The sequence below is a fragment of the Virgibacillus subterraneus genome, from assembly GCF_900110695.1.
GTDB classification, from domain to species: domain Bacteria; phylum Bacillota; class Bacilli; order Bacillales; family Amphibacillaceae; genus Lentibacillus; species Lentibacillus subterraneus.
In genome coordinates, this window is sequence record NZ_FOEH01000005.1 from 230,686 (window position 1) to 288,356 (window position 57,671).

The following is a 57,671-nucleotide window of genomic DNA, read 5'->3' on the forward strand; positions in this document are numbered from 1 at the left end:
TCCTTTTATAAAGAAGCATTTGGATGAAGGGAGCACTATTATTGATATTGGATGTGGAGATGGGTATGGATCCTACAAATTACATAAGTTAGGATATAATGTAGTAGGAATGGATCTTTCAACTGAAATGATTGCACGGGCAAAGCAACGATTAAATAAAGAAGAAATAAAATTTATGCAAGGAGATGCTGGGGAACTGTCGTTTAACGCCAATAGTTGTGAGGGTATTATGGCAATTAATGTTCTGGAATGGACGGAATTCCCTGAGAAAGCTGTACGTGAGTTTCATCGAGTCCTTAAAAAAGATGGTTTACTGTGCGTTGGAATTCTTGGACCGACAGCAGGGCCAAGAACAAATAGTTACCCTCGACTTCAAGGTGAAAAAGCGATTTGTAATACGATGATGCCTTGGGAATTCCAAAAACTTGCATCTGAAAATAATTTACAATATGTCGATGGATTTGGTGTTTTTAAAGAAGAAGTAAAAGAGCACCACTATAAGGATTTAACCCTGGAACTTAAACAGGCTTTAACATTTCTATGGGTATTTATGCTGCGAAAAGTAGGTGAATAAAATGGATGAAAAAGAAGTTGAGCAACAGGTAATTGAAAACTACCAGCAAGATGAGAAAATGATGATTCTTATATATGCGCAATGGTGTATTAACAACGATCTTGATCCAAAATCATTGTATGAAAAAGCGTATCCTTCACAAACGAAAAATGATGCACTTAGAGAAGCATTAGAATTAACTGTCCCTAAGAAGGAATCTGAAGAAATACCAAGCCAAACGGTACTTAATGTGCTTCAGCTGTTTGGTAATGACGACTTGGCTTTTATCGTACAGGAAGAAATTGATAAGGAAGTGAAAAGATAGTGGAATGGTCAATAAAGTCATTTGATGAACTAACGAATGATGAATTATACGGATTGTTGAAATTAAGGGTGGATATTTTTGTAGTTGAACAAGACTGTCCATATCCTGAACTAGATAATTATGATCAACTTGCATTACACTTTTTTTTGAAAATAAATGGTGAGTTTGCCGTAAACGTCCGTATACTTCCAAGTAATTCCAAGTATGTGGAAGTTTCAATAGGCCGTGTATCAGTTGCAGAAAAATTTCGTCGTCAAGGATATGCCCGTCAAATTATGCAAAATGCAATAGATTATGTATTAAACGAGTGGAATGAAAAAAGGATTAAAGTCCAAGGGCAGGAATACTTAAAAGATTTTTACTCAGGGCTAGGTTTTGAACAGGTTACAGAGTCGTATTTGGAGGATGGAATTCCCCATATTGACATGATTTGGGAGGCAAAATAAGGTATCAACCTTTATATTTTTTCACATAGTATAGTTAGCGAGCCAATTTTAATCACATGAAATGGAGGCTGACTGCTGTGATAAATAACAATCAACTTTATCAATGTAAAGCAGCTTTATTGGAACGACAATCAGAATTAATCAATCATGTTCAAGACCACTTTGGCACTGATCTCGAATTAATAAAAGAATCGATGAGTGAGTTGTCAAATTATGATAATCATCCCGGAGACCAAGGAACAGAAATGTTTGAACGGGGAAAAGATATAGCACTGAATGAACATGCTGAAAAAGAACTCGAAGATATCAATGCCGCCCTTCATGCTATTGCGGATGGAACATACGGTATTTGCAGTAAATGTGGTGAGGATATTTCGTATGAGCGGCTACAGGCAGTTCCTACTGCAGACCGATGTCTGGATCATGCGGAACACGGTAATTTTATGGGTGATCGTCCTGTTGAGGAACAAGTTTTTAGTCCTAACATTAATCCTAATGAGGTTACGGAAGAAGAACAGACTGGCTACGATGCAGAAGATGCTTGGCAGGAAGTAAGCAGGTATGGAACATCTGAATCGCCATCCGATTTTTATGGTGAAAAGGATAGCTATAATGAAATGTACCCAAACAGTGATGAAAATGTGGGCAATGTCGAGGATGAGGAGAGTTATCTTGCAGCTGACCGGGACGGTGATTTTATAGGAGTGACACCTAATCATCAGAAATATGAAGAAGAATAGTCGTGCACAGCTTAAGTTTTCCCTGTGTACGAATTTTTTTGTAGTAAGATAGTAAAAATACTTTCTTACTACGTGAAGGAAATTTATGAATGAAAAACTGAGTTTTCTAATTACAATGGTAAATCATGTATTAAATGTGGCGGTACCAATGCCGATCAGAAAATAGTACCTATGACTGAGACAGGCCTCTCTAAAATGTTAGATGGTTTTACAACAAAAAAAGCTCCTCGTTTTGAGGAGCTTTTCTACTTTTAAAAACCGTTATTAAACATCATGTTCATAAAGTTTCCGAGCATTGAATTCATGAATGATTGTATGAAAAATCCAAACACTAATAAAATAATAATGTGTAACCCAATCAATACATAAATTCGATCAAATCCATTAGGTGTCTGTTCTACTAAAATAAATGTAGGTGCAATAAGCAGTGTGCTAAGAATACTTAAAAGTAAAAGCATTCCAGCTATTGATGGAAGGCCAATTAGCCAAAATAGTATTCCCGCAGTATATAAAAGTAAAAACGGGACTAAATATGCACCATATTTGGCGATAACATCTGGAAACGTAACTGCTTGAACGGAGAGCTTTGTACCAGCGAATGTTAATCCAGCAATCAGTACGTACAAAATGTTGAAAATTATAAATGGCAAAATAAAACTATCCCAAAATGTTATTTGCATAAAGAACCCCATTTGAATGGTACTAAGAATCAAATGGTAGCTTAAAGCGATTAATAATGAAAATAATACAAATGTAATTATTCCTGAACTCATATCAGATCCATTAGCTTTTTTTGCTTCACTTGGGTTTTTAACTAGTGTTACAAAAAAATGGCCGAAATTAGATCCGGTAGTCTTCAATTTCTCAACTGTTTCGTTTGGATTTTGATTAGTTGATGGAGTAGTGCTGACAGCAGCGACTGATTCATATTGATTATCCTTGACTAATTGAGCACCGCAATTAGTACAAAACTTTCCTTCCGCTGTTTGTTGACCGCATGAAGGGCATTGCATAGAATCACTTCCTTTATAATTAATTACTGGTTAATAGTGCAATATACTCTTCTATTTCACATTATATAATAAATTTAACATAAATAGGTAATATATTCTTTTAATAACAAGGCTGTTTAATAAAAGTTTATTGTTATTGGCATTATTCTCCAAGACTTACTGGGGAATGCCTTGATTGCACTTATGCAGTTAGAAATAAAAAAACTTGCAGTGTTTTTCACTGCAAGTTTAAAAAAAGGGGGTAATTATTGTTCACGCTTGACTAACTCTAATGCTATTTTCTGAGGTTCACCATCCCGGTAGATCTCTAGCTCAACTGACTCACCAATTTTTGTTTCATTATACAAATATTTTCGCAGGTCCAAAATGGATGTTATTTTATTACCATTAATTTTGGTGATAACGTCAAACTGTTGCAGTTCTGCTTGGCTTGCTGGTGAACCTTGCTGGACTTTGGCGACTACCATACCGCCTTCAACATTTTCCGGGAGTTGAATTTGATCACGATATTGCGGTGGCACTTGGCCCATTGATGCAGTACTGATTCCAATGAATGGACGTGCTACCTCGCCATCTTTTTCAAGTTGTTTCATAATTGGCTGTGCTTCATCAATTGGTATGGAAAAACCAATACCTTCTACTGATGTCTTTGCTATTTTCATAGAGTTAATTCCAATTACTTCACCTTTAGAATTGATGAGAGCACCACCACTGTTACCTGGGTTAATTGCTGCATCAGTTTGAATAACTTCAGTAATCCAGTCTGGCTGTCCATCACCATTTGTATCAATACTTACTGACCGATCAAGGCCGCTAATTATACCTTTTGTGACTGAGTTGGCGAAATTCATTCCTAGTGGATTTCCGATAGCTACTACAGTGTCACCAACTTTTAAATTCTTTGAAGAACCAAGGTCAGCTACTGTGTTTACTTTTTTACCATCAATTTGAAGTACAGCTAAGTCTGTAAATGAATCTGTTCCCAAGACTTTTGCTGAAATACGAGTATCTTTATTTAAAACAATCTCTACTTCTTCTGCACCTTTAACAACATGCTGATTTGTTACGACATACGCTTTTCCGTCTTTTTCTTTATAAATTATACCAGAACCAGCACCTGCTTGTTGGCTTTGGGTCCATACACTTTGCTGCTGTTTATTGATAACTCCTACTACTGCCTTGGATGCCTCATCCATGTTGGAAGCAATATTTGAGCTGTCTGATGACACCGTTTCCGCTATTTCAGGTGCTGTTTGCTCATTGCTTTCTGAAGAAGCAGAATTACTATTTTCCTGCTGATTTAATGGAATAATGTTTGTTGTGAATAATAAAGCAACTATTACTGCTGAAATCACACCACCAGCAATTCCGCTCATAAGTGTTTTGACACCTGATTTTTGTTTAGGTTTGTCCTGCTTTGGTTTAGCATTTTGTCTTGCTGTTTCTGCAATACCAGGATTTGCTTCTGTCTTTTGTTCTTGTTTATCTAAAGTGTTTTCTTCCAACTCTTTATTATTATCATTATCGTTGCGTTCCATAAAAACATCACCCTTTTCATGTATAGTACAATTCTTATTATAGGTTTTATATTTGGTATGAATTTGGTATAAATATGGAAAAAGTGTGTAATTTGCTTATTAGTGTTCACAAATACTAACTTATGTAAAAATATAAATAAGAATAATATGACGTTTAAGGGGGCGATGACATGAATAGTCACATTGGTGTAGTAGAAGATGATACGAATATTCAAAACATAGTTTCTGCTTATTTAAAAAAAGAAGGCTTCCATGTAACGGTTATGGAGTCTGCAGAGAAAGCATGGGAACTTTGGGAGACACAACCTCCAGACATGTGGATACTGGATATAATGCTCCCTGGCATGGATGGGTATGAATTTTGTAAAAATATCAGAAACGAAAGTAATGTACCAATCATCATCATTTCTGCAAAAGACGATGAGATTGATAAAATCCTTGGACTGGAGTTGGGTGGGGACGACTACTTAACCAAACCATTTAGTCCGCGAGAGTTACTTGCACGTGTGAAAAGGGTTTTTAAACGCACCCAGCCACAATTGAAAATGAGTGAAGTCGGACATGACAGATTAAAGGTCGACAATCTGTTAATTCATGAGAGTGACCGCAGAATTTTTTGGAGTGGTGAGGAACAGGATGTAACTACTAAAGAATTTGATATGCTATTATTATTTGCTGAAAATGTAAATCGTGCTTTTTCACGTGAAGAGTTGCTAGTAAAGATTTGGGGAGAAGATTATTTTGGCAGTGATCGAGCTGTTGATGATCTGGTTAAACGGATACGTAAAAAGCTGAGTGATATTCCATTAGAAACTGTATGGGGATATGGGTATCGTCTGCGCAGTGAAGAGGATCAGACATGAAACTTCAATCACAGCTCAATCTGGCTTTTACAACTTTACTCCTCGTAATGCTTACGGTTACAGGACTTGTCATCTACTCTTTACTTATGGATATGCTAATTGAGGATGAGCAGGCTGAATTAAAACAAAATGGTGAATTGCTGGTTCAAGTCCTAAATGAAAATGGCAGAGGGAACAGTTTACAGGGATTCAGTGATTTTCTTGATGAGCAGGATTTGGATCTTTTCCTATATAATCGTCATCAGAATCGTGTACTGGATTCAACAATGCCTCCGAGGTATGTAAATGGATTTTCAGCAAATAATAATTTTGCAGACGATCAAAAGGAAATATGGGAAATTGGAAATAATAAATTCGTCACTTCACGTATATTATTTAACCCAGAAAGTACTGGATTGGAATTAATTCTATTAACTCCGATAAATGATTTACAGGCAGTACAACAGGACTTTTTTCAACGGCTGATGATTGTCTTTATAATTGGAGCAATTGCAGCTGTATTCCTTAGTTATTTCCTAACGAATAAATTGGTAACGCCTTTAAGCAGATTAAAAGGTCAACTAAAGAAAATAGAAAATCGTAAATTTGATGAACTTGAATCAATCAAAGCAACCGGTGAAATAAAAGAAGTGGAGCAAAGTGTTTACGAAATGGCATCTGAACTTCAACGTTACGTAAATTCTCAGCAAGCCTTTTTCCAGAATGCGAGCCATGAATTAAAGACACCTCTAATGACAATACAAGGTTATGCAGAGGGGATACGCGATAAGGTCTTTGATGAGCAGGAACAGGAAAAAGGGCTGGATATGATGGTCACGGAAGTTAAACGGCTCAAAATGATTATAAATGAAATGATCCTTTTGGCGAAACTTGATAGTGAACAAACCGCTTATCAACCGGAAAATGTTAGTACTTCGACACTAATTAATCAAGTGATGGACCGAACGTTACCGATGGTTAATGAAAAAAATATAACAATTAATCAAGAGGTGGATGAGGGCAGTTCACTGTTCGTTGATCAGGAAAAGGTTCTACGTGCATTATTAAACATAACCTTCAATGCGATTCGCCATGCAAAGACGCGTGTTGATATAACTGTTGAAAAATCTACAATTGTTATTGAAGATGATGGCGAGGGAATTTCAAAGGATTTACTTCCACATATTTTCCACCGGTTTGTAAAAGGTAATAATGGGGAAACTGGTTTAGGACTAGCAATTGCACGTGCTATTATTGAACAATCAGGCGGGAAAATCATGGTACACGAATCTAAGCTTGGCGGTGCTAAATTTATTCTTTCTTTTACTAATTAGATTTTTGTGTTACAATTGGATAGTTTGATTCACCCCGTAATAATAGAGGAGCGTACTTTTATGCAATTAAGAGAAGATATTCGTAATATCGCAATTATCGCCCATGTTGACCATGGCAAAACAACACTTGTTGATCAGATGCTGAGATACTCAGGAACATTCCGTGAGAATGAACAAGTGAATGAACGTGCCATGGACTCCAACGATATTGAACGAGAACGTGGAATTACCATTTTGGCAAAGAACACAGCGATTAAATATAATGACACAGCTATTAATATTTTAGATACGCCTGGCCACGCAGATTTTGGTGGGGAAGTAGAACGTATTATGAAAATGGTAGATGGTGTTATATTAGTTGTTGATGCGTATGAAGGTACAATGCCGCAAACGCGGTTTGTATTGAAGAAAGCGTTGGAACAAAAATTGACGCCTATTGTCGTTTTAAATAAAATAGACCGACCTAACGCAAGACCACAAGAGGTTGTTGATGAGGTATTGGATCTATTTATTGAATTAGGAGCAGATGATAACCAATTGGAATTCCCAGTTGTTTATGCTTCAGCAATAAACGGAACGTCAGGGGAAGAGCCTGATGACCAGCAGGAAACAATGGATCCGGTTTTCAAAATGATAATGGGGCATATTCCTGCACCTGCTGATACCCAAGAAGAGCCGTTGCAGTTTCAGATTACACTACTCGATTATAATGACTATGTCGGAAGAATCGGTGTAGGGCGTGTGGTTCGAGGTAAAATAAGTGTCGGACAGCAGGTTGTTGTAATGAAAAAAGACGGCACGCAAAAAAACTTCCGTATCAGTAAACTGTTTGGCTTCACAGGCTTAAAGAGAGTTGAAATTGAGGAAGCCAAAGGTGGCGATATCGTCGCAATAGCTGGTTTGGATGATATAAATGTTGGTGAAACAATCTGTGCACATGATCATCCAGAAGCATTACCATGGTTGCGTATTGATGAGCCAACACTGCAAATGACATTTGTTGTTAATAATAGCCCATTTGCTGGTCGTGAAGGTAAATATATCACATCTCGGAGAATTGAAGAACGCCTGATGAAGCAATTGGAAACGGATGTCAGCTTACGTGTTGAACCAACCGATTCGCCGGATGCATGGACCGTTTCAGGCCGTGGTGAACTGCACCTTTCAATTCTGATTGAAAACATGCGTCGCGAAGGCTTTGAATTACAGCTTTCTAAGCCACAAGTAATCATTAAAGAGATTGATGGAGTAAAGTGTGAGCCATTTGAACGCGTCCAAGTAGATGTTCCTGAAGATTACACAGGGTCTGTCATGGAATCGCTTGGTGCACGTAAAGGCGAAATGCTTGATATGGTTAACCAGGGTAACGGCCAAGTTCGTTTGGAATTTAAAGTGCCATCACGTGGATTAATCGGGTATTCAACCGAGTTTATGTCACAGACACGCGGTTATGGTATCATAAATCACACATTTGACGCTTATGAGCCTTTCGCTAAAGGACAGGTTGGCGGCCGCCGTGAAGGTGTACTTGTTGGAATGGAACAAGGTAAAGCATCGACTTATGGCATCATGCAGCTTGAGGATCGTGGAGTGATTTTCGTAGAACCTGGTACAGAAATCTATGCTGGAATGATTGTTGGCGAGCATAATCGTGAAAATGATTTAACTGTTAATATTACAAAAGAAAAGCATTTGACGAACGTTCGTTCAGCAACCAAAGACCAGACATCTACGATCAGAAAGACTAGAGAGATGTCATTAGAAGAAGCAATCGAATATTTGAATGATGATGAGTATTGTGAGGTAACACCAGAATCAATTCGTCTTCGTAAAAAAATATTGAACAATAGTGAACGCCAAAAAGCATCAAAAAAAGCAAAAATTTAATATTGAATTTGTACGGCAGGGGCATATCATAGTGCTTCTGCCGTTTTTGCTTTATTAACAGACAGACGGCTTATCATTGGAAGCTAGGAATGAGCAGATGGTGCTCTGAATCCACACTTAAATATTGAAACAAGTCCTCTTTAAAGGTAAACTGAACGAAGTAATCAATTGTGAGGTGATTCCTTGACCCGATATTTAATCATAATTTTCACATTCATGTTTATAGCCAGCGCTTGTTCTCAAGATGAAGAAAGACAGCAACAATCAGATGAGGCAATTGTTGATATTCCAAATACAGAAGGGGATCTTCAAGTTATTGCTAAAAATCTTCAGGAGCCTTGGGAGATTGCCAAACTAAATGACGCATTTTACGTAAGCGAGCGAATCGGATCAATTGTTACGATTAAAAGAGGTGAACAGACACGTAAACAGGTACAATTTTCAAAGGACCTATCTAACCAGGCAGAAGCGGGATTATTAGGCATTGCTGTTCCTGGAAATTTTAGTGAAACTAATAAAGCTTTTGCCTATTATTCCTATCAGGAAGATAATCAGTACTATCAAAGGGTAGTTACAATTAAGGAGTCAGACGAACAATGGGAAGAAACATCTGTGTTAATAGATAGGATTCCTGGAGGGCAGTTCCACCAGGGCGGTCGTATTGAAATTGGGCCAGATAATAAACTGTATATAACAACCGGTGATGCGACACAACCCGAATTGGCACAGGACCTAGATAGTTTAGCTGGGAAAATTTTAAGGATGAACCTTGACGGGTCTATTCCAGCTGATAACCCGTTTGAAGATTCCTATGTATTTACGTTTGGACATCGTAATCCACAGGGAATGGCGTGGAATGAAGCAGATGAAATGTTCGCAACGGAACATGGCTCAAGTGCACATGATGAAATTAACCGAATAATTAAAGGGAGTAATTATGGCTGGCCGGAGATTCAGGGTGATGAAACAGCTGCTAATATGGAGAGTCCGATTATTCATTCTGGTGAAAATACCTGGGCACCTTCTGGAATGACGTATCATAATGGTTTTTTCTACTTTGCTTCATTAAGAGGTGAGGGGCTACGCCGGTTTGACCCAGCAAACAAGACCCAGAAGCTAATAGTTTCGAATGTAGGGCGAGTTCGTGACGCTCTCGCCACTAACGAAGGAATCTATTTCCTGACAAATAATACGGATGGTCGTGGAGACCCGGCAGCAAATGACGACAGGTTGCTATTCTTACCATATAACGATTTAGACTAGAATGAACTACCTTGCACAGACTATGCAAGGTAGTTTTTATATAGATATTCGGCAAGTCATCAGATTTCAGAAGAAAATATCTTCTTTATTAATGAAAGCCCTTGCAAAACATGTATATACAAGTTAAACTTAAATGAGTTACTTGTATATACATGTTTAAAAAAGTTTCTAAAAATTAGGGAGGTATTCCTGTGGTAAATAATAAAGAAGTGATCTATGCGCCAATTAGTGGTCAGATAAAAAAACTTGAAGATGTTCCAGATCCAACCTTTTCTGAAAAAATGATGGGTGATGGTCTGGCAATTGACCCTAGTGATGGTAAAGTAGTAGCACCATTGGATGGGGAAGTTGTTCAGATTTTTCCTACAAAGCATGCTGTAGGAATTCGAGGAAACTCTGGTGTAGAGGTATTAATTCATATTGGTCTTGATACGGTTTCTTTAGATGGTAAGGGGTTTGAAGCACATGTGAAACAAGGCGATCAAGTGAAAATCGGGGATCCTCTAATTACATTTGACGTAGACTTTATCCGAGAAAAAGCAACTGATGTAATTACGCCGGTAATTATCACAAATGGCAGTGAACTGGAATTTTTCGAAAAAATAAATGATTCAACAGTTGTCGGTGGCCAATCAAGATTATTTAATGTGCAGACAAAGAATGCCACTGAGGAAAAAGTACCAGCAACAGGAACGGATCAATACAGCCAAGAAGCGAGTGAAATTGTTGAAGCACTAGGTGGCGAGGGAAACATTAACGTTGCCACTCATTGTGTGACACGTCTTCGTTTTGCGTTATCGGATGAAGATCAAGTTAATAAAGATACTCTGGAAAACATGGATATCGTAAAAGGATCATTTTCAGCTAACGGTCAGTTTCAAGTGGTAATCGGCCAAGGAACTGTTGACAAGGTATATGCTGCAATGGTTAATCAAACGAATATTGGTGAAGCCTCTAAGGAAGACGTTAAAGCAGCTACCGCGCAAAAACAGAATCTGCTGCAGCGGGCTATCAAGGTATTAGCTGATGTTTTCATTCCCATTTTACCTGCAATCGTAACTGCTGGTCTACTGATGGGTATCAATAATATACTTGTAAATCCGGTTTTTGCTGATCAACCGATTGTGGAAATGTACCCGCAATGGGCTGGATTAGCCGATATGATTAATATAATAGCAAATACGGCATTTACCTTCTTACCAGCATTAATTGGTTGGTCAGCTGTCAAACGGTTTGGCGGTAATGAATTGCTCGGTGTTGTTCTCGGACTGATAATGGTTCACCCGGCACTTCTCAATGCATGGTCTTACGGTGATGCTTTGGAAGCAGGCGAAATTCCAAAGTGGAACCTGTTCGGGTTTGAAGTGGATAAAATCGGTTATCAAGGCCAAGTCCTCCCTGTGTTATTTGCATCATGGGTTCTTGCGAAAATTGAAATCTTTATGAAAAAACGTGTTATTGATTCATTACAATTACTTGTGGTAGCACCTGTTGCACTGCTGGTTACTGGATTCCTAACATTTATTATTATAGGCCCAATCACTTTTGCTATCGGAAACGGAATCACTGATGGACTTGTAGCATTATTTGATCAGTTTGCATTGATTGGTGGTCTTGTTTATGGAGCAATATATGCACCAATGGTTATTACAGGTATGCACCACACCTTCCTGGCTATTGATCTGCAACTGATCGGCAGCACTGGTTCCACTTTTCTGTGGCCGATTCTGGCATTATCTAATATTTCTCAGGGTGCTGCAGCCTTCGCGATGATGCTCGTTGCAAGAGAGGAAAAACTAAAAGGACTTGCAGGTACTTCAGGTCTATCTGCATGGCTTGGAATCACTGAACCGGCGATGTTTGGAGTGAATTTGCGTTTTAAGTATCCGTTTATTGCTGCGGTATTTGGATCGTCAATAGCTGGCGCATTCATCACGATGCAGCATGTAACTGCAGAATCTATCGGGATAGGCGGCGTTCCAGGATTCCTATCTATTGCAAATGGAATGCTTTCATTCTTTATCGGAATGGCGATTGTTATCGTTGTGCCATTTATAATTACGTATTTAATCGCAAAAAGAAAGCTTAATACACATTAATACAACTAGAATTACGGGGTGTTAGCAATGAATGAAGCATGGTGGCAGAAAGCTGTTGTTTACCAAATATATCCTAAGAGTTTCCATGACACAACAGGCAATGGTGTAGGCGATATACAAGGGATTATCAAGAAGCTTGATTATATAAAAAAAATAGGTGTCGACGTTATTTGGCTGACGCCTGTTTATCATTCACCGCAAAAAGATAATGGCTATGATATTAGTGATTATTATTCCATTGAACCAATGTACGGAACGATGGAGGACTTTGAAGAATTACTGGCTGAAACGCATAAACGAGATATGAAACTTATAATGGATCTCGTTATCAATCATACATCAACTGAACACGAATGGTTCAAAAAGGCATCGGAATTTAAAGATAATAAGTTTCGTGATTTCTACATTTGGAAGGATGCCACGAATGGTGATGTGCCAAATAATTGGCAATCGAAATTCGGTGGCTCTGCTTGGCAATTTGATCAAAAAACAAACCAATATTACTTGCATTTATTTGATCAAACACAAGCAGATCTGAACTGGGAAAATGACCAACTCAGAGAAGAATTATATGAAATGATGCGATTCTGGGCTAATAAAGGAATTGATGGATTTCGCCTGGATGTAATCAATCTTATTTCGAAGGATCAGCATTTTCCAAATGATTATTCTGGAGATGGGAGAAAATTCTATACTGATGGACCTCGGATTCATGAATACTTACACGAGATGAATCAAGCTGTTTTTTCGCCACATCGTATGATGACTGTTGGTGAGATGTCATCTACAACACTGGATAATTGTGTGCTTTATACACGCCCTGAACGGAATGAACTTGATATGACGTTCCAATTTCATCATTTAAAGGTAGATTACCGTGGTGGTGAAAAGTGGACGAAAGCGCCATTTGATTTCCAGAAATTAAAGAGGATTTTATCTGAGTGGCAAGACGGCATGCATGAAGGGGGTGGCTGGAATGCATTGTTCTGGTGCAACCATGACCAGCCACGTGTTGTTTCGCGCTTCGGTAATGACGGAAAATACCATAACGAATCAGCAAAAATGCTTGCAACAACTTTACACATGATGAAAGGAACTCCCTATATTTATCAGGGGGAAGAGATTGGGATGACTAACCCTAACTTTACGCAAATTGATGACTATCGTGATGTGGAATCACTAAATGCTTATGAATCGTTGCTCCGTTCTGGGAAACCTGAGGATGAAGTGCTGGCTATCCTTCAGCAAAAGTCACGTGATAACGCCAGGACACCAATGCAATGGTCAGCAGGCAATCATGCTGGGTTCTCTTCCACCACTCCGTGGATACCAGTTGCAGACAATTATGAACAAATAAATGCGGAAAAGGCCTTAAGCAATCCGAATTCAATCTTTTCACACTATCAGGAGTTGGTAGATTTACGGAAAAAGTATGATATCATAACATATGGTGACTACCAATTATTACTTAAAGATAATGATAGTGTATTTGCGTATAAACGTAATTGGAACAATGAAACCTTACTTGTTGTAAGTAATTTCTATGGAAAAGAAGTAACAGCACATATTGATTTAGCGAATTATGAGAATATAAAAATGTTACTCTCGAATTATCCGGACACTGATCAAACGTTTGATCAATTTAAATTAAGACCATATGAGTCAGTTGTGTATTATTTGAAATAATGGGGTAGAGCGCGATGCAAAAGTATTTAACGATATATCATGAACTCGTGAAAAAAATTCAGTCAAATCAATGGCCAGAGTCAACAAAGTTACCATCTGAAAACGAACTCACAGAGATATACTCTACCTCACGGGAAACAATCCGAAAGGCACTGAACCAATTGGCACAAGATGGGTATATTCAAAAGATTCGTGGGAAAGGTTCTGTGGTAATTGATACCAATAAGTTTGACTTTCCAGTCTCAGGTATTGTTAGTTTCAAAGAACTGGCAACAAACTTGCAATTACCAGCCAATACGATAGTTAATGAACTAGCAATCGTTGAAGCGGACCAGGAATTACAATCAAAATTAAATATAAATCTTCGTGATTCAGTATGGAAGGTAGTTAGAGCAAGAAAGATTTCAGGTGAAAAAGTAATATTAGATAAAGATTATTTTAATAAGGATTATGTTCCTGAATTAACAAGGGAAATATGTGAGGATTCAATTTATGATTACCTGGAGAATCAGCTTGAATTGAAAATAAGCTTTGCCCGAAAGGAAATTGTTGTTGAAGAGCCTTCTGAAGAAGACCGAGCTCTACTGGATCTTGAAGGCTATTCTAATGTTGTGGTAATTAAAAGCATGGTATACCTTGAGGATACAAGTTTATTTCAATATACAGAATCACGGCACCGTCCGGATAAATTTCGATTTGTTGATTTTGCCAGACGTGTAAAATAATAAAGCTAACTCCTTTATACAGGAGTTAGCTTTTATCAAATGTTGAACTATTGGTATTTGGTGGCAGGTTCCCGGTTGGAGGTGTACCGTGAATATAGGCTGGTGATGGTTTAAGAAATGGAACCTGACCCTTAGCCTCTGGATTCGCTACATATTCAAAGTTACCCTGTCCATTATAGGAAGGTCTGATTGCCCATCTCCCCTGTGCACTTTCTTCTCCCTTGGAAAAATTCATGAATGAATAGGAAACCTGTTGTTTCTTGTTTTCCTGTGGGAATGTGCTAGGAACAATTGCCTTTTGAATTTGTTCCAGTTCTTCAATAGCAGCCATCCACTGCTGATATTGGTGCATTGTGTCTCGTGCAATCAGGAATGAAAGCATGTCTCTGACCCCTGGATCAGTTGTTGATTCATATAAAACGCACAACTTGTAATCTTCCTTGTGATTCAGCATTTAAATTTGCCCGAAAACTAGCCAATAAATTACCGCTTGAAATCGTTTAGCGGGAATTCTTAGAAAACTTGGCTTATCGCCAAGCCTTAATGGCGAAAGCCTTAGTTGCACTTATGCAGTAAGAAAGTAACTGCCAAGGATGACCGGTACTGTCTGTTGGCGTAGCGCCTAACCCTGAAACTATAATATGCTGACGATTCATTCCCTCTAGTGCTGCTCCTACTACCGGATTCTTTGCTGCTTCATCCTGTTCCTTCGCTGGGGCTCCGTCAAGTAATTGATAACACATGGGCAATTTCCTCTGTACCTATATCAAGTATCATATCCTTGTATTTTTGGTCGCCACGACAATTCCACCCCTGGAATAGATATTGCATCATAACTGTCATTTCGCCGTACTGTCCACCTAATCCCTCTTGCAGTTTCTTTGCGTATACAGGATCTGGCTTTGAAGGTTTCGCATTGTATTGCAATTCCTTAATATGATGAAACACATCGATTCCTCTTTTTTATGATAAGCTACTTTTATAGTTTGTTTAATAGTACTGTAACTATACGGAGAAAGCAGGTGCATTGAATGAGGATATACTTAAAACGAATTCGGTTTTTATTTAAATTTCACAAATCTATTCCATTTTTAAAAGACTTCTTTATATCCAAAGAGATTAAACCCATTACTAAATTGGTATATGCGCTTTTAATTATAAGCTATATCGCTATTCCATTTGATATTATCCCGGACTTTTTGTTTATATTTGGGATTGTTGATGATATAACGATTGCTATTTTCCTTTTGGAGCGAATGGTTAACTCTGCTCCTCAATCACTAAAAGAAAAACATGAATTATTTGATTAAATTAAGGTTGTTATAGTGCTATCACAACGTTTCGGAAATACACTTCGCGAACCTGGTCAGAGAACAATACTAAATACAACAAATGGGTTAGCCTTAGCTTGTGTAACAGTGTATATCAACTAAGACCCATTGCTTGGAAAAGGAAACAATCTTTTGAATAGCAGCCAAAACTAAAAAGCCGGAATGCAATTTTCTAGTTTGCATTCCGACTTTTTATGATTGCTTTTCGTCTTTTTTGTCATTTGGAATATACTTTGTATAGTATGCTGCAAATATTAAACTGATGAATGATAAGCCCCAGGCAGCTATTCCACTCCACTGCAGGTTCATTCGCAGACCTATAATTAGTATGATAGCACTCAGGATGAGAAAAAAGGTTGATAAATAACGTTTCACTGAAAACACCCCAATTATTAAAGGTAACTGATAATTACGATATGAAACTTTTTAATCTCTCGTTAATAATAATATGCCTTTCATACTAGTTATAACATAACTCCTGCAAACTTTTGAAGGATTCTATTGTCCAGCCACATCCCTTTTTGTGAAAAATACCCAGGATAGAACAAGGAAAATTAAGTAATATACAACCAAGACTGTTATAGAGAATCCTAGGCTCATTCCATCAAGCCAAGGTGTGCCATTTGTATACTGACTCAAATCTGTATTCGCAAACATGATGTATTTTGCCCAACTATAGTCTGCGAAAAAGGTTACAATCGCATTACCAGCAAGCATGAGAAAAATAGCTATCCCGATTGCCAGTGAGCTTTGACGGAAAATTGCTGAAATCATGAACGCAAATGTTGCCATCATTAATAGTGTTACAAGCTGGAATCCATACCCTTCAATAATTTGCTGAATGACAGATACGTAAGAATAGCTTTCACTTTGGTTAAGAACGATATGCGGGTCCATTCCGTTTATCCCGAAAAATAGGATGCCAACTACCCAAGAAAACACTAAAACATATAGTAGTGTAAATAATGCGAACAACAGGACCGACACATATTTTGATAATAATATCTTCGTACGTGTGATCGGCCGGATGAGCAGCAGTTTAATGGTACCCCATTTAAATTCATTTGCAATTATTCCTGCTGCAACGATTATGGTAAATAAGCTCACTAGTGATAGCAAAAATTCATTTTCCATTACAAATTGCCAAGCATCATAGCTGCTAGGTTGGATATCATTATCAAGATAGTAGTTATTTTCTTCAATCTGACGTGCGTTAAAGCCTTGCATCATCTCTTCTTCTTCTATTTGTTTCTTTAAATCTTCATTTTCCTGCTGGAGTGTTTGTTTCCAATTACTATCCTGATATTTTTCATTGGTGCCCGGGGCATTGGCACCTTGTGCAAAGTTAGCAAGAAAAGCTAACCCAAGAATAATGAGAGATACAAGAATGTACATTACCCATGTTGACTTGCGTATGTATAACTTGTACTGTTCGTTAACTAAAAGCTTAAAAAAATTACTCAATTGTATTCTCTCCAATCAAATCAAAGAATTTATCTTCTAGTGTTGATTTCGTAATAGATACCTGGTAGACAAGGACGTCATTATTTATCAGTGTTTTAATGATTGATGGTATTGTATCACGCTCACTCTGGATGGTTATTGTGCCGTTTTCTGAAGTTGCATCAATATCATGATTTGATTTTAGGATTTCGATTGCATGTTCAATTGGTGTTACTTCCATTTGTACTGGACTTGCGCTATCCTGATCAGTTGCTGCGTTAACGTCCTGTGTCGCTACAAGTTCGCCATTTTTGATAAGTCCTATGCGATCACACATTAGCTCGATCTCCGATAATAAATGACTTGAAATAATCACAGCAACATCTTCTTCGCTGGCTAATGCTCTTATATACTTACGAATTTCGCGAATACCGGCAGGATCTAACCCATTGGTAGGCTCGTCCAGAATTAGTACTGAGGGTTTATGTAAGAGTGCTTGCGCGATCCCCAACCGCTGTCGCATTCCCAATGAGTATTTTTTTACTTTTTCATTAATTGCTTTCTCTAATCCTACTAGCCTAATTACTTCATGAATGCGTTCTTTCGTAACCCCAGGAATCATGCGGGAAAAATGCATCAGATTCTGCCATCCGCTCATGAATGGGTACATTTCAGGGTTTTCGACAATAGCACCAACTTCGCTGATTGCTTCCTTGTAATCGGTTTTGATGCTATTTCCCAGTATATGAACATCACCATCTGTAATTTGCATCAATCCAACCATCATGCGTATTGTTGTTGTCTTGCCGGCACCATTTGGGCCAATAAATCCAAATACTTCTCCTCTATCAATAGAAAAAGAAAGTCCCTTAATAATTTCTTTTTTGCCTAGCGTTTTCTTTAAATCTATTAATTCTATGGCTGCATTTGACATGTAAAAATCCTTCCTTTCCTAATGCTATACATAAGTACGAACAAATTAATAAAATGTTTCATTATACCACAATTTTTAGATTAGAAAACTTGACATTCGTTAAAGGGATTCTTATGAAAGCGTATTTTGCTTTCTTAGAACCCCTTATACTCTGGAGTGCAAGCCTTAATGGCGATTGCCTTAGTTGCACTTATGCAGTAAGAAAGGATTTATACTTTCTTAACTGCCAAAAAAGGTACCCCATACGAGATAGTACGTACAGAGTACCTAGGGAAATAGGGTTATTTGATTAAATCGGGATTTTCTCCTTTTGCCTCTCTAAATCGAGACCGCCGATATCCGGCGGCAATGTCTGCTTTCTTAAATTCTTTTGAATAATGAACTTCCAGAGCATCTGGTAATTGCTTGTTCTTTGTTGGCTGATATTGAGCTTTTCTCATAGTAGACTTCCTTTCTAGTGATAGATTATCAGTCTATATATTTTATTCCCATTGAATATAGATTTAAACATGGAATTATAAATATAGTGTAGTTCTAGATATAATCGTTTCTCAGTCATGAAAAGTGTCATTTAAAAAATATATTTTGGTGACACCTTTTCGTTGTGAGCTTCGATTATATTAGTACAAACTACCTTTTATTTTCAAAAAAATCAGATATAATGGAAATAGTCATTTTTAATAAAAGGGGTGTAGTTATGCGAGATGTTGTTATTGTGGACGGTTGCCGTACAGCAATAGGCAGAAGAAAAGGTATGTATGCAAATTACCGATCAGATGAACTGGCCGCAGTCGTACTGGAAGATTTGGTTGAACGTTCGAATATCAATAAAGGTGATGTGGAAGATGTCATCTTAGGTTGCGTAACACAAGTCAATGAGCAAGGCGGAAATATTGCTAGGACTGCAGCTTTAATTGCTGGTTTTCCATCACATGTACCAGGTGTAACAATTGATCGGCAGTGTGGTTCAAGTCAGCAAGCTGTTCACTTTGGCGCGCAGGCAATCGCGGCTGGAGATATGGGTATTATGATTGCAGGTGGTGTTGAGAGCATGACACGCGCACCAATGTTTTCCAATATGCAGGGTACAAAGCCAAGTGAAAAATTGACAGCACAATATGAAATTGTTAATCAGGGAATCTCGGCGGAAAAGATTGCCGATAAATGGAAGTTTACAAGAGAAGAGTTAGATCAATTTTCACTGCAAAGTCACAAGCGTGCATTAGCAGCAATTAAAAAGGGTAATTTTGAACAGGAAATTGTACCGGTAGAAATAGAAAATGAGAATGGACAGCTGGAACTTTTGAAAACCGATGAGGGACCAAGAGCTAATACTACTAAGGAAGCACTAGCAGAGCTGAAGACAGTCTTTAAGGAAGACGGTAAAATAACAGCTGGAAATGCAAGTCAAATGAGCGATGGGGCAAGTGCTGTACTATTAATGTCCAGCGAAAAGGCAGAGGAACTTGGTTTGAAACCAAAAGCAAGAATTACAGCCCGAACTGTTGTTGGATCTGATCCTACTCTTATGCTGACAGGACCAATCGAAGCAACAAGAAGGGCGCTGAGAAAGGCTAACCTTTCAATTGAACAGATAGATCGGTATGAAGTTAATGAGGCATTTTCTCCAGTACCGTTAGCTTGGCTGAACGATATTGGTGGAGATCCTGATAAGCTGAACGTGAATGGTGGTGCAATTGCACTTGGTCATCCGCTTGGAGCTACAGGAACGAAGCTGCTTGTTTCGTTAGTTAATGAATTGGAACGTACAGAAGGTAGATACGGTTTGCTGGCAATTTGTGAAGGTATGGGGATGGCGAATGCGACAATAATTGAACGACTTTAAAGTCTCAGATATCATATGAAAGAGCTGTAAAAGGAACGGATAAATATGGGATTAATTTAGAGTAGATTCGTTAAATATAGAAAGTGTGTTATATTAGGGTAAAAGATGCTAAGGAGCAACAGTCTATGAAACGGGGTAAATTAGTGTGGTTTCTGTTGGGGCTATTGCTATGTGTTTTAATTGCAGCTTGTTCTGATAAAGAACCTGAAGAAACTGCCGAACCAGAAAATGAAGAAACCACAGAACCCAAGAAACCAGCAGTACCAAAAGAGACAAAAGAACCAGAGGAAGTCCATAAAGAAATTACAATTTCTGCAATTGGTGATATGCTGATCCATAACACTGTATATGAAGATGCGCAAACGGATAGTGGCTATAACTTTATGCCAATGCTTGAGCGTGTTAAACCATTCTTAAATGACACAACCATTACATTCGCCAATCAAGAAACAATGATTGGTGGTAAGTTATTAGGATTGTCTTCATACCCAACATTTAACAGCCCTTATGCTGTAGGTGATGTATTGAAAAAATCAGGTGTTGATGTCGTTTCTTTAGCAAACAATCACACATTGGATGGCGGGGAAGAAGCAATTCAAAGTGCCATAGAGCATTGGGAAAGCATTGATATGATGTACACTGGTGCATACAAGAGTGAAGCTGACAGTAACAAGATCCGGGTATATGAAACAGATGAAGGAATTTCTGTTGCTTTTTTAGCGTATACATATGGAACAAATGGACTACAAGTGCCAGAAGGAAAGAATTTTTTAGTCAATTTAATTGATAAAGAAATAATGGCGAGCAGAATTCAGAAAGCGAAAAAACAAGCAGATGCTGTGGTATTGAGCATGCATTTTGGTAATCAATATGAACGATTACCAAGTGAAGGACAAAAAGAGCTCGTCCAATTTGCTGCTGATAATGGCGTGAACGTTGTTTTGGGACATCATCCACATGTCCTGCAGCCTATCGATTGGGTAGAAGGTGCAAACGGAAATAAAACGTTAGTCGCATACTCGTTAGGTAATTTTTTATCAGGTCAGGATGAATTTTATCGACGAATTGGCGGGATTTTTAAATTTACTATTCATAAAACAATTAAAGGTGAAAAAGAAACAGTTGAGGTAAAATCACCTCAGTTGATGCCGACCTTTGTAAAGTATAGCAACTGGGCGAATTATCAGGTTGCCCCGATGTACCAGCTAACAAATGATGAACTTGCAAATACTGAAAAACACTATCAGGAAATCAAAGACCATATGTCTCAGTGGGTTCCAGAGCTTGAGTTTATTGAGGAATAGCAATAACCTTACTGCTATTCCTTATCTCAGTTGGATGGAACGCTTTTTTCGTTCAATTAAGAAAGATACAAGATAAAGAAAAACGCCTAGACCAGCAAAGTATATCGTCGGAATACTAACCGTAGTTCCAAAGTTAGGCATCAAATATATAACAAGGACAAATAGTCCAATTGAAAAGGTGCTAAATGCCCAAACCTGTAAGAATTCTACCCATTTTTTTTGCTTCTTGTCATCTTTAAATACAGTATTTTTTAACCACTTAAAAATTATTATAATGAATAAAAAAGCGATTAGTACATCGATAATGAGAATTGCAATACCAGATCCTATCGAAAAGGTTGTATTGGCAGAACCGAGATCAAAAAAATAATGAAGCCCGAATCCAATTATTCCGTGTGTAAGGCTAATAATTGCCAGAAACTGCAGTATAATTGAACTTATAAATAAAATTTGGCGCTTACGATTTTCAACAGGAATTTCCCCTATAATTTCTTTACAATATGTCTTTGGATCCTTGCCAAAAATTTCTTCAGCAGTTCGCCCTTCTTCCTGGGCCTGCAGAATGTGCTCTAGCAGTTCAAGTAAAACCTCTTCTGTTTGCTGTTCAGATTTGTTTGTGTTTAAACGTATGTACACGAGCATATCTTCATAATACTTTAAATTTTCCTCGTTTAATTGCTCCCGTTTTTCATTGTTTAACTCAATAATAGCCTTTGCATTCATATTAGATTTCTCCTTTCTCTATAATTTTATCTACTGGCCGTTTGATATTTTCCCAATGATGAACAAACTGTTTTAATGCTTCATGCCCCTCTGTGGTTAAGGAATAATATTTACGCTTAGGGCCTGATTCAGATTTCTTCATTTCTCCCTGAACTAATTTTTCCTTTTGCAGGCGCAACAAAATCGGATAGATCGAACCCTCACTAACATCGGATAAACCAAATTCCTGTAGCCTTATCGAGAGTTCATAGCCATATGTTGGCTGCCGGCTAATAATAGAAAGGATGCAGCCTTCTAAAATACCTTTTAATAACTGACTTCTTAACGTCATATTTAAACCTACCTTGTAATGCAAGATACTTTTTTTAAAAAATGCTACCTTGTATTACAAAGTAGCAATGAGAATAGTATATAAAATTTTTGTGTGAATTGCAAACATAATTTGATATGATAACGGTATGCTTGTAGAAATTGGAACTGTTACAAAGGGAGATCGTTACATATGGAATGGAAAAATATTTATCGAGGTATAATTATGGGGGCAAGTGATGTGGTCCCAGGTGTAAGTGGGGGAACCATTGCTGTTTTACTTGGAATTTATGACCAGTTAATAGCTGCTATAAATGGATTCATCAGTAAAGATTGGAAAAAACAATTAGGCTTTTTGATACCACTTGGTATTGGAATTGTGACAGCCGTTTTATTATTAAGCCATCTGCTTGAGTGGTTATTTGAACATTACCCGGCACCAACGCAATTTCTTTTTTTGGGGCTAATTTTGGGAGTACTTCCATATTTATTTCAAAAAGCAGATGCGAAAAATAAATTTAAACCGAAACATCTGGTTTTACTTATTATCGGTGCTATTGTTGTTGGTTCGATGATTTTTCTGAACGCTGGAGAGAGTGGGGTAATTGAAAGTAAAACAATGTCAACATATGTGTTATTATTTTTCTCTGGCTTTATTGCAAGCAGTGCCATGGTACTTCCAGGCATAAGTGGTTCATTTATGTTACTAATTATTGGTGTGTATCAGACAGTAATGACAGGGATAAGCAGCTTCCAGCTCGATGTTATTGCTGTAACCGGTGTAGGAATCGTAATCGGTATTGTGGTAATGAGTAAGGTTGTTAACTTCTTCTTAAATAATTACTATACAGGAACATTTGCTATTATCATTGGTATGGTTATTGGTTCGATTTTTGTGGTCTTTCCAGGATGGCCAGCAAGTAATGCACTCATTCTTTTAAGTGTAGGCACATTTGCATTAGGTCTTGCAATAGCTTACCTTCTTGGAAGAGTTGAATATAAGTCCTAAACAGATTATAAGACATGCTATCAAAAAGTAGGTACAATAGAGATAGAAAATACCAATAAGGGGTGCTTATGAATGAAACATATAGATACAGAAGAAAAATTCAATGAAGTAATTCAATCGGATAAACCAGTTATCATAAAGTTTTTCGCTGATTGGTGTCCAGACTGCAAACGGATGGATATGTTTATTGGTGACGTTATGGAAGAATTCAATAATCATGAATGGTATCAAGTCAATAGTGATGAAGTTGAGGGAATTGCGCAAAAATACGAAGTTATGGGAATTCCGAGCATGTTAATCTTCCAAAATGGCGAAAAATTAGCCCATCAGCATAGTGCTGACACGAAATCGCCCGAATCCGTAAGTTCATTTCTGCATCAGCAATTAGTATAAATTTAAAAATAGCCGCTCTCTATCGAGGGTGGTTATTTTTTTGGCAGATTTCATCGCTATGACACTGCTGCGGAAATACACTTCGCGCACCTTAGGGCAACGTTTCAGCTGTTGCTTTTCCCGCAGGAGTCTACGTATATTTCCTGCGCTGGATTTTGCTCGCTGTATTTTAAACAATTCCAGCTGCGTCATCAGAGAGCCACACTAAATACTACAGATCAAATCGGTTACCTTAGCCTGTGTCGCCCTCCAATATCAACTACTTGTTAAGATTCATTAGAAGCAACAATCTTTTAAAAAACAGCGTTATCTTTTGACCATATGTGGGAATAGGAATTCCAAAGGAGACGATGATAATGGAACAATTATTTTCACAGTTTGCTATGCCACGTGGACGTGTTGGTCAGTTAGTCGGATGGTTTATGTCGAAGGAAAACAGAGAGATTAATAAATGGACAATTGATTTTCTGTCCATAAAAAATGATGACCATATACTAGAAATCGGTTTTGGTTCAGGTAAGGCTATTAAGTATATACTGGAGCAGAAAAATTCTGTGACGATTACTGGGATTGACCCGTCTGAAGCTATGGTTCATCAAGCATTACGTAAGTCAAACAAACGTTTGGTCAATGGCCAGATTCGACTAATTGAAGGGTACGTCGAGGAAATTTCAGCACTACCTCAAAAGGTTGACAAAGTATTAGTCATAAACAATATTACATTTTGGCGTGAACCATTAAATACATTAACAAAAATTCGCAGACAAATGAATGAAGGGGGTAAAATCGCCATAACAATTAGACCACACGAGAAAGGTGCAACAGATGAAACAAGTGAGATAATTGGAGGTCAGTTAACGGCATTGCTGGATCAATCGGGTTTTACTTCTATCGAGACTTTTATTAAACCAACAAAGCCAAATGATACTGTGTGTTCATTAGGAATAAAATAAGATGATCATTCGCTATGGAATGATCATCTTATTTTTAGTAAGCGCAATGCATTTAGTGTTACAAGCAGGGTTGCCCCCATATCAGCAAAAATTGCAATCCAAAGTGTAAGCCATCCAGGGATGACGAGTAGTAAAGCGAGAACCTTGATGCCGATAGCAAAGGAAACATTTTGTTTAATAATTGATAATGTTCTCCGGCTTAATTTCACTGTGAATGGGAGTTTTTCCAGGTCATCGCCCATTAAGGCTATATCGGCTGTTTCCAGTGCACTATCTGTTCCAGCAGAACCCATTGCTACTCCTACAGTTGATGCAGCAAGTGCTGGTGTATCATTAATTCCATCACCAATCATCGCAATATCCCCGTGTTTATCCTGATGTTTTTTTATAAAATCTAATTTATCTTTGGGTAATAAACCTGCTTTTACATCGGTGATTTCAAGGTCTTCTTTTAATGCAACAGCTGTTTGAGCATGATCACCGGTCAGCATGTACGTATGGTTGATTCCTAGTTTGTGTAATTGTTTAATAATTTGTTTACTTTCTTTCCTTGGTTCATCGCGAAGTGCAATCGCTACTAGTATTTCATCATTTGTTCCACATAACATTACGGTTTTTCCAGATTCCTGGAAGTTATTCACTTCTTCATTTGGTAATTGATCGAACAGATTTGGTGACCCTGCATAAATCATCTCACCATTGATTTCTCCTTGTATTCCTTTACCTTTAATCGTTGTGAAATGCTCTACGTCAACTTTTGAAGTGTTAATTTTTTCGTCACTGATATAGTCCACAATTGCCTTTGCTAATGGATGGTTCGATTTGGTTTCCAATGCATTCAGGTAGTTTATTGCTTTTTCACGATTATCAGTGAAATAGTAAACATCGGTCACTTTTGGGGTACCGTTTGTTAAAGTACCTGTTTTATCAAAGGCAATTGATTTAATTCTTCCCATTTGTTCAAGGTAGATTCCACCTTTAATAAGAACTCCATTTCGTGCAGCGTTTCCGATTGCTGTAACGATTGCGACCGGAGTGGAGATAACCAATGCACACGGGCAGCCTACAACTAATACAGCAAGACCTTGATAGACCCACACGCTCCAGGCACCACCAAAAAGAGGAGGGATAACTGCTACCAGAATGGCAATCGCAATAATTACAGGCGTATAATATGCGGCGAACCGATCAACAAATGCTTGTGACGGGGCCCGTTCACCTTGTGCTTCTTCTACCAGATGAACAATCTTTGCAATTGTTGTATCTTCTGCTTTTTTCGTGACTTCAATTTCCAGATAACCATCTTGATTAATAGTACCAGCAAATACCTCGTCATTTGCGGATTTTTCAACTGGAATTGATTCACCGGTTATTGATGCCTGATTAATTGCAGAAAATCCGTCAATGACTCTTCCATCCATGGCTATTCGTTCTCCAGGTTTAACAAGCATAAGATCGCCAATTACGATATCTTCAATCGCTATTATTTGGTCAGTCCCATTTCGTCTGATCAGTGCTTTTTTAGGGGAAATCTTCATCAGTGAACGAATAGAGGCACGTGCTTTATCCATCGAATACGATTCAAGTGCCTCACTGATAGCAAATAAAATAACTACGATTGCTGCTTCTCGCCATTCACCAATCAGGATTGCACCAATCACAGCAATAGTCATAAGTGTCTTCATATCAAAACGAAGTCTTGTCAGGTTTATTAGTCCAGCTTTAAAAAGCGTTATCCCCCCGACGAGTGCTGCTAACCCAAAGAGGATGGTTGTCAGGTAATGTGAACTTCCAAAAGTGAATGTTGCTGCAAAACCCAGCACGACTAACAAGGCTGAAAATATAATTCTATCGTAACGGACCCAGAATGGCTCCTTAGCTTGATTGGCATTATCATTCTCCGTTACAACCTTTATGTTGTCGAACGATCCTGCTTTTTCAATGTCTGATATAGAAGCCTTGCCATCTATGTCAACTTTCAATGTGGCAAAATTAACCTCTGCATTGTCGACACCCTTAATTCGTTTGACATTATTTTCGAATGTCTTGGCACAATTAGCGCATGACACCCCTTCTACTCGATATGTTTGTTGGCTAGACGGCATGATACGAATCCTCCTTCATGTGGCTGAAGGCTTGTGAGATTAATTGTTTGATATGACTGTCATATAACGAATAATAAACAAGCTTTCCATCTTTTCGGAAAGACGCGATGCCAGCCTTGTGGAGCTGACGTACGTGGTGTGATGTTGTTGCAGTTGTTGCACCAATAATATTGGCAATATCACAGACACATAATTCTTCTTCAATTAACAATGCATACGCTATTTGTAACCTGTTTTTTTCTGCAAGCAGCTTGTAGATCGTCGTTACCTTTTCGAATGGCTGCTGCTTCATTTGCTGTTTTACACGGTCAACTTTGTCTTCATGTATACAAGTCACTTCACATATATCTTTTGGCATTTACTACACCTCATTCAAATAAGTATTTGATTATAGTATAGTCAAATAGATGTTTGAATGTCAATGGGCAATATCATTAATTAATGGAAAACGCTAGTTTATCTGAAACACTTAATCTGGCATTAGCCAGTTGCAGGTCTGTTTGGTAAATACCCTTAAACTTCTCAATATTATTAATAGCAGCAGAAATGGTGTGAATCTGCTGTTCATTTATTAATCGGTCATCCTCTGGAACATTCTTAACATTACCCCACTCAATTAAAAAGGGGAGCTGTTCTGTTACATCTTCAGGAAAAAGCATCCGCCATTCTAATATTGATCCACTTGGTTTTTTTCTGCTTCCAGGGATGGGGCCGGTAAATGGAATAGTAGACTTATGAAAGTGATCAATATATTTATCCATTTTATCTGTTCGTAACGCATACTGGATAGGACCTTCCATATTATCATCGAGTGCATCAACAACTTGTTGGATAAGAGGATTCTCTGATTGGATCGCTATTTTTTTATCAAAAATACCAATCCATTCGATATAACTGTCATTGCTGAAATAAGCCATATAATTATATGTTCCCCAATTGGAGTGTTTACCCCCTTGTATAACAGTTACATTATGCTCTTTTCCAAATTTATCCGCTGCTTGTGCAGGGTTGTCGGATACAATAACAATGTGGTCAATTGCTAACATTCTGTCGCCTCCCTAAAATAATTTGTTATCGCAATCTTAATGCTAAAGGGCTATAATGAAAAGAAATTTATATGGGGAAGGGGAATACAGGATGCAGAAACCGATACTCAAGGATTTTCCAAATGAATTCTATACCAAGCGGCTTTATATACGCCTGCCTAAACCAGGGGATGGCGAGTCAGTCTATTTTGCTATTGATGCAAGCAAGGATGATCTGAAAAAATGGCTCCCATTTGCACAAAAGAACCAAAGTATGGAGGATGTGGAAACAAACGTAAGGGAGTCATATATCAAATTTCTGAAAAGAGAAGATATGAGAATGCATATTTTCAGCCGGGAAACGGGAGATCTTATTGGCTGTACAGGACTGCACAGAATCGATTGGAAGGTACCAAAGTTTGAAATAGGCTATTGGATTGATTCACGCAAAAGCGGACATGGTTATATTACAGAAGCTGTCCAAGGAATAACAGGTTACGCTTTTAAAGAGCTTGGAGCTAATAGGATCGAAATCCGGTGTGATGTGGAAAATAGAAGGAGTAAAGCAATACCTGAACGACTTGGATTTAAAATGGAAGGTATTTTGCAGAATGATGATGTTGCAGTTGATGGGGATGGGCTCAGGGACACCTGTATCTTTGCAAAAATAAAGTAACTAACTGGCTGGTTTGCTGAATTTCACAATTTAAAAATGAAGATCTGTGTGAATATCGGTTTAACATCAATACTTTTCATATATGGTATAGTACATAAAAAGGCACATAAAAAGTGGGTGTATGTATGGGAAATCCAAACATATTAATTGTTGAAGATGAACAGAAGCTGAGCAGAGTTTTGCAGCTTGAGCTTAATTATGAAAATTATACGACTGAGGTTGCCAATAACGGGAAACAAGCACTTGAATTATTGGAAAGTAAAAAATGGGACTTGGTTCTGCTCGACATCATGCTACCGGAATTAAGTGGGATGGAAGTTTTAAGACGGTTCAGACGTAATGACACCAATACACCAATTATCCTGCTGACTGCCAGAGACCAGGTTCACGATAAAGTAAGTGGACTTGACCTTGGAGCAAATGATTATGTAACAAAACCGTTTCAGATTGAAGAATTGCTTGCTCGTATTCGAGTACATTTACGTAAGCCAACAGCTGCAGTGAATAACGGTGATTATTTGACTGTCGGTGACTTGCAAGTAGATATAAACACACGTGAAGTGAAGCGGGAATCACAGCAAATTGAACTTACACCCAGAGAATTTGATTTGCTTATTTACCTGATGAAAAACAAAAATATTGTGCTCACAAGAGACCAATTGATCGAGCATGTATGGGGATATGACTATTTTGGGGATACAAACGTTGTTGACGTTTATATTAGATATTTGCGACAAAAAATCGACAAAGGGTTTGAGAACACCTATATTAATACGGTCCGTGGTGTTGGATATACGATAAAGGAACATGTTCAATGAAACTATCCGCGAAGATTCGCTTGTTTTCAAGTCTATTTATGCTAGTACTAATATTGCTTGTTAACACATCAATTTACTATTTGTTTAAAAATATATCGATTAATAGTGAAGTAGATGAAATGACCAGCCAAACGAACGAGATTGTAAAGACGCTTAACTCAAATCCGGAGATTGCCAGAAGTGAGTTATTAAGAGCCTATTTGCCAACAGATGGCATGATTCGTGTGATTGAAGAAAATGATGATCGTCTTTTGCTTACGTTAACCAAAAAAGATAGCTTTACCGAATTGCCTGCATCGTTTGTTAAAACCGAGTCAAATTCAATTATTCATTTAGAGAATCAAGCCAATTTTGTAACCATTTCTAAACCAATTATATGGGAAAATGGTGAAATTGTAACACTGCAGGTATATAAACAGCTAGTTGCACATACCGAAACAATGCAAACCTTATTTTACGTATTAATTGTAGCGTCAGCCATTATGCTTATTCCAACTATAATAGCTGGAGTATTTTTAAGCAGGTTCATTTTAAATCCGATCAAGGCATTAACTGCTGCGATGAAAGAAAATATAACCAATACAAAATGGAAAAAATTATATGTGGAAAACAGATCACGTGATGAACTTTATGAAATGGAAAATACATTTAACACGATGATCGAGTATTTAAAGGATAATTTCGAAAAACAGGAGACATTTGTATCAGATGCTTCACATGAGTTGAAAACACCGATATCAATAGTAAAGAGTTATGCTGAGCTATTGGAAAGACGTGGACAGGGTAACCCGGAGCTTTTCAATGAGTCAATCCAGGCTATTGAATCCGAAGCAGATCGTATGCAAAAGCTGGTAGAACAAATGCTGTTGCTTGCAAGAAATCAGGAAAAAGACGCGCATGAACAAATAAACATAGTTGATATTTGTATGGAAACAGTTGCCAAATTTACAGGTGCATATGAGCGCGAAATTATTTTAGAAACAGCAAAAGATGTGCTTTATGTGAATGGAAGTCAAGACCAATTACAGCAGGTTATTTATATATTAATTGATAACGCCTTAAAATATAGCGATGGGACAGTAAAGTTAACTATTCGGGAAAAGAACACCCATGTTATGGTTAATGTCCAGGACTCAGGTCAAGGGATTCCAAACGAAGAGCAGGAAAAAATATTTGACCGGTTTTACCGAATGGAAAAATCAAGAAACAGGGATTTAGGTGGTACTGGACTTGGACTATCCATTGCAAAAACAATTGTTGCAGCTCATGATGGAAGTTTAAGGGTGACAAGTGAAGCAGGAAAAGGCTCCACCTTTATGATGGAATTTCCAATTGTTAAGGAAGGTTAATGTTATTCTCATCAAATTCTAATCTTTTGCACAGTGTCCTTTCACTTGAAGGGGATATGATGTAATTAAGAACAAAGAGGAGGAGAATAAATTGAAGAAGAAAATTGGTGTTGCGTTAGCAGTTTTTATTGGTGCAACTGCGATGGGACTGGGTATTTATCATTCAGATGCAGCACAGGCTGAACCCAAATTATCAACAGAGGAAATTGAACAATTGGTAAAGGACCAGTATCCAGGAGAAATTACGGAGATGGAACTTGAAAAAAGCCGAAATCGGGCTGTGTATGAAATAGAAATTCATGATGGCCAAAAAGAATATGAAATTAAAATGGACGGAAATACTGGTGAAGTATTGAAACTAGAAGAAACAATGATTGCGAGTGATGTAAAGCAATCAAATGAAGTAAATATTGATGACAATAAAGATGATAATAAGAGTACTAACAATAGCAATGGTGATGATAAAAAGGTTGAAAAAGATGATGACCGCGACGATGATACCAAAGAATTAGCCATCAAGGAAAAAGACGATTCCACGAAAGATGATAAGAATCAGCAAACTAAAACGGATGACGATAATTCTAAGATTGCCAAGGCTGTAATTGACATTGGTAAGGCAAGGGAAATCGCACTTAATGCATTTTCAGGAACTATTGTAAGTATAGAGTTGGATGAGGATGATGGCCGTCTGCTTTATGAATTGGAAATGAATACTAATAAAAGAGAAGCAGAAATTGAAATAGATGCCTATACCGGAGAAGTTTTGGTATTGGATATCGAAAGTAAAGATAACGATGATGATGCCAACGACTCTAACGACAACGACGATGATAGTGACGATAGCGATGACGATGATAATGACGCTAACGCTGATGATGACGACACTGATGACGACGACTAATTGCAAACTTGAAAGCTACCAGATCAGTAGTTAATCTGGTAGCTTTATTTATGTTTTGACGGTGAAATTATTTGTTATTTTTGCATGTACAGTTTCGTACTTTTCAAAATAGGAGCGAATTAATTCAACAGCATCTTTCTGAATTTCTTTTACAATTGGTTTCCCTTTAAACATATCATAATCACCACCACCGTTAGCACGATAATTGTTTAATACGACATGGTATTTTCCATTTCTATCTAAATTCTTACCATGATACTTAACGTTTTCAACCCTGTTCCCCATAGGCTGTTGTACATTTATTGTGTACTCTATTCCTTCCCACATATCATAGTTGTAATGCTGTGGTTTCGGATCAATATAGGCAGGGTTAACTGCTATTTTCCCATTTTTTAAAATAAAGTATTGGGCACTTTTTTCAAGCGCATCTATTATATCCTGTCCCGATAATTCAAGTACCACTAGGGTATTTGGATACATATAGTTTGAAACAATATCACGCATAGTAACGGTGGAATCAAATCCTTTTGAGTCATTATTTAACAGAGAGGTAACAGAAATATCTATGCCACTTGCCTCCATTTGTACTTGCTGGATAAATTCTATAAATGGATGCTTCCCAACTCTTGCCTCTAACGGATCATTTATTGTCATATCGCCATCAACGTATCCAATTGGCTGGTCGAGCCATTGTTGAGTGGAAGACTCGAGATCCTTCATATAAGAAAGAACATCTTCATCTGACTGTACGCCTTCTAATGTGTTAACTGATGCATGCTTATCAATTAATTTCCAGCCATTATCAGAATGCTTCATTGTGATATCAATTTCACCATACATTTTACCGTTGTTACCGGGTTGAACGACTAGAACGTCATTTATTGTGCCAGTTAAGTTACGGTGCTGATGCCCTGTTAATAATATGTCAATTCCTTCTATTTGTTCACACATCGCATAGCCCTGGTTTTCGCCGGTGGGTGCTTCTGTTTCTTCACCAGTCTCAATATCACGTTCAAAGCCCCCATGGTACGAGGCAACCAGAACATCAGGTTCTTCAATTTCATTAATATGTTTAACCCATTTTTGAAGTGTAAAAAGCGCATCAGCAAATTGTATACCTTTAGTATGATCTGGCGATTCCCAGTTAGGGATATAGTGAGTCGTTACACCTACTATTGCTATCGTAATGCCATTGTTCAACGTCTTGATAATGTAGGGTGGTCCAAAATAGGGTTCGCCATTAATATCGATACTGTTTGCTGAAATCCAAGGGAAATCAGACTCTTTAACAGCATCAGTTAAGATTTTCTTCCCAAAATTAAATTCATGATTACCAATCACACTCGCTTCGATTCCTATCTGATTCATGACGCCAATCATAGGGTTTTCTTTATCAGCATGTTCTTTTACATAATGGGTCATTAACGGTGTTCCCTGAATTAAATCTCCATTATCTAATACAATTACATGCTTATTTTCCTGTCTTACTTTTTGAACAGCTGTAGCGTATTTAGCTAGCCCTAAATCTGCATGTTCATTTGTCCCATATAAAACGGGTAATACATTTCCATGAACATCACTCGTATATACTAGTTTGATAGTTGCTGTGTTGTTATGCACTACGTTACATCCTTTCTAAGAAACCTGTTATAACAGATAATTGCGCTTTATTTTAGACTGTTTTCTATAAGTTTGTTTTTTGATTAGAAAACCTGGCATTCACCAAGCCCTTCTGGTAAAAGTCATAGTTGCCAAAAATCTATAAACAGCGAACAACTCTATCGTATATTCCTTTCATCCTTGATAAGATGAGTGCTATGACACAGCTTCGGTTACGAAACGAGCCTTAATAAAATATTAGTATTATAATGAAAGAAACGAAACCAGAGCAAGCTCTTGGATTTCGTTTCTATTATAACTTATTATACAATTTTCCGTCTGATTCTTGCAGAAATAGAGTCAATTACTGTCACCACAATTATGATGGCAAGCAAGATTAATCCCATTTCATTCCAGTTACGGTTGTTTGCTGCAAAGATAATCATAGTACCAATACCACCTGCGCCAACGATACCCAGAATGGATGATGCACGAATATCGATTTCGAAACGGTAGATGGCGTACGATAAGAATTCAGGAATAATCTGTGGCATAACACCATAGAATAGCATTTGAACTTTATTAGCACCATTGGCTTCCATTGCTTCGACAACTCTCATATCAATTGATTCAACTACCTCAGAATAGAGTTTTCCAAGCATTCCTGTTGAGCCAATTGCAATTGCAAGCACACCAGCAAATGCATTTGGTCCTACTGCAACAACAAAAAGAATGGCCAAAATAATATCTGGAAAGGCGCGAATAGCGGATAGAATCCATTTTCCAGATGCTGTTAATAATCTGCTTCTTGACATATTTTGAGCTGCTAAGAATCCTAATGGAATCGCTAGAATAGCAGCCATGAAAGAACCGGCAAACGCTATAGTGATCGTCTCAAACATTTTCCCAGCTACTTCTCCGGTTGCTTCCCAATCTGGGTGGAATAATTTAGGAATGACTCGATGGAAATTATTTATCGCCCGTTCAGCTGCGCGCCCCCAATCCACGTCAATACCTAAAAAGGTCCAAACGTAAACGGCAGCTATTGCGAGAAAAATCATTATCCGTTTTGTTTTTTTGAAAAGAGAACGTTTCGGTTTCGGAGGGAGAGAGTATGTTGCCATTATATCAATGCCTCCCTTAGCTTGTTGCTTATATATTCAATAATAAGTACTACAATAAATATTAATATGATAATTGCCATAACGTTCGGATAGTTATAAAATCCCAGCTGCTGATCCAGTACAAGACCAATACCACCTGCACCAACTAACCCAAGTACAACAGAAGCACGAATGTTTATTTCAAATACATACAGTACAAAGGATGCAAACTGTGGCAGGACCTGTGGCACAAGGCCATAGTAGATTACCTGAAACACATTCCCCCCAGAAGCACGCATTGCCTCAAGTGGATTCATATCAACAGATTCAATTGTTTCACTAATCAATTTTGCCAGAATCCCCAGTGAGAATATAATAAGTGCGATAATACCTGGAAACAGTCCGATACCAAATAATCCAACGAAGACAACAGCTAAAACTAAGTCGGGAATTGTTCGGAGGATATTCAGAAAAGTTCTTGTCGTAATATATATTGGTTTAAAGGTTGCAATGTTTTGCGCTGACAATAATGCAAGTGGGACCGTCAATATAGCTGCGACAGTTGTCGCGATAATAGCCATTTGAATTGTTTGTGCCATTGGGTCCCAAACTGCAGGGATAACACTTAAATTAGGAGGGAAAAATTTATTAATAACCACTCCCATGTTTCCTAATGCATCTGTAAATCCACCAACCATTTGACGCTGTGTCCATACCATGCTAAATAGGTAAAAGCCAATTACGATGAAAAATATAAGTGTAACTTGGGCTTTTGTCTTCGCAGGATAAAGAGGTGGTGTCATTTGAGAGGATGTGGAATTAGTTTGATTATTCACGATTCCTGCGCCCCCCCACGTAAGTCATCCTCACGTATGGTACGGCCATAAATTTCTTCAAATGTTTTTTCGGATACCTCTGATACTGGTCCATCAAACACAACCTCACCAGCACGCATACCAATAATTCGATCGGCATACTCCATAGCCATGTCAATAAAGTGCAGATTTACGATCGTTGTTATGTTATCTTCTTTATTTATTTTTTTTAAATAAGTCATTACCTGATGTGATGTTGGTGGGTCAAGTGATGCCACGGGTTCATCAGCAAGTATATAGTTAGGCTTTTGTGTTAAAACACGGGCAATACTGACTCGCTGCTGCTGTCCGCCACTAAGTTCGTCGGCACGACTATGAATTTTATCATCAATATTTACACGTTGCAGGCTTTCGTAGGCTAGTCCGATATCTTCTTTCTTGTAAAGATTAAGAATGGAGCGTAGTGTACCCGTATGACCTAAACGGCCGGCAATAACATTCTTCAATACATTAGAGCGATTTACCAGGTTATAACTTTGGAATATCATACCAATCTTTGTGCGAAGCTTACGAAGGTCGGAGCCACGATACTTAAGTATATCTTCGTTATCAATTAAAAGGGAACCGGAAGTGGGTGTGACCAGACGATTCACACTACGAATGAAAGTAGACTTTCCCGCTCCGGAAAGACCTACAATAACTACAAATTCACCATCATTTATTGTTACATTTATATTTTTTAAGCCTTCTGTTCCATTTGGGTAGACTAGGCTTACATCTTTAAATTCAATCATAATATGTATTTCCCCCGTCACATTTGTTTGAGAAAATGGCTAAGATAAACGTTAGAAAAAGGAGGAGATAATTACCTCCCCCTTTTTAAGTTGATATTACAGTTCTATGTTATCCTTGAATTTCTGGTAGGTATCTTTAACTACTTTATATTCCTCATCAGATGCTTCAATAATGGCATCCCAATTGTATACTTCATTCATAATCTTGATCATTTCCTCATTTTCATTAAATGATAAGAATACATCTTTGATCTCTTGTACCAATTCGTCATCTAATTCTTTAGTCACTGAGATTGTGTCATTAGGAATATCTTGTGTATAACCAATAACTTTTAATTTTTCCATTACATCAGGATATTCTCCTTCAAGTTCTGTACGCACATCATCGAACGTTGTTGCAACATCAGCATCTCCTTCATAAACTGCTAGAGCAGCTGTGTCATGTCCACCTGCAGCAGTAGTTCCTGAGAAGAATTCTGTTTCCAATTGTGGTGCAGAGTCATAGTCAAATTCCATCATTAATTGATTTGCTGGGAATAAATAGCCAGAAGTGGATCCTTTATCTGGGTAAGCCCAAATCTTCCCTTCTAAATCCGCTAGTTCTTCAATGTCTGAATCAGCTTTTACCACGTATTGTGCTTTGTATGTACCTGACCCGTAACGCTCTGACTTCAGGATTACTTCAGCCCCATATTGCTCGTTAGCTAAAACATAGCCAAATGCTGGGATAAATCCAATGTGTACTTGGTTAGCTCCCATTGCTTCAACTAATGCATTGTAGCTAGTCATTACTTTACCTTCAACCTCTTTACCCAGTTCTTCTCCTAACTGGTCTGCTAATGGTTTAATCGTATCAGCAATCGTATCAGAATCCTGTGACGGCACGAACCCCATTACAATTGTTTCTGGAGTAATACTTTCTTCACCTTCACCACTGCTGCCATCTGCATCTTCTGAACTACCGCACGCTGCCAATACTAGGACTATACCCAACACAAGCAATAGACTAAAAAGTTTTTTCATTTTGACCCTCCTGTGTATTGTGAAAATTATAATTCCTTCCTCTTTATTAAATAACATTTAGACAAAAATTACTAGACTAAATTGAAAATTTTACACTAGATTAATAAACTATTAGCAAATTGGTGTAACATATTTCGTGAAATGTGTTATCTTACATCAAATGTTTCTATAATGAATTTTTAGGAAATAAATAAAGAAAGTGACACGAAATAAGGGGAGGATAAATTGGGTTATGAGAGAGGTTTGTTTTTATATAATGGTAATGCAGGAAGTGATAATATGGAACAAAAACTTTCCCAAACGCTACCTGTTATTTCGAAGGCTATAAAGAAATTAACTGTAATTCAGACGGAATCGATTGAAGAAGCGAAGGATTCCTGTAAAGACTTTGCTGATCAAGTTGATATTATAATTATTCTTGGTGGAGATGGCACGTTATACGAATGTATCAATAGTCTTGCTCCTTTAAAAAGAAGACCAATAATCGCTGTCTTACCAGGGGGGACCTGTAATGATTTCAGCAGAATACTTAGTATTCCTCAAAATTTATATCAGGCAGCAGAGGCAATTATCTCTGGTGAAGCGGTCAAAATAGACATTGGTAAAACATCGGATAAATACTTTCTGAATTTTTGGGGTGTTGGACTGGTTTCAGAAACATCGCTAAATATAGATGAAGAACAAAAGAAAAATTTTGGAGTATTAAGCTATTTCATGAGTACGCTCAAGACAGTTAATCAGGCTGAACCTTTTACTTATAAAATAGTTGCCGATGACAAAGTTTATGAAGGGGAATCGGTTATGATCCTTGTGTTAAATGGGAAATTCATTGGTACAAGGGAATTTCCGATACCTACAATAAATATCAATGACGGTAAATTTGATGTGTTAGTTATCAAAAATTCAACATTGGCCACTCTACGGGAGCTATTATCAATGAATCGACCTACTACAAACACAGAGGAATTAACAGAACTTACCTATTTTCAAGCATCAACTTTAGCGATTAGCACGAATCAGCAGAAAGCTGTTGATATGGATGGTGAAATAGATGGAGTTACACCAGCTAATATTGAAATTTTGCCACGTCATATTCAAATGATAGGAAAACTGTAAGAAAATTACTGTAATACCTTATGGTTTCGGCAATTTTTAGGTATAGGAATAATCAATGTGTTTAAAAAGGAGAACCTACTTAAATGTTACAATACATTACAGATATGATTAATGAATTAGGACTTTGGGGTCTGTTCATAAGTTTGGCTGTTGAGGCTTCATCAGTTCCTTTTCCTGGTGGCTTGGTCACGCTGACGTTTGGTTATATTCTTAATTTGACTTTTCTTGAAGTACTATTATATGGCTTTTTTGGAGGTGCAGTTTATTCATTATTCAGCTTAATCCCTTATGGTGTAGGTTACAAACTGGAAGATAAATTAAAACAAAAAATGAATAAGAAAAAGGTAGAAAAGGCACAAAGATGGTTCAAGAAGTTTGGTGTATGGACAATAGCATTCGCGAGACCACTTGGTATAGGTAATTATATCTCATATATAGCTGGTATTAGTAAAGTAGGTGTATGGAAATTTCAAAGCTTGACGTTATTAGGAATTCTTCCGTGGACGATTGGAATGCTATGGCTTGGAAGTGTGGGTAATCTGAAATCGGTAAAAAAATTTATGGAGGATTTCCAACTATATATACTTTTGCTTTTAATTATAACTGGGGCAGTTTATTGGCTTTATCGAAGACATAAAAATCGAGCATCATATTATCAGTCAGAACCAACCTGATTTTATAAAAAATCGTAAAATAGTGATATATATCATAGCATAGCTGGTTGAAACGCGATATGCTCAAAGTGGGATAACGGGATGTCCTCTACTATTTTATATAGTGCATGCTTGTCGGCAAGCATGTAAACTAATATTGAGACTTAGTCCTCAATATGAAGTGAAACACCTATCTTTATAAAGATAGGTGTTTTGTTTTTCTATTTAAAGGTAATATTAAAGTTATGGAGTATATAAGTTAGGCTTTTTTCATAAGTTTTGCTGCTGTTTAATCATACTTCGACACAACTATGGTAGCCCGTCTTTTAGAAAACTGCCAAAAGTAATAGGAGGAAAACAATGCGTGTTTTAGTAATTGGAGCAAACGGTGGTATTGGTAAGCAGGTGATTGAGAAGTTATTGGAATCCGACCATGAACCTGTTGCAATGGTAAGAAATACAGACCAAATTCCCCAATTTGAAGAATTAGGTGCGCTGACAGTTTTAGCGGACTTGGAAGAAGATTTTGAGAAGGCATTTCATAATATAGATGCAGTTATATTTGCTGCTGGATCAGGGCCACACACTGGCGCTGATAAAACAATTGTTATTGATCAGGAAGGTGCAATTGAATCTGCTGATTTAGCGAAGAAATATGGAATAAAAAGATTTATACTGTTAAGTTCATTTGGAGCAGATCGACCTAAGCAAACAGGTCAAATGAAGCATTATCTTTATGCTAAGCACCGCGCAGATGAATATCTTAAAAAAGCAGGCTTAAATTATACGATAGTTAGACCAGGAAGATTAACAGATGACCCTGGTACAGGTAAAGTAAATCTGCAAGAAAAATTATCAGATATAGGAAATATACCTCGTGAGGATGTTGCAGCAGTTCTTGTCTATTTGCTAACTGTTCCAAGAGCAGAAAATAAAATCTTTGAGCTTGTCGAAGGAAACACAGAGTTGTCGGAAGTGCTAGCTTATTAATTTTTAATATCTAATCAATAGTAATCTTTAAAAATCTTCTGCATTGTGGCTATAACACAGTGCAGAATGTTTTTTTGTAATAAATTTGTAATGTTTGTGTTTAATTTGTTATATTCACGGGTAAATACTGATATAAAATAAAACGTAAGAACGAAGTTTCCAAGTTCAAGGAGGAGCTTAACATGAACGATAAGGAAGTAATTGTATATATCAGTAATGATTGTTTGAATTGTGAAAAGCTGTTAAGTCAATTGAAACAATGGAAAATTAAATATACAACGAGAAATGTAACGGAGAACCAAGAATACATTAAACAACTTCACGAACGTGATGTATTTGGTACTCCGACGACTTTGGTAGATGACCAAGTGATTTGTGGATTTCAAATCAATAAAATAAAGTATTTATTAGGTATGTCTAATAATCATCAGCCTTATTTCAGTTCATTTTATGATTGTTACAGTAGTCAAAGTAGTTATAGTAATTGAATAATGGGATTAGCGTTTTTACACACTTTTTGCATGTTTGCATATTGTAGTAACACAAGAACATGTGAAAGAGGTGTGTACCATGTTTGAGAGACCTTATAATTATATGCCATCTTATCATGGCAATCCTTATATTTTTCATCAAAATACCCAGCAGCAAAATCATGCGTCGCAGATGTACCAGAATTACAACAAAAACTTTCAAACCCCTTTTGAGATATATTCAAAACCCAAACAACCAATGGGTTGGCCTCCATATGCTCAGTCTATAGGTGGTTCTTTTAATGCGCCACCTAAAAATAATCTTCTCTATTATTTTCAGGATAATAATGGTGAAATGGACCTTGATAAAATGTTATCAACAGCTGGTCAGATAGCAAATACGTTTCAACAAGTGTCACCAGTTGTGAAACAAGTAGGTTCAATGATGAAACAATTTCGATAGCATAGAAAGCTGATGAAGCAATGTTTGTATTTCATCAGCTTATTTCTGCTTTGTAAAATTACAACAATGATGGTAAAACATTAAAAAGTTATTTCGTTTTATTGTGCCATAATAAGTAGAGGGTTCGGGTAAAAAGAAGTACATTGACTGAACATGAGGAGAATTATTATGATTGGGTGTCTGATAATACACGGGTATACCGGTGGTCCGTATGAAGTTGAGCCGTTAGCCGCTTATCTCAAGGAGCATACCAATTGGCATATTGAAGTTCCAACCTTACCAGGTCATGGTAGGAAATTAGCATTGGATAATGTTTCTCACAAAAAGTGGATAAACGCAGCAGAAGATTCTTTAAAACAATTAAGTGTGAAGTTTGATGAAATATATATTATCGGATTCTCGATGGGTGGGATGATTGCTGCTTATCTAGCTGCAAAGTATAAAATCGATAAATTGGTACTATTGGCTCCGGCTGGAAAGTATCTATCATTTAAACAGATAACCATGGATATCAAAGATGTTGCTGTAGATGGATTCAATGGAAAACTCAATCAAAATAAATTATATCTGCATTACAAAAGGAAGCTGGGAGCTGTTCCTTTTAAAGCTAATATCGAATTTCTAAAGTTGCTAAAGTTTACAAGACGCTATTTGAAAAAGGTTGAATCGCCTGTATTGATTGCCCAGGGACAGCAGGACGGGATGGTTCCCTATAAAACCGTTTACTATTTGGATAAGGAAATTACATCGAAGGAAAAAGAAGTTGTGTTTTTTGAACGATCAAGACATCTTATTTGTTTAGGCAATGACAAAGATGCACTTAATATAATGATTTATGAATTTTTGTCAAAAGAAAAATCCAAAGATAATAGGGAAAAGACTTAAAATAATTAAGCCTTCTCCCTAATATTGTCCTTTATACAATTAAAAGGGTTTTTGTTACTGTTATTGCTTGTCCTTGAAAAATGAAATAACCAGTCCGCCTTCACCTGCATATGTGGAAATCAACGGGCCCATTTCAGTTAAATAGGCGTCTTTGAACGGATATTTCTGTCTGATTTCCGCAAGAACTTTACTTGCTCGTTCCTCGGAATTGTAGTGGGTCATCGAAATGACCTTATCTTCAAAGTCCTTCGTATACTCACCAATTTGTTCAATAAAACGCCTGATTGATTTTTTATCACCACGAACCTTTTCAACTACTTCTATGTTTCCTTCATCATCGCTAGCCTTCATTAATAGCTTTATATTAAGTGTCTTAGCAATGGTGCCTTTTACTTTATCTAAACGTCCGCCACGTACTAAATTTTCCAAAGTTTTTAAAACAAATAATGTAGTTGTTTGTTCAATAAGACTGTTTAGATGGTCAACAAGCTGCTCATACGAATAGCTTTCTTCCATTTTTACTTTTGCTTCATGGAGTAATAATGCTATGCCACATGAAGCTGTTTTTGTATTTATTACTTCGATCCTGCGATCTGGATCCTCTTCCAGAAGCATATTTTTAGCAAGTACTGCATTTTCATACGTAACACTTAGTCCTTTTGTAAGACTTAACATGATAATAGGAGTGCTCGGGTCTACTTGCTTGTATGCTTCATAAAAGTCATTAGGACTTGGAGCAGATGAACGAGGTAGTTCTTCTGCCTCTTTCATTTTTTTATTAAAGGTTTCTAAATCAATCGTTACACCTGTCTTGTATTGTTCATCTTTAAAATGTAAATAAAGAGGTACTACAATAATATCCAATGCTTCATGTAAACGCTTTGGTATGTCTGCTCCTCCATCTGTCATTAACTGAATATTCATGACATCACCCAATTCATTAATTATTGATTTAATTATACCAGTTTTAAACACTAGTTGGTATGTACATTTGTCATTTCTTTTGAGATATTGTGACTTTTGATTTTCGGGCAGTACTCATTATGAATAAAAATAGCCCGAATAATACGATCGTTCCTCCAAGCCATTGTGACCATGTTACTTTTTCACCTAGAATAAAGTAGGCGAGTATTGAAGCCCCTATTGGTTCAAACACGATTCCCATTGAAATGGTGGAAGTACTAAGCCATTTCAAAGCCCAATTAAATAATGTGTGTCCGAAGAATGTTGGGATAATCGCCAATGCAATAAAAACTAACCAGTGATTAGTGGGATATCCAAAGAAAGGATTTTGGACAACAATATTATATAAAATTAATGTCGCTGAACTTATTCCGTACACAACAAATGTATAAGTCATTAATGATAGGCGCTTTCTTACTTGTTGCCCCATTAAAAAATAGGCTGTAACAGTTATCGCTCCAAGTAAAGCAAGAATATCACCGAATAGTGCCACACCACTTATCTGAAAATCACCCCAGCTTATAATTACACTGCCTAATAGGGCAATTATCATACTGATTACTGCACCAGGCGAGAATCGTTCCTTGAAAAAGAAGTAAGTTCCTAAAAATGCAAAAATAGGCTGTAATGTTACCAATACGACTGAACTTGCCACTGACGTATAGTTTAATGATTCAAACCAGAGAATAAAATGAAAAGCCAAAAAAATACCTGCAAGGGCTGAGAGAATCCAATCCTTCTTTTGGATAAGGCTAAATTCATTTCGATGTTTGAAAAGTACATATGGTGCCATAATAATAACTGCAAACAATAAACGATAATTTGCAATTATTGCAGCAGGAGCTTGATTAGCCAGTTTCACTAATATTGCTGATGTTGATACAGCTATAACACCAATTACAACCGCTATATATGGATTGAACGGAGGTAGACGCATGAAAGTCCTCCTTTGATATTGTGCAGATATATATTTAGATTTTATTTTACCATGCAATAGATGAAAAATCATATAAGAAGTAGTGGATATCATCATAATATATGTGTTATGATGAAAGAACTGTTATTTTCTGTATGAGATTTCATGAATGAGGCTTTTTTCCATAAGCGGAGTAGCCTCCTTTTTACACTTTCAGAGCGTATGAAAATTGATTGGAAGTCTAAAAATAAACTGAGGGTTTCGCCCAAACAGGTTTTTCTAAAAATTATACATTAGAAAACTTGGCTTTATCCAAGTTTTAATGGCGAAAGCCTTAGTGGCAGTTATGCAGATTATAAGTAATTATACTTTCTAATCTGCCAAATAAATATGCAACAAAAAAGGAGTAGAGTAACAAGGTGACAACATTTAATGAATTAAGTATATCACAGCCCATTATGACAGCACTGGAAAAAATGGGGTTTGAGGAAGCGACGCCGATTCAAGCAGAAACAATACCACTTGCTATGCAAGGAAACGATGTAATTGGACAAGCACAAACTGGTACAGGCAAAACTGCAGCATTTGGTATTCCAATGATTGAGAAAATTGATCCTAGTCAAAAGATAATCCAAGGACTAGTAGTGGCGCCTACGAGAGAGCTGGCAAACCAGGTTGCAGAAGAAATTAATCGATTAGGCAAAAACAAAGGTGTGCGTACAATGCCGGTGTATGGTGGTCAGCACATGGAACGACAAATTAGAGCGTTGAAAGATGGTCCACATATTGTCGTTGCAACACCAGGAAGACTTCTTGATCATATGCGCAGAAAAACAATACGTACGAATAATGTAAAAATCGCAGTATTGGATGAAGCTGATGAAATGCTGAACATGGGATTCATCGATGATATTCGCGATATCCTAAAAAATATTCCTGATGGAAGACAAACATTGCTTTTTTCAGCAACAATGCCTAAGGAAATTCGTGATATTGCAACAAACTTGATGAACAGTCCAAAAGAAGTAAAAGTAAAAAGCAAGGAAATGACAGTAACAAATATTGAACAGTTTTTTATTGAGGTACCGGAAAAATATAAATTTGATACGTTAACAAACCATTTGGATATAAATGCACCTGCACTAGCAATTGTATTCAGCCGTACGAAAAAGCGAGTTGATGAAATAGCAGAAGGACTACAAGCAAGGGGCTTCCGTGCTGAAGGTATTCATGGAGATTTAACACAAGGGAAACGAACGTCCGTTCTAAATAAATTCAAGAATAGCCGTGTGGAAGTATTAGTTGCAACTGATGTTGCTGCACGTGGACTTGATATTTCCGGAGTAACCCATGTATACAATTTCGATATTCCGCAAGATCCTGAGAGCTATGTACACCGAATTGGCCGTACAGGAAGAGCGGGTCGCACAGGAGAAGCAATATCTTTTATAACACCAAGAGAGATTGCACATCTGCAATCAATTGAAAAAATGACTAAAAGTAAAATGAAGCGTATTATGCCTCCAACCAATCAGGAAGCAGAGCGTGGTCAGCAACAAGTTACTGTGGACAAGCTATTGCAAACCATTGAACAAAAGGATTTAAAATCTTACCATGAAACAGCAAATGAATTATTGCAGAATCATGATTCAATAACAGTAATTGCTGCAGCACTTAAGATGTTGACAAAAGAGCGTCGTGATACACCAGTACGAATATCGTCAGCACAGCCAATCAGTGTGAAAAAAGCACCAAGAGGTAAAGACAACAACCGCAGAACCAATAATAAAAAGTTTTACGGTAAACGTAACCAAGGTGGCCGTAATCAAGGCGGACGCAATCGCAAAGGAAATTTCCAGAAGCGCAGAAATAATAATAACAGCTAAGTAGAAGCTCCTTGCGTAAAGGAGCTTTTTTATTGCGTATTATTTTCTTGGATATATTAACAATACTAATGGAAGTTGAGGTATAACTATATGAGGCAGCCACCAGTTAATACAATTGCAACCGATGCAATAAAAGCATGGAAAATAACTGCATGGATTTATGTTGGGATTCTTTGGCTAGCGACCGTTGGACTAATAGTTTTAACGTATATATTTGAGTTGTCATATTGGCTTACATTTACGGCAGTAGTTGTAAGCGGGCTAAGTACATACTTATTTGTTTTCCTATTCCCCAAGCTGCGCTGGAAAAGATGGCGTTACGAAGTGTTTGATCAGGAAATTTATATTCAGCATGGGATATTGATTGTATCACGGACGCTAGTGCCAATGATACGTGTACAGCATGTCGATACGCAGCAAGGACCAATATTAAAAAAATATCAACTAGCAAGTGTGACTATTTCAACAGCAGCAACAACACATGAAATCCCTGCGTTGTTAGATGAAGATGCTTCTGAATTGAGAGATCGAATTTCAGCACTTGCAAGGGTGGATGAAGATGATGTTTAATCAGAAACGACTGCATCCGGCAGCTATATTTTTCAATTTTATTAGGGTGTTGCGTGAATCGATTTTTGCAATTGTTCTAGGTTTTATTACATTTAAAGATGACTCACTTTTTTACTTTGTTTTAATAACATCAGGCATTCTTATTCTAATGATATCGTTTAGCATCTTATCGTGGTATCGCTATACATACCGAATCGAGGATGAAGAGCTTCGTATTGAATATGGAATATTGATTCGGAAAAAGCGGTATATCTCTAAAAACCGAATCCAGTCAATTGACCTGACTTCAGGAGTTATTCATCGAATATTCAAACTTACAAGGGTTCAAATTGAAACGGCGGGAAGCGGAAATGGTGCAGAGGCTTCACTTAAGGCAGTTAAACGAACAGAAGGGGAAGCGCTGCGTCAGGAATTGAAAACAGCCAGCACAAAGTATGCAGATGAAAATAAAGAATTTATAGAGCAAACAAATCCATCATTAAAAATTACGTTTAAACGATTGTTTTTAGCTGGCTCCACGTCTGGAAGCATAGGCGTTCTCTTTGCTCTTATGGCGTTTGGATTCTCGGAACTGGAACAATTCATACCTGATCATTATTACGATAGTACGGTAGAATGGGCAATCGGGTTAAGTGTTATTTTTATAGTAGTGCTTGTTATTATTTTTTTAATCCTTCTTTGGTTATTTGGTATTGCTGGTACGATGATAAAATATGGTAATTTCACAATTACTAAAAATGATAACGAATTATTTATCACTCGTGGACTACTGGAGAAAAAGCAGGTGACTATTCCATTAAAAAGAATACAGGCAGTAGGTATTCAGGAAAGCATTATCAGACAGCCACTCGGTTATGTAACGATTTTTGCAGAAATAGCTGGCGGGTCAATGGAAAAAGGTGAGGATTTTTCATCTATATTATTTCCAATCATGAAGACTGATGAAGTTGGTGATTTTTTCAATACGTTTTTGCCGGAATATGCTGCAGAGAATCAGGACATGATACCACTTCCCAAGCGTGCTCGTAAATTTTACCTGCTGCGTTCTTCTTTGCCGGTAATTATAATTGGAGCGGGAATTGGATATTTTTTCACACAATTTGTTTGGGTACCCATTCTTCTGCTGATAGGCAGCCTATATCTGGGTGTTTTACGACATAAAGATGGCGGATTTTATCAAGATGGCCAGCGTTTAACTATTCGATACCGGACTCTAAGTAAAAACACAGTAACTATGTACCATAAACGTTTACAAGCTTTTGAGAAAAGTCAATATCTGGTGCAGGTTAACCAGAAATTAGCCACGATGAAACTATCAATAATTGGAAAGTTGGGCGTAGGCACACATTTTAAAATCAAAGACTTGGATGAATCACGCACACACCAAATAGCTGATTGGTATTCTTATCGTAAATAAAAAAGGCAGTTTTCTAAAAATAGTTTGTTGTATTGATATCATCTGTAACGTTATGTTGCAAATAATATAAGTGCTATGACACCGCTGCGGAAATACACTTCGCGCACCTTAGGGCGGATCAAGCCATGCCCGGTGGCATAGAAGCCCCTGTGGAAGCTTTAGCTTGAACAGATGTCCACTTGTATCCGGAGGGTGAAAGCGTCCGCCTGCAGTGGAAATCAAGAAGTCTAGCACATTTACAAATAGTTTGGATTTATTGTTTTATTATTGAATTATGAAATTGATTCAGTCATAAAGAAAAACACACTAATTATTGGCTAATTAGTGTGTTTTTTATTTTATAGGAAATTATAAAATTTAAGTGCTGTGAATAACTGGACTTCCGAATCAGCGACGTCCAACTTCGACGTACAGGACGTACTAGTGCCGGTGACGCCACAGGACGTGGCGTTCTCACCGGCCAGCGCCTAGTGCCTAGTGGACTTCCCTCCCCGTATCTAGATAAGAAATAAAGGATGTTCGACTAAAACCACCACATCCTGCGGCAACGTCGACCTACCCGCAGCGCTGAGCACAGTCCATACGGCGCTGAACAGGCGTTTGCACTTTTGTTCTATTTTCCTAAAATATTCTGCCTATCAGGCCAAGTATAATCAAAATTCCAAGAAAGCCCCAAAGAATTTTGGCATATACTTTCTTGGGTATGCGTCTTTTTTTCCAACGGTTTGGGTTAAACTGTATTGAATCATCGTCCCGGTAACGTCTGTTTCGCCATGGAGAGAATGGTTGGGCGTTTGATAACACTAATGGCGCTAATGCAAAGCCACCGATAAACCCGAAAATGTGTGCGTAAATATTTATTCCTGGCTGGATAAATGTCATAACTAACCCAATGATAAAAATAGTCATGATGATTTGTGAGTTTGCCTGGTCGATTAAATGCTTACGGAATGCTACCATATAAATATAGATTCCAAATAATCCATAGACTGCACCGGAGGCTCCAACATACTCATAATATACTGTAGGTGTCAGGAAGTATGTTGCGAGATTTCCTATTAAGCCTGCTCCAATGTATGCGAATATAAATTTGTATTTACCAAGCATTTGTTCCAGCGCTGGTCCAAATAGGACAAGTGCGAATGAATTAAAGACCGCATGCATAAGACCAGCGTGCAGGAAGATTGATGTGAACAAACGCCAGTATTCACCTTGGCTGATATAAAAATTGTTACCTGTACCCCACCTATCTAATTGATCTCCAAAAGGGAAAGGTAAAAAGTCTGTAATCAGCCATAGAACAAGATGGATGATTATAAGTGCAGCGATTATTGGATAAAATTGAATAAATTCTTTAATGCTTCTTTCTGTGCGGATGAACAATGGCATACCTCCTTACAAGAACAGTTTAGTATTGAATAAATTTCTATATAATTATTTTAGTGAATTATAGTACTTCATATGACCATTATAATTTTACTAAAAGTCCTTAAATAAATATAACGATATGCATTATACATAAAGAAGGGTCAGAAATAATTATGATAAAAGGTATTGGAATTGACATAATTGAATTGGATCGAATTCAAAAAAGTGTGGAACGTAATGGACGCTTTGAAAGAAGAATTCTAACAAAAAATGAACATGTTTTATTCGAACGTATAGCTAATAAAAGAAGAAAAATCGAGTTTCTTGCCGGAAGGTTTGCAGCAAAAGAAGCATTTGCGAAAGCAACTGGTAAAGGTATTGGTGAATTAAGCTTTCAGGATATAGAAGTAGTTACAGATGATAATGGTGCTCCAGGAATAAAAGTAAGGCAATTTCAGGATAGTACTATTTTGGTTTCTATTACGCATAGTAGAGATTATGCAGTAGCACAAGTAGTAATTGAAGAAAACAACTAATTGGGGATTCTGCATAATTGTTAGGGTTGTCTCATATATTTTAGTGCGGGTAGGAGGGAATAAAGTGTTTATTGTCACCGCGAATGAAATGTACGATATCGATCGATATACCATGAATGAAATCGGGCTGAATGGAAAGTTATTAATGGAGAATGCTGGGAGGGCTGTTTCAGGAAAAATAGAATCTATTATTGAAAAGCCAGATCACATCTGCATTCTCACAGGCAGTGGGAATAATGGTGGTGATGGATTTGTTATAGCAAGGACATTGTTAAACAAGGGCTATCACATTATTGTTGTACAGGTTGTGCCAAATCAAAAAATTACAGGGGATTCGCTTTTTCACAAAAACTTGCTTCTATCGTTTGGAGGAACTGTAATTGTCAGCCAACAACCTTCAGAGATATATGAAATGGTCCGGAACTCAGATATAATTGTTGATGCAATTTTAGGGATAGGTACAAGTGGAATGCTTCGTAACCCAATTGCTGAAATTGTATCCATTATAAATGACACAGCTAATTTTGTGATTTCTGTTGACATACCATCAGGGCTTCCGGCTGATGAGGGGATTAGTGATTTTCAATCGGTACAAGCCAACCATACTGTGATTTTAGAAGCTGCTAAAGTAAGTGCGTTTCTGCAACATACTGCTTCTTTCTACGGAAAATGGGATACTGTCTCAATTGGGTTGCCGTTAGACGCTTTGCAAAATAACGTAAAACGGGGTAGTTGGACTGACGAAATGTTCAGACAAAGCATGCCTAAGCGTGAAACTGATGCCCATAAAGGGATTCATGGAAGAGGACTGGTAGTTGGTGGCAATACTGAAATGCCCGGGTCGATTGCAATGACTGCTAAAACCGCATTACGTGCTGGCGCAGGGTTAATTACAGCAGGTACAACTGAAAAAGTCATTCCAGTAGCTGCATCACACTGTATGGAGGCTACTTACCTGAAACTAGGCGAGACGAACGGTAATTTGAATGATGATACCGCTATATCATTTAAGAGCTTTGATGCGGTAGCACTAGGTATGGGGATGGGTCGGCAACAAGTAACTGGTAATCTAGTCAGACAAACGGTGGAAGAAGCAACGTGTCCGCTTATTGTCGATGCAGATGGTTTATACCATTTAAAGCCGCTCCTTGATTTGGTCAGTAATAGAAAGGGCCCATCGATCATAACGCCACACCCGGGTGAAATGGCCATGCTTTTGGACGTTTCCGTACCTGAACTTTTGGTCAAGCCTTTCGCATATTCAAAGGTATTTGCAGAAAAATACCATGTTTATGTTGTATTAAAAGGGAAATTCACTATTATTACGACACCGTCAGGAAAACAATCTGTAAATAGAACTGGAAATGCGGGTTTAGCCAAAGGTGGAAGTGGTGATGTGTTATCCGGGATCATTCTGGCAATGGTAATGCAAAAACAAAGTGTATTTGAAGCACTTTGCAATGCTTGCTTTGTACATGGTAAATCTGCTGACAAACTAGTGGCAGAAGAGCACTCTGTATATGATTTAATGGCTTCCGATGTAATTGATGGTATCGCTGAGGTATATCGTACGCTAGAAGTTTAATTTGTGACAATAGCTTTTCCTCCTGTCAAGTCCGTAGCTCGTTAAAAGAGTGAAATGAGACAAGGGAGATATGTCCATGAAAAAAATGTTTGGGATTTGGATGGTAATTGTCTTCGGCTTAATCCTTGTACTTGCAGCCTGTGGTGAAAAATCCCAGGAAGATGTTGTTGAGAAATTAGAATCCAAGCTAGAGGCAATGAATGGATATAAAGCAAAGGCCGAAATGAAAATGAACACTGGACAGGAAGATCAGAAGTACAATATAAACATTTGGCATAAGAAGAAAGATTTTTATCGCGTCGAATTAACGAATGAACAAGATAAAAAAGGCAGCCAAATTATCTTGAAGAATGAAGATGGGGTTTTTGTACTTTCCCCTGCGTTAAACAAAAGCTTCAAATTTCAAAAAGAATGGCCAGAGAACGGTAGTCAGCCATATCTATATCAATCACTTGTGAATGATGTTATGAAAGATAAAGAAGCTTCTTTTAAGGTAAGCGATAATTATTATATTTTCGAGACTAAGACAAATTATCAAAGTAACAATAATCTTCCATATCAAGAAATTTATTTTGATAAGAAAACATATACACCAGTTATGGTAAAAGTACTAGATAAAGACAAAAAGGCCTTAGTTGAAGTTAACTTTTCTGAATTTGATACAAACCCAACCTTTAATGATGATGATTTCTCAATGGAAAAGAATATGACAAGCGGACTAACAGACGCACCAGTTTCTGGTGAGGGAGAAGCGGATGCATTTACAGTGGTATTTCCACTGGATATGGCCGGTTCTGAATTAGTTGAACAAAAAGAAGTTGAACTTGAAAATGGCCAACGTGTAATCATGACGTTTTCTGGCGAAAAGAACTTCACGCTAATTGAAGAGAAAATGGAAGTAATACCAACTATGTCTTCTCCGCAAGTAGTAGATGGTGAGATAGTGAATCTTGGACACTCAATTGGTGCACTTTCCGGGAATACTATAGAGTGGAGCAATAACGGGATGAACTTCATTTTGGCCAGTGACGAGTTAAACAAAGAAGAGTTAATTGACGTAGCAAAATCCGTTCAAGGCAAAGAAGTGAAGTAAATGAATAGTAGCAAGCAGGCTCATAAGGAGAGGGGGTCTGCTTTTTATTTTTAAAATAATAAGATATGATATAGATAATACCTAGAAAAGGGGGATTTCTGCCATGGCAGACGCAATATATAGAGATACATGGGCTGATATAAATCTGGATGCAATCGCTTATAATGTTGAACAAATTAAGCAGAAGCTACCTCAACATAGCAACGTGATGGCAGTAGTGAAGGCTGATGCATACGGTCATGGTGGTGTAGAAGTCGCTAGAAAAGCGTTAGAAGCAGGTGCAAGTATGCTAGCGGTGGCATTGCTGGAGGAAGCCCTTCTATTACGTAACGCTAATATTAAAGCGCCGATTTTAGTCTTTGGAAGAGTTTCTCCAAAAGATACTCCAATAGCAGCTGAGCAGGATATTACGCTGACCTTTTTTCAGAAAGATTGGATTCGTGAAGTGAAAGATCTCCCATTAACTCACCCATTAAAACTGCATATGAAATGGGATACTGGTATGGGAAGAGTTGGCATACGTACAGCTGATGAACTAAAAGAGATAGTCGACGAATTATACGGCGTTCAGCGTATAAGTCTGACAGGAATATATACACATTTTGCTACTGCTGATGAACCTGATTTATCCTACTTTGAAGTGCAAAAAACGCGTTTTGAACAATTATTACATGTATTCAATACTATTTGGAAAGAATCTGTAATAATCCATGTCGGTAATAGTGCAGCTTCTATCCGCTTCCCGGAAAATATGTATCACTATATTAGATTTGGTATCGCCATGTATGGTCTATACCCATCAGAAATAGTGAAAAGAGAACGTGAAATTGATTTGAAACCTGCTTTCTCCTTAAATAGCCAATTAATTCATGTAAAGAAAATTGCAAGTGGAGAATCGATTAGTTATGGCGCAACACATGTAGCATCAAAAGATGAGTGGATTGGAACAATACCCATTGGTTATGCTGATGGATGGATTCGTAAGTTACAAGGAATTGATGTATTAATAGACGGAAAGCGGATGCCTGTTGTAGGAAGAATATGTATGGATCAAACTATGATAAAGATGGATGGTGAATATCCGATAGGTACAAAGGTAACGCTAATAGGGAAGCAGGAAAATGAAGAAATCGAAATAGATGAAATTGCAGCACATTTGGAAACGATAAATTATGAGATACCTTGCATGATAACCAATCGTGTACCAAGACTCCACAAAGAAAAGTGAGACAACAACTTTTATTTTTTGGCAACAATTGGCATAATATAATTATCTCAAAATAAAATATATATACTACAAGGAAATAATTTTAGGAAACTTAACTTATCGCCTATCGACATGGTTTAATGGCGAAAGCCTTAGCAGGAGTTATGCAGTAAGAAAATACTTATGTTTTCTTAACTGTTAAAAAAATCCCTGTTTTTTATTTAAAAATTTTTTATATACCTTTGCAAACCTTGGGCTACAATGATATTATTAAAAAAGAGTTAAATAGTGGTCGTTCAACAGTTGGCGGAGGTGTATGGTTTTGTCAGAGAGCTTACAAGAGATCTTAGTACGATTACCAAAAAACCTATTAAATGAGGTGGATGGATTAATGAAATATGAAAATAGTGATTTCAGTGATTTCATATGTCAAGCTACAAGAAACTATCTGGAACATAAGAAAGATGAGCATATTCAACAATTTCGCGAATCTATGCAGCAAGGGTACGAAGAAATGGCCAGAATTAATTTAACTATTGCTTCCGAAGCTTTTCAAGCTGAAGAGGAGGCTGAAAAAAACACCCTAGAGCGCTCTGTGATCGGGGTGTAAGCATTTGATCGTTCAAAGAGGCGAAGTATACTTCGCTGACCTATCCCCTGTGGTTGGATCAGAACAGGGAGGCATACGCCCGGTATTGATCCTGCAAAATGATATCGGAAATAGATTTAGCCCAACAGTTATTGTGGCTGCGATTACTGCGCAGATTCAAAAGGCCAAGCTTCCTACACATGTGGAAATAAATGCAAAACGGTATGGGTTCGATCGTAATTCGGTCATATTGCTAGAACAAATTAGAACGTTAGATAAACAACGCTTAACGGATAAAATTACAAAATTGGATAATAAAATGATGGAAAAAATTGATAAGGCATTGGAAATAAGTCTAGGACTTAAGGAAATGTATGATCAATCGTGATACCCCCCCTTCCCGATGAGTGTGAAGCAGGGGTATTTTTTGTTGTTGAGCTTAGGGAGTAGATTGAATATTTAATTATCGATTTTATGTTACAATATACAGAAATAAAATACATCTTTCTTGAAAATAGTAAATCACCATGATAAAACCTTACCTAAATGGTATTATTAATATATATAGAATTTTTTAAATAATAATTTCAATAATATTGATTAATGTGTTAGCAGGAGGTAAACTAATGGACCAAAAATTTAAAAAAATTGCTTTGGAAAACAGTGATTCAATAGTTAATATGTGGATAAATGAAATTGATTCTTTAAAAAATGGAAATTATATATCGAATGTATCAGATGAATTATTTGAGAGTACCAATAGAGAATTTGTGAATGTTATTTTTAAAAGTATTAAAGATCAAGGTTCCACAAAACATCTGGAGGACTTTTCTGAAAAGCTGATAAATTTAGGTTGGCCATTAAGCTATATAACAGATGGCTTACAAGTTTTTAGGCGAGTAACAGTTGACTTCATTCTCAGTCAGTCTGAACAAGTTGATTCAAATTATATTGCACAGGTCTTGAAGAGTGTAGATGCTTGGACAGAACCGATAATTCGACAATTGGTAAATGAGTATTCAGGTAGCTGGGAACATATTGTTTCGCTGCAGCGTGTTGCACTTCAGGAATTGTCTGCACCATTAATCCCCGTTATGGATAATATTACGGTTATGCCTTTGATTGGAACAATCGACACTGAACGTGCGAAGTTAATTATGGAAAACTTGCTTGAAGGTGTAATGAAACATAATTCAGAGGTTGTTCTAATGGATATTACAGGCGTCCCTGTTGTTGATACGATGGTTGCCCATCACATTATTCAGGCAGCAGAAGCGGTACGATTAATAGGATCAACATGCATTCTTGTAGGTATTCGTCCTGAGATTGCACAAACTATTGTAAACCTTGGTATTGATTTAGGTAAATTCCCTACCAAAAGCTCGCTGAAAAAAGGATTTACTACAGCACTGGAAATTACAAATAGAAAAGTAGTCGATATGAATACCGAAAACCAGAAAATTGAAGACATGATTGAATCCATTGGTAAGGAGTGATAGTGTGCGGATACCTATATTAAAATTACACAACTATTTATTGATCTCAATTCAAACAGAGATTGATGATAATACAGCAATCCAGTTCCAGGAAGATTTGTTGGACAAAATTCACAAAAGTGGTTCATCAGGAGTAGTAATTGATTTAACATCTGTAGAAGTAATTGACTCATTTATTGCCAAGGTATTAGGTGATGTCGTTACAATGTCAGATCTTATGGGGGCAAAAGTAGTATTGACAGGAATCCAGCCTGCTGTTGCTATGACATTAATTGATTTGGGAATTCATTTAAGAAATGTCCCAACTGCTTTAGATCTGGAGCAGGGCTTGGTAAAACTGCATCAGGAATTGGGGGAATGAGTATGGATCTCCAATCCTTTGTTACTATTCAAAAAGAGTGGGATATTGTAGCTGCTCGCCAGCTTGGCCGCGACATCGCAAGAAAAATCGGATTTGGTACAGTTGATCAGGCGCGTATTGCGACAGCGATATCTGAGTTAGCTCGAAATATATATTTATATACTGATACTGGAAAAATTTGCTTTGAAGTGATTGATAATATTGATCACAAGGGAATGAGCATTATTTCCGTTGATAGCGGTCCAGGAATTAAGGATATTAGCCAAGTAATGGAGGATGGTTATTCAACATCTGGAGGACTTGGTGCTGGACTTCCCGGAGTTAAAAGACTAGTGGACGAGTTCGATATAAGGTCAGAAGATGATAAAGGAACAGAAATCAGAGCTATCAAATGGGTAAGATAATGGTAAATAGTTAGATAACTTGGTTTTCGCAAACTTAAAGCGAAATTCTTAGTTGCAATTTATGCGGTAAGAAGGGATTTATACTTTCATAACTGCTAAAAAAAGGGGGGGAGAAAATAAATAAAATCTCCCCTTTTCACATTGTAGAAAGTATATAACAGGGGGAGGAACGAATGCATGGATGCCCTAAAATTGGATGCAGTTAACTATAAAGAACTATTAAGGAATTACATTAATACACAAGATGAACAATCTCTTTATGGGGCTGAACAAATTAGTAAGACATTCATTAAAAACAGCATTCCGCCAGAAGAGATTGTAAATTTTCATATACAGGCACTAACAGAACTTTACGATGAAATTCCAGAACACATTCGACATTCCATGGATTTCTTATTGGAAACGATGATTTCTTATGGATTGGCACATCAGGAGTATCAAACATTGAGGGAACAACAATCCGAACTAAAATCGGAAATTTCTGTAGCTGCAGGTATGCAGGATACGTTGCTTGCTACTACAAAACCTGTAATTGATGATTTGGATGTGGGTGTCATAAGTGTACCGGCACATCAAATGAATGGTGATTACCATCATTTTATTAAAGGCAAGGATGGTTCGCTGGGGATTGCTGTTGCGGATGTTATTGGTAAAGGTATACCGGCTGCATTATGTATGTCTATGATTAAATACTCGATGGACAGTTTTCCGGAAGCAACAATGAGTCCAAAATCGATTTTAAAAAATTTAAACCGTGTTGTTGAACGAAATGTAGATCCAAGTATGTTCATTACAATGTTCTATGCACAATATCTCCCAGCTGAGAGTAAACTTCGATACTCCTCAGCAGGTCATGAACCCGGATTTTATTATGATGCTCAAAGTAATACTTTTGAAGAGATAGAAACGAAGGGCCTTGTGCTCGGTGTTTCCGCGGATACTAATTACAAACAGTATGAGCGTATAATTAATAAGGGTGACATGGTTATTCTGTTAACTGATGGGGTTACAGAGTGCAGGCAAGGAGACCGCTTTATTGAAAGTGAAGAAGTGCTGGATGTTATTAAACAATATATTCATTTAACCGCTCAGGAACTTGTCAATGGTGTATATAAGCACTTCGAACGTCTACAGAACTTCCAATTACGCGATGACTTTACCTTAATCGTTTTACGGAAAGAAGTTTAATCTTTTTCTGTTTTGGGTATAGTTCTTTGTTACTAAAAAAGAATATATATATATAAATAGATATGTTGATTCAAGGAGGATGGAGATGAACTTAAAGGTTGATGTTGCAGAAGAAAATGAAAAGTCTATTGTTAGCTTAATAGGCGAAATTGATGCTTACACAGCACCGCAGTTAAAAGAGTCCTTATTACCACTTACTAGAATTGATAGTCAACTAATAGAAGTGGACCTTGAAGACGTTAATTATATGGATAGTACTGGCCTTGGTGTTTTTATAAGTGCTTTAAAGTCAACAAAAGAAAACAATAGTCATTTAAAATTGGTGAATCTGCAGGAACGTGTTTTACGTTTATTCAAAATTACGGGTTTGGACGAAATTATAGACATAACTACTGCAATTAGAGGTGGGAATCAAAATGGACAAATTTGATTTTATTGAAATGAAGGTTCCTGCTAAAGCTGAATATGTTGGTGTTGTCCGACTAAGTATATCAGGGATAGCTAACAGAATGGGTTTTACCTACGAAAATATAGAAGATTTAAAAGTGGCTATTTCGGAAGCTATTACAAATGCTGTTGATCATGCTTATACCGAAGAAGACAATGGGGAA

62 protein-coding genes and 1 pseudogene (2 of these 63 only partly in view) are annotated in these 57,671 nt (G+C 37.3%); 43 read left to right on the forward strand and 20 right to left on the reverse strand.

All coding sequences use genetic code 11. The features are described from left to right. From BMY13_RS15090 to BMY13_RS19250, 5 genes are all read left to right on the forward strand, one after another. Window positions 1–574, forward strand: the 3' portion of a protein-coding gene (locus BMY13_RS15090) for a class I SAM-dependent methyltransferase (RefSeq protein WP_092505590.1). The gene continues 116 nt to the left of window position 1, outside the view; the window shows 574 of its 690 coding nt (coding positions 117–690); its start codon lies beyond the left edge, outside the window; it ends in the stop codon at window positions 572–574. 1 nt (window position 575) lies between these two features. Further along, complete coding sequence (locus tag BMY13_RS15095; RefSeq protein WP_092494179.1) at window positions 576–878, forward strand: hypothetical protein; 303 nt, start codon at window positions 576–578, stop codon at window positions 876–878. After that, complete coding sequence (locus BMY13_RS15100; protein WP_092505592.1) at window positions 878–1,324, forward strand: GNAT family N-acetyltransferase; 447 nt, start codon at window positions 878–880, stop codon at window positions 1,322–1,324. The genes BMY13_RS15095 and BMY13_RS15100 overlap by 1 nt, the downstream gene beginning before the upstream one ends. Before the next feature lie 77 nt (window positions 1,325–1,401). Further along, the gene (locus BMY13_RS15105; protein ID WP_092505594.1) at window positions 1,402–2,064 is read left to right on the forward strand and encodes a TraR/DksA C4-type zinc finger protein; all 663 of its coding nucleotides are present in this window, start codon (window positions 1,402–1,404) and stop codon (window positions 2,062–2,064) included. 129 nt (window positions 2,065–2,193) lie between these two features. Next, window positions 2,194–2,319 (forward strand): zinc ribbon domain-containing protein, encoded by a 126-nt coding sequence (locus tag BMY13_RS19250; RefSeq protein ID WP_139184830.1) that lies wholly within the window; start codon window positions 2,194–2,196, stop codon window positions 2,317–2,319. Here BMY13_RS19250 and BMY13_RS15110 read toward each other — a convergent pair. After that, on the reverse strand, window positions 2,316–3,077 hold the full coding sequence (locus tag BMY13_RS15110; protein ID WP_092505596.1) for a zinc ribbon domain-containing protein: 762 nt from the start codon (window positions 3,075–3,077) through the stop codon (window positions 2,316–2,318). The two genes, BMY13_RS19250 and BMY13_RS15110, sit on opposite strands and share 4 nt — an antisense overlap. Window positions 3,078–3,322: 245 nt before the next feature. Continuing rightward, on the reverse strand, window positions 3,323–4,615 hold the full coding sequence (locus BMY13_RS15115; RefSeq protein WP_092505598.1) for a S1C family serine protease: 1,293 nt from the start codon (window positions 4,613–4,615) through the stop codon (window positions 3,323–3,325). Window positions 4,616–4,785: 170 nt separating this feature from the next. Between BMY13_RS15115 and BMY13_RS15120 the strand changes: the two genes are divergently transcribed. The 7 genes from BMY13_RS15120 (at window position 4,786) to treR (ending at window position 14,451) form a co-directional block, all read left to right on the forward strand. After that, window positions 4,786–5,478 (forward strand): response regulator transcription factor, encoded by a 693-nt coding sequence (locus BMY13_RS15120; protein WP_092505600.1) that lies wholly within the window; start codon window positions 4,786–4,788, stop codon window positions 5,476–5,478. Continuing rightward, the gene (locus BMY13_RS15125; RefSeq protein WP_092494185.1) at window positions 5,475–6,791 is read left to right on the forward strand and encodes a sensor histidine kinase; all 1,317 of its coding nucleotides are present in this window, start codon (window positions 5,475–5,477) and stop codon (window positions 6,789–6,791) included. Before BMY13_RS15120 ends, BMY13_RS15125 begins: the two co-directional genes overlap by 4 nt. Before the next feature lie 60 nt (window positions 6,792–6,851). Further along, a complete protein-coding gene (gene typA, locus BMY13_RS15130; protein WP_092494186.1) occupies window positions 6,852–8,678 on the forward strand; it encodes a translational GTPase TypA in 1,827 nt (608 codons plus the stop codon). 183 nt (window positions 8,679–8,861) lie between these two features. Next, window positions 8,862–9,941, forward strand: coding sequence for a PQQ-dependent sugar dehydrogenase (locus tag BMY13_RS15135; protein ID WP_245736119.1), 1,080 nt, complete (start codon window positions 8,862–8,864; stop codon window positions 9,939–9,941). 191 nt (window positions 9,942–10,132) lie between these two features. Then, entirely contained in the window at window positions 10,133–12,040 is a 1,908-nt protein-coding gene (gene treP / locus BMY13_RS15140) for a PTS system trehalose-specific EIIBC component (protein WP_245736120.1), read from the forward strand. Between the two features lie 27 nt (window positions 12,041–12,067). Continuing rightward, complete coding sequence (treC, locus tag BMY13_RS15145) at window positions 12,068–13,726, forward strand: alpha,alpha-phosphotrehalase (protein ID WP_092505602.1); 1,659 nt, start codon at window positions 12,068–12,070, stop codon at window positions 13,724–13,726. Between the two features lie 14 nt (window positions 13,727–13,740). Continuing rightward, on the forward strand, window positions 13,741–14,451 hold the full coding sequence (gene treR / locus BMY13_RS15150; protein WP_092505604.1) for a trehalose operon repressor: 711 nt from the start codon (window positions 13,741–13,743) through the stop codon (window positions 14,449–14,451). Window positions 14,452–14,476: 25 nt separating this feature from the next. On the opposite strand, the pseudogene BMY13_RS15155 reads toward treR, so the two are convergent. After that, window positions 14,477–15,399 (reverse strand): annotated as a pseudogene (locus BMY13_RS15155) (manganese catalase family protein). An 83-nt stretch (window positions 15,400–15,482) separates the two neighbouring features. Between BMY13_RS15155 and BMY13_RS15160 the strand changes: the two are divergent. Continuing rightward, complete coding sequence (locus tag BMY13_RS15160; protein WP_092505607.1) at window positions 15,483–15,761, forward strand: YkvA family protein; 279 nt, start codon at window positions 15,483–15,485, stop codon at window positions 15,759–15,761. A gap of 213 nt (window positions 15,762–15,974) precedes the next feature. Here BMY13_RS15160 and BMY13_RS15165 read toward each other — a convergent pair whose 3' ends face one another. The 4 genes from BMY13_RS15165 to BMY13_RS15180 all read right to left on the reverse strand — a co-directional run bounded on the left by BMY13_RS15165 (window position 15,975) and on the right by BMY13_RS15180 (window position 18,599). Next, window positions 15,975–16,157 (reverse strand): hypothetical protein, encoded by a 183-nt coding sequence (locus BMY13_RS15165; protein WP_092494190.1) that lies wholly within the window; start codon window positions 16,155–16,157, stop codon window positions 15,975–15,977. Window positions 16,158–16,280: 123 nt separating this feature from the next. Next, a complete protein-coding gene (locus BMY13_RS15170; protein WP_092505609.1) occupies window positions 16,281–17,246 on the reverse strand; it encodes an ABC transporter permease in 966 nt (321 codons plus the stop codon). After that, complete coding sequence (locus tag BMY13_RS15175) at window positions 17,239–18,159, reverse strand: ABC transporter ATP-binding protein (RefSeq protein WP_092505611.1); 921 nt, start codon at window positions 18,157–18,159, stop codon at window positions 17,239–17,241. Before BMY13_RS15175 ends, BMY13_RS15170 begins: the two co-directional genes overlap by 8 nt. A 281-nt stretch (window positions 18,160–18,440) precedes the next feature. Then, a complete protein-coding gene (locus tag BMY13_RS15180; RefSeq protein ID WP_092505613.1) occupies window positions 18,441–18,599 on the reverse strand; it encodes a YfhE family protein in 159 nt (52 codons plus the stop codon). Between the two features lie 257 nt (window positions 18,600–18,856). On the opposite strand from BMY13_RS15180, the gene BMY13_RS15185 reads away from it, so the two are divergent. Then, window positions 18,857–20,005 carry a thiolase family protein gene (locus BMY13_RS15185; RefSeq protein ID WP_092505615.1) on the forward strand — a complete coding sequence of 383 codons (1,149 nt, stop codon included), beginning with the start codon at window positions 18,857–18,859 and terminating at the stop codon, window positions 20,003–20,005. Between the two features lie 125 nt (window positions 20,006–20,130). Continuing rightward, window positions 20,131–21,309 (forward strand): CapA family protein, encoded by a 1,179-nt coding sequence (locus BMY13_RS15190; RefSeq protein WP_092505617.1) that lies wholly within the window; start codon window positions 20,131–20,133, stop codon window positions 21,307–21,309. 21 nt (window positions 21,310–21,330) lie between these two features. Here the strand turns inward: BMY13_RS15190 and BMY13_RS15195 are convergent, their stop codons facing one another. Both BMY13_RS15195 and BMY13_RS15200 read right to left on the reverse strand, forming a co-directional pair. Further along, window positions 21,331–22,032: a DUF1129 family protein gene (locus BMY13_RS15195; RefSeq protein ID WP_092505619.1), complete on the reverse strand. Its 702-nt coding sequence runs from the start codon at window positions 22,030–22,032 to the stop codon at window positions 21,331–21,333. Window position 22,033: 1 nt separating this feature from the next. Beyond that, entirely contained in the window at window positions 22,034–22,363 is a 330-nt protein-coding gene (locus BMY13_RS15200; protein ID WP_092494197.1) for a PadR family transcriptional regulator, read from the reverse strand. Between the two features lie 171 nt (window positions 22,364–22,534). Here BMY13_RS15200 and BMY13_RS15205 point away from each other — a divergent pair, with 171 nt between their 5' ends. From BMY13_RS15205 to BMY13_RS15215, 3 genes are all read left to right on the forward strand, one after another. Beyond that, complete coding sequence (locus BMY13_RS15205) at window positions 22,535–23,350, forward strand: DUF368 domain-containing protein (RefSeq protein ID WP_092494198.1); 816 nt, start codon at window positions 22,535–22,537, stop codon at window positions 23,348–23,350. Window positions 23,351–23,422: 72 nt separating this feature from the next. Then, window positions 23,423–23,743, forward strand: a complete 321-nt coding sequence (locus BMY13_RS15210) for a thioredoxin family protein (protein WP_092494199.1) — start codon at window positions 23,423–23,425, stop codon at window positions 23,741–23,743. 356 nt (window positions 23,744–24,099) lie between these two features. Then, window positions 24,100–24,696, forward strand: a complete 597-nt coding sequence (locus BMY13_RS15215; protein WP_092494200.1) for a class I SAM-dependent methyltransferase — start codon at window positions 24,100–24,102, stop codon at window positions 24,694–24,696. A gap of 23 nt (window positions 24,697–24,719) precedes the next feature. Here the strand turns inward: BMY13_RS15215 and BMY13_RS15220 are convergent, their stop codons facing one another. From BMY13_RS15220 to BMY13_RS15230, 3 genes are all read right to left on the reverse strand, one after another. Then, window positions 24,720–26,801, reverse strand: a complete 2,082-nt coding sequence (locus BMY13_RS15220) for a heavy metal translocating P-type ATPase (RefSeq protein WP_092494201.1) — start codon at window positions 26,799–26,801, stop codon at window positions 24,720–24,722. Then, window positions 26,791–27,159 carry an ArsR/SmtB family transcription factor gene (locus BMY13_RS15225; RefSeq protein WP_092494202.1) on the reverse strand — a complete coding sequence of 123 codons (369 nt, stop codon included), beginning with the start codon at window positions 27,157–27,159 and terminating at the stop codon, window positions 26,791–26,793. The genes BMY13_RS15220 and BMY13_RS15225 overlap by 11 nt, the downstream gene beginning before the upstream one ends. A gap of 76 nt (window positions 27,160–27,235) precedes the next feature. Further along, window positions 27,236–27,847, reverse strand: a complete 612-nt coding sequence (locus BMY13_RS15230) for a VOC family protein (protein ID WP_092505621.1) — start codon at window positions 27,845–27,847, stop codon at window positions 27,236–27,238. 91 nt (window positions 27,848–27,938) lie between these two features. Here BMY13_RS15230 and BMY13_RS15235 point away from each other — a divergent pair, with 91 nt between their 5' ends. From BMY13_RS15235 to BMY13_RS15250, 4 genes are all read left to right on the forward strand, one after another. Continuing rightward, entirely contained in the window at window positions 27,939–28,502 is a 564-nt protein-coding gene (locus BMY13_RS15235) for a GNAT family N-acetyltransferase (RefSeq protein ID WP_092505623.1), read from the forward strand. A 125-nt stretch (window positions 28,503–28,627) separates the two neighbouring features. Beyond that, on the forward strand, window positions 28,628–29,320 hold the full coding sequence (locus BMY13_RS15240; RefSeq protein WP_092494205.1) for a response regulator transcription factor: 693 nt from the start codon (window positions 28,628–28,630) through the stop codon (window positions 29,318–29,320). Further along, window positions 29,317–30,669, forward strand: a complete 1,353-nt coding sequence (locus BMY13_RS15245; RefSeq protein WP_092505625.1) for a HAMP domain-containing sensor histidine kinase — start codon at window positions 29,317–29,319, stop codon at window positions 30,667–30,669. The genes BMY13_RS15240 and BMY13_RS15245 overlap by 4 nt, the downstream gene beginning before the upstream one ends. 91 nt (window positions 30,670–30,760) lie before the next feature. Continuing rightward, complete coding sequence (locus BMY13_RS15250) at window positions 30,761–31,570, forward strand: PepSY domain-containing protein (RefSeq protein WP_092505627.1); 810 nt, start codon at window positions 30,761–30,763, stop codon at window positions 31,568–31,570. A gap of 48 nt (window positions 31,571–31,618) precedes the next feature. On the opposite strand, the gene BMY13_RS15255 is transcribed toward BMY13_RS15250, so the two are convergent. The 5 genes from BMY13_RS15255 to BMY13_RS15275 form a co-directional block, all read right to left on the reverse strand. Next, on the reverse strand, window positions 31,619–33,190 hold the full coding sequence (locus tag BMY13_RS15255) for a bifunctional metallophosphatase/5'-nucleotidase (protein ID WP_092505629.1): 1,572 nt from the start codon (window positions 33,188–33,190) through the stop codon (window positions 31,619–31,621). 302 nt (window positions 33,191–33,492) lie between these two features. Further along, window positions 33,493–34,293: a phosphonate ABC transporter, permease protein PhnE gene (phnE, locus tag BMY13_RS15260; protein WP_092505631.1), complete on the reverse strand. Its 801-nt coding sequence runs from the start codon at window positions 34,291–34,293 to the stop codon at window positions 33,493–33,495. After that, window positions 34,293–35,075, reverse strand: coding sequence for a phosphonate ABC transporter, permease protein PhnE (phnE, locus tag BMY13_RS15265; protein WP_092505685.1), 783 nt, complete (start codon window positions 35,073–35,075; stop codon window positions 34,293–34,295). The genes phnE (BMY13_RS15260) and phnE (BMY13_RS15265) overlap by 1 nt, the downstream gene beginning before the upstream one ends. A gap of 29 nt (window positions 35,076–35,104) precedes the next feature. After that, window positions 35,105–35,881 (reverse strand): phosphonate ABC transporter ATP-binding protein, encoded by a 777-nt coding sequence (gene phnC, locus BMY13_RS15270; RefSeq protein ID WP_092494210.1) that lies wholly within the window; start codon window positions 35,879–35,881, stop codon window positions 35,105–35,107. A gap of 96 nt (window positions 35,882–35,977) precedes the next feature. Then, the gene (locus BMY13_RS15275; protein WP_092505633.1) at window positions 35,978–36,904 is read right to left on the reverse strand and encodes a phosphate/phosphite/phosphonate ABC transporter substrate-binding protein; all 927 of its coding nucleotides are present in this window, start codon (window positions 36,902–36,904) and stop codon (window positions 35,978–35,980) included. Window positions 36,905–37,129: 225 nt separating this feature from the next. On the opposite strand from BMY13_RS15275, the gene BMY13_RS15280 reads away from it, so the two are divergent. From BMY13_RS15280 to BMY13_RS15305, 6 genes are all read left to right on the forward strand, one after another. Then, on the forward strand, window positions 37,130–38,020 hold the full coding sequence (locus BMY13_RS15280) for a YegS/Rv2252/BmrU family lipid kinase (RefSeq protein ID WP_092505635.1): 891 nt from the start codon (window positions 37,130–37,132) through the stop codon (window positions 38,018–38,020). Between the two features lie 83 nt (window positions 38,021–38,103). Beyond that, window positions 38,104–38,694: a DedA family protein gene (locus tag BMY13_RS15285; protein WP_092505637.1), complete on the forward strand. Its 591-nt coding sequence runs from the start codon at window positions 38,104–38,106 to the stop codon at window positions 38,692–38,694. 339 nt (window positions 38,695–39,033) lie between these two features. After that, window positions 39,034–39,663 (forward strand): SDR family oxidoreductase, encoded by a 630-nt coding sequence (locus BMY13_RS15290; RefSeq protein ID WP_092505639.1) that lies wholly within the window; start codon window positions 39,034–39,036, stop codon window positions 39,661–39,663. A gap of 182 nt (window positions 39,664–39,845) precedes the next feature. Further along, a complete protein-coding gene (locus tag BMY13_RS15295; protein ID WP_092494215.1) occupies window positions 39,846–40,151 on the forward strand; it encodes a glutaredoxin family protein in 306 nt (101 codons plus the stop codon). A gap of 82 nt (window positions 40,152–40,233) precedes the next feature. Then, window positions 40,234–40,596 (forward strand): YppG family protein, encoded by a 363-nt coding sequence (locus BMY13_RS15300; protein WP_092505641.1) that lies wholly within the window; start codon window positions 40,234–40,236, stop codon window positions 40,594–40,596. A gap of 168 nt (window positions 40,597–40,764) precedes the next feature. Continuing rightward, window positions 40,765–41,481: an alpha/beta hydrolase gene (locus BMY13_RS15305; RefSeq protein ID WP_092505643.1), complete on the forward strand. Its 717-nt coding sequence runs from the start codon at window positions 40,765–40,767 to the stop codon at window positions 41,479–41,481. 60 nt (window positions 41,482–41,541) lie between these two features. On the opposite strand, the gene BMY13_RS15310 is transcribed toward BMY13_RS15305, so the two are convergent. Together BMY13_RS15310 and BMY13_RS15315 are read right to left on the reverse strand one after the other, a co-directional pair. After that, window positions 41,542–42,405 carry a DegV family protein gene (locus tag BMY13_RS15310; protein WP_092494218.1) on the reverse strand — a complete coding sequence of 288 codons (864 nt, stop codon included), beginning with the start codon at window positions 42,403–42,405 and terminating at the stop codon, window positions 41,542–41,544. A 70-nt stretch (window positions 42,406–42,475) separates the two neighbouring features. Then, window positions 42,476–43,381, reverse strand: a complete 906-nt coding sequence (locus BMY13_RS15315; protein ID WP_092505645.1) for a DMT family transporter — start codon at window positions 43,379–43,381, stop codon at window positions 42,476–42,478. A 398-nt stretch (window positions 43,382–43,779) separates the two neighbouring features. On the opposite strand from BMY13_RS15315, the gene cshA reads away from it, so the two are divergent. From cshA to BMY13_RS15330, 3 genes are all read left to right on the forward strand, one after another. Further along, window positions 43,780–45,246 (forward strand): degradosome RNA helicase CshA, encoded by a 1,467-nt coding sequence (cshA, locus tag BMY13_RS15320; protein WP_092494220.1) that lies wholly within the window; start codon window positions 43,780–43,782, stop codon window positions 45,244–45,246. A 90-nt stretch (window positions 45,247–45,336) separates the two neighbouring features. After that, window positions 45,337–45,816, forward strand: coding sequence for a PH domain-containing protein (locus BMY13_RS15325; protein ID WP_092494221.1), 480 nt, complete (start codon window positions 45,337–45,339; stop codon window positions 45,814–45,816). Beyond that, window positions 45,806–47,233, forward strand: a complete 1,428-nt coding sequence (locus tag BMY13_RS15330; protein ID WP_245736121.1) for a PH domain-containing protein — start codon at window positions 45,806–45,808, stop codon at window positions 47,231–47,233. The genes BMY13_RS15325 and BMY13_RS15330 overlap by 11 nt, the downstream gene beginning before the upstream one ends. 621 nt (window positions 47,234–47,854) lie before the next feature. On the opposite strand, the gene BMY13_RS15335 is transcribed toward BMY13_RS15330, so the two are convergent. Then, window positions 47,855–48,616, reverse strand: a complete 762-nt coding sequence (locus tag BMY13_RS15335; protein WP_092505647.1) for a rhomboid family intramembrane serine protease — start codon at window positions 48,614–48,616, stop codon at window positions 47,855–47,857. Between the two features lie 158 nt (window positions 48,617–48,774). On the opposite strand from BMY13_RS15335, the gene acpS reads away from it, so the two are divergent. The 12 genes from acpS to rsbW form a co-directional block, all read left to right on the forward strand. Further along, window positions 48,775–49,137 carry a holo-ACP synthase gene (acpS, locus tag BMY13_RS15340; protein WP_092494223.1) on the forward strand — a complete coding sequence of 121 codons (363 nt, stop codon included), beginning with the start codon at window positions 48,775–48,777 and terminating at the stop codon, window positions 49,135–49,137. A gap of 64 nt (window positions 49,138–49,201) precedes the next feature. Further along, window positions 49,202–50,722 carry an NAD(P)H-hydrate dehydratase gene (locus BMY13_RS15345; protein WP_092505649.1) on the forward strand — a complete coding sequence of 507 codons (1,521 nt, stop codon included), beginning with the start codon at window positions 49,202–49,204 and terminating at the stop codon, window positions 50,720–50,722. Window positions 50,723–50,798: 76 nt separating this feature from the next. After that, entirely contained in the window at window positions 50,799–51,815 is a 1,017-nt protein-coding gene (locus BMY13_RS15350; protein WP_092494225.1) for a LolA family protein, read from the forward strand. A 103-nt stretch (window positions 51,816–51,918) separates the two neighbouring features. Next, window positions 51,919–53,043 (forward strand): alanine racemase, encoded by a 1,125-nt coding sequence (gene alr, locus BMY13_RS15355; protein WP_092505651.1) that lies wholly within the window; start codon window positions 51,919–51,921, stop codon window positions 53,041–53,043. 301 nt (window positions 53,044–53,344) lie between these two features. Beyond that, window positions 53,345–53,632, forward strand: coding sequence for a CopG family ribbon-helix-helix protein (locus tag BMY13_RS15360; protein ID WP_092494227.1), 288 nt, complete (start codon window positions 53,345–53,347; stop codon window positions 53,630–53,632). Window positions 53,633–53,636: 4 nt separating this feature from the next. After that, entirely contained in the window at window positions 53,637–53,999 is a 363-nt protein-coding gene (locus BMY13_RS15365) for a type II toxin-antitoxin system PemK/MazF family toxin (protein WP_092494228.1), read from the forward strand. Between the two features lie 238 nt (window positions 54,000–54,237). Then, entirely contained in the window at window positions 54,238–55,107 is an 870-nt protein-coding gene (locus BMY13_RS15370; protein WP_092494229.1) for an RsbT co-antagonist protein RsbRA, read from the forward strand. 4 nt (window positions 55,108–55,111) lie between these two features. Continuing rightward, complete coding sequence (locus BMY13_RS15375; RefSeq protein ID WP_092494230.1) at window positions 55,112–55,468, forward strand: STAS domain-containing protein; 357 nt, start codon at window positions 55,112–55,114, stop codon at window positions 55,466–55,468. Between the two features lie 2 nt (window positions 55,469–55,470). Continuing rightward, window positions 55,471–55,872, forward strand: coding sequence for an anti-sigma regulatory factor (locus BMY13_RS15380; RefSeq protein ID WP_092494231.1), 402 nt, complete (start codon window positions 55,471–55,473; stop codon window positions 55,870–55,872). Between the two features lie 177 nt (window positions 55,873–56,049). Next, a complete protein-coding gene (locus tag BMY13_RS15385; protein ID WP_092494232.1) occupies window positions 56,050–57,060 on the forward strand; it encodes a PP2C family protein-serine/threonine phosphatase in 1,011 nt (336 codons plus the stop codon). 85 nt (window positions 57,061–57,145) lie between these two features. Continuing rightward, complete coding sequence (locus BMY13_RS15390; RefSeq protein WP_092494233.1) at window positions 57,146–57,490, forward strand: STAS domain-containing protein; 345 nt, start codon at window positions 57,146–57,148, stop codon at window positions 57,488–57,490. Then, window positions 57,477–57,671 carry the beginning of an anti-sigma B factor RsbW gene (rsbW, locus tag BMY13_RS15395; RefSeq protein WP_092494234.1) on the forward strand. The gene runs 282 nt beyond the window's last position, so 195 of the gene's 477 nt are visible here — the first part of the coding sequence; it begins with the start codon at window positions 57,477–57,479; its stop codon lies beyond the right edge, outside the window. The genes BMY13_RS15390 and rsbW overlap by 14 nt, the downstream gene beginning before the upstream one ends.

Bases quoted from the DNA above. Each gene is read 5' to 3' on its own strand.
- BMY13_RS15160 (WP_092505607.1), top strand. From the start codon at position 15,483: ATGAGGATATACTTAAAACGAATTCGGTTTTTATTTAAATTTCACAAA.
- treC (WP_092505602.1), top strand. From the start codon at position 12,068: ATGAATGAAGCATGGTGGCAGAAAGCTGTTGTTTACCAAATATATCCT.
- BMY13_RS15220 (WP_092494201.1), bottom strand. From the start codon at position 26,801: ATGCCGTCTAGCCAACAAACATATCGAGTAGAAGGGGTGTCATGCGCT.
- BMY13_RS15245 (WP_092505625.1), top strand. From the start codon at position 29,317: ATGAAACTATCCGCGAAGATTCGCTTGTTTTCAAGTCTATTTATGCTA.
- acpS (WP_092494223.1), top strand. From the start codon at position 48,775: ATGATAAAAGGTATTGGAATTGACATAATTGAATTGGATCGAATTCAA.
- BMY13_RS15205 (WP_092494198.1), top strand. From the start codon at position 22,535: ATGGAATGGAAAAATATTTATCGAGGTATAATTATGGGGGCAAGTGAT.
- BMY13_RS15325 (WP_092494221.1), top strand. From the start codon at position 45,337: ATGAGGCAGCCACCAGTTAATACAATTGCAACCGATGCAATAAAAGCA.
- BMY13_RS15305 (WP_092505643.1), top strand. From the start codon at position 40,765: ATGATTGGGTGTCTGATAATACACGGGTATACCGGTGGTCCGTATGAA.
- treR (WP_092505604.1), top strand. From the start codon at position 13,741: ATGCAAAAGTATTTAACGATATATCATGAACTCGTGAAAAAAATTCAG.
- BMY13_RS15385 (WP_092494232.1), top strand. From the start codon at position 56,050: ATGGATGCCCTAAAATTGGATGCAGTTAACTATAAAGAACTATTAAGG.
- BMY13_RS15120 (WP_092505600.1), top strand. From the start codon at position 4,786: ATGAATAGTCACATTGGTGTAGTAGAAGATGATACGAATATTCAAAAC.
- BMY13_RS15115 (WP_092505598.1), bottom strand. From the start codon at position 4,615: ATGGAACGCAACGATAATGATAATAATAAAGAGTTGGAAGAAAACACT.
- BMY13_RS15185 (WP_092505615.1), top strand. From the start codon at position 18,857: ATGCGAGATGTTGTTATTGTGGACGGTTGCCGTACAGCAATAGGCAGA.
- BMY13_RS15350 (WP_092494225.1), top strand. From the start codon at position 50,799: ATGAAAAAAATGTTTGGGATTTGGATGGTAATTGTCTTCGGCTTAATC.
- BMY13_RS15190 (WP_092505617.1), top strand. From the start codon at position 20,131: ATGAAACGGGGTAAATTAGTGTGGTTTCTGTTGGGGCTATTGCTATGT.
- BMY13_RS15285 (WP_092505637.1), top strand. From the start codon at position 38,104: ATGTTACAATACATTACAGATATGATTAATGAATTAGGACTTTGGGGT.
- BMY13_RS15200 (WP_092494197.1), bottom strand. From the start codon at position 22,363: ATGACGTTAAGAAGTCAGTTATTAAAAGGTATTTTAGAAGGCTGCATC.
- BMY13_RS15195 (WP_092505619.1), bottom strand. From the start codon at position 22,032: ATGAATGCAAAGGCTATTATTGAGTTAAACAATGAAAAACGGGAGCAA.
- BMY13_RS15235 (WP_092505623.1), top strand. From the start codon at position 27,939: ATGCAGAAACCGATACTCAAGGATTTTCCAAATGAATTCTATACCAAG.
- BMY13_RS15125 (WP_092494185.1), top strand. From the start codon at position 5,475: ATGAAACTTCAATCACAGCTCAATCTGGCTTTTACAACTTTACTCCTC.
- BMY13_RS15180 (WP_092505613.1), bottom strand. From the start codon at position 18,599: ATGAGAAAAGCTCAATATCAGCCAACAAAGAACAAGCAATTACCAGAT.
- BMY13_RS15290 (WP_092505639.1), top strand. From the start codon at position 39,034: ATGCGTGTTTTAGTAATTGGAGCAAACGGTGGTATTGGTAAGCAGGTG.
- BMY13_RS15310 (WP_092494218.1), bottom strand. From the start codon at position 42,405: ATGAATATTCAGTTAATGACAGATGGAGGAGCAGACATACCAAAGCGT.
- BMY13_RS15240 (WP_092494205.1), top strand. From the start codon at position 28,628: ATGGGAAATCCAAACATATTAATTGTTGAAGATGAACAGAAGCTGAGC.
- BMY13_RS15225 (WP_092494202.1), bottom strand. From the start codon at position 27,159: ATGCCAAAAGATATATGTGAAGTGACTTGTATACATGAAGACAAAGTT.
- BMY13_RS15330 (WP_245736121.1), top strand. From the start codon at position 45,806: ATGATGTTTAATCAGAAACGACTGCATCCGGCAGCTATATTTTTCAAT.
- BMY13_RS15295 (WP_092494215.1), top strand. From the start codon at position 39,846: ATGAACGATAAGGAAGTAATTGTATATATCAGTAATGATTGTTTGAAT.
- BMY13_RS15230 (WP_092505621.1), bottom strand. From the start codon at position 27,847: ATGTTAGCAATTGACCACATTGTTATTGTATCCGACAACCCTGCACAA.
- BMY13_RS15175 (WP_092505611.1), bottom strand. From the start codon at position 18,159: ATGTCAAATGCAGCCATAGAATTAATAGATTTAAAGAAAACGCTAGGC.
- BMY13_RS15110 (WP_092505596.1), bottom strand. From the start codon at position 3,077: ATGCAATGCCCTTCATGCGGTCAACAAACAGCGGAAGGAAAGTTTTGT.
- BMY13_RS15210 (WP_092494199.1), top strand. From the start codon at position 23,423: ATGAAACATATAGATACAGAAGAAAAATTCAATGAAGTAATTCAATCG.
- BMY13_RS15390 (WP_092494233.1), top strand. From the start codon at position 57,146: ATGAACTTAAAGGTTGATGTTGCAGAAGAAAATGAAAAGTCTATTGTT.
- typA (WP_092494186.1), top strand. From the start codon at position 6,852: ATGCAATTAAGAGAAGATATTCGTAATATCGCAATTATCGCCCATGTT.
- BMY13_RS15215 (WP_092494200.1), top strand. From the start codon at position 24,100: ATGGAACAATTATTTTCACAGTTTGCTATGCCACGTGGACGTGTTGGT.
- BMY13_RS15275 (WP_092505633.1), bottom strand. From the start codon at position 36,904: ATGAAAAAACTTTTTAGTCTATTGCTTGTGTTGGGTATAGTCCTAGTA.
- BMY13_RS15370 (WP_092494229.1), top strand. From the start codon at position 54,238: ATGGACCAAAAATTTAAAAAAATTGCTTTGGAAAACAGTGATTCAATA.
- BMY13_RS15380 (WP_092494231.1), top strand. From the start codon at position 55,471: ATGGATCTCCAATCCTTTGTTACTATTCAAAAAGAGTGGGATATTGTA.
- phnC (WP_092494210.1), bottom strand. From the start codon at position 35,881: ATGATTGAATTTAAAGATGTAAGCCTAGTCTACCCAAATGGAACAGAA.
- alr (WP_092505651.1), top strand. From the start codon at position 51,919: ATGGCAGACGCAATATATAGAGATACATGGGCTGATATAAATCTGGAT.
- BMY13_RS15300 (WP_092505641.1), top strand. From the start codon at position 40,234: ATGTTTGAGAGACCTTATAATTATATGCCATCTTATCATGGCAATCCT.
- BMY13_RS15095 (WP_092494179.1), top strand. From the start codon at position 576: ATGGATGAAAAAGAAGTTGAGCAACAGGTAATTGAAAACTACCAGCAA.
- phnE (WP_092505631.1), bottom strand. From the start codon at position 34,293: ATGGCAACATACTCTCTCCCTCCGAAACCGAAACGTTCTCTTTTCAAA.
- BMY13_RS15315 (WP_092505645.1), bottom strand. From the start codon at position 43,381: ATGCGTCTACCTCCGTTCAATCCATATATAGCGGTTGTAATTGGTGTT.
- phnE (WP_092505685.1), bottom strand. From the start codon at position 35,075: ATGACACCACCTCTTTATCCTGCGAAGACAAAAGCCCAAGTTACACTT.